A 57,671-nucleotide genomic window follows, 5' to 3' on the forward strand; every position below is an offset into this window, starting at 1 on the left:
CTATTGATTTTATCTAAGAAATCAAGAACAATATCGTCTAACTCATCGCTTCCAGCAAGAACATTCATCATCCCATACATTGGCGATGTGTTCTCTTTATATATGTCATTAGAACTAGATTGCGATTTTTGGAACTTCGATATTGAGCCTTCTGGAAGAATGTTTTTAACCCCTTTAACTAAGCCAATTTGAAGCTTGTCACTTATTTTGCTGAGCTTGAATTTTTTGACCTCTTTTATAGATGCTTTTAAATCCTCTAAAAAAGTATCAATAATGTCTTTATGAATGTAATTAATGGTAAAATGTAAACTTGGAGGCAACTGCTGACGTTCAAAGTGCCATCCTTTTTTATTTAAAATGTCTGCCAATTGATAAACATTAATTGTGGAAGATTGAAAAGATACAATACTCATATCTGGCTGATCTATTAGCTGTAAATCTTTAATTTCATCAATCCCCGCTATCATTTGTTTTGTTGCATTCATTGTGTGTTTGGCCATGTCTAAATACCCATTTTCACCAATTCCTTTTAATGCTGCCCATGCTCCAGCAATACAGCCTCCAGGTCTTGTCCCTAAAATAGTTGGAGAGCCGTATACTCCACCACTCCATTTGGTGTAAACAGAAAATTGAAACTTTCTTAAACTTGAATTTTTGTATAGTACTATTGATGCGCCTTTTGGTGAATAACCATATTTATGCATGTCTGCAGAAATAGAAGTTACCCCATCAGCTTTAAAATCAAAATCAACCAATGGATACCCCAACTTTTTAACAAAAGGCAAAATGAACCCTCCAATACAGGAGTCTACATGACATAATAAATTGTTCTTTTTTGCTAAGGCTGCTATTTCAGGAATTGGATCTACCAACCCATGGGGGTATGATGGAGCAGACCCAATAAGTAAAATCGTGTTTTTTGAAATTGCCTTCTCCATTGCTTTTACATCAGCTCTATAGTCTTTAACCGGGACAACAATAAAATCAAGTTTAAAATACTTGAATGCTTTAATAAAGGCAGGGTGAGCAGATGACGGAATAATTACTTCTGGATTTTTTATGTCGGGCTTATGCTGCTTTGCCCAATCTCTAGCTGTTTTTACAGCTAATAAAATACTTTCTGTTCCCCCTGAGGTAATATTTCCCCTCACATTAATATCTCCATTAAATAAATCGGCACACATAGAAACTACTTCAGATTCCATTCTAGAAAGCGTTGGTGTAGCACTTGGATTCAGCGCATTTTCAGCATAAAATTCATCGTATATCTCTTTGATAAGTTTAGCTTTTTCATCACCCGGATAATAGACCAAACAAAAAGCTTTCCCTTTTCTCCAGTCAACGTCTTTTGAACGATATTTTTTTAAAGATGATAAAAGTTGCTCTTTACTAGAACCTGTTTTTGGAAATTGAATTTTAGGTTTTTTCATAACGTATCATCTTTAAAATTTTTTATTAAGAAATTCATGGCGTTTAACCTGAATATTTTGTCTAAAATTTCTTCTGGAGATAAGTCAAACCATAAATCTTTTCTATACTTATTGATGTTTAAATACACTGTCAAATCTTCTTTTAAAACCGGCATTTTTGACATATTTTCATAGCAATCAAAATGATTAATTACACCATCAAAATCAGTCCCTAAGGTAAGTATATCCCAGGCCGATTTTTCACCAATAGACTCAACATAAAAAAAGATTGTGTCAAGAATTAGCTGGATAAAGGCTTCTTTTTTTTTAATTGGATTTTTAATGGCATTTATTTTTTCTTGAGTGGCTTTTCCGCAATGCCTTCCCTTGTCAAGTATAATCCCTATTAATCCTTTATAACGATGTATGTGTGTAATTTCTTCTTTACACATATTTATGCTCCAAGAATAAAAAGTAGACTTTTTTGTTTTGTGAGCGTTGTCTTTTCTTTTGACGGATTCTGCAAAACTATTGAATCCATTTACTGCTGTATGGCTAGATATTGTAGGAATAATATCTGCTGGATTATTTATGTTGTGCTTTTCTATTAAATCATAGTATTCCATTCTTGATTGTACACTCATGTGTCTTGTATCAATAAGTATTCTCTTTCCATTTTCCTTACTTAATAAAGCGCTTATTACTTTTTTACCGACAGATGTAAACCCTAAATTAAGTCCTTTTGTTTGGTCACAAGTAACCCGAGTGGCTGATGAAAGAGATGTGGCATGACCACATAATTGATTCCAAAAATGATGAGCAAAGGTCATGAAAAAGGGTGGGTACTTTCGTTTTTTTAAGGCTTTAACATTGTCTAACAGCAACTCTTCAAGTTGTTTGTCATTTAATTGTTGAGATTCATTGGTTCCACAATTTAGAACATGTGCTCCTTCAATGGTGACTACTATTGCTATGTTACCTGGATCTTTTTCTAGCCAGTTATTTAATTCAGCAAAGTTTCTTACAACCTTATAATTGTATTTTCCACAAGGGGAAGGTCCTTGGTTGTTTATAAGGAAATCGTATTGTTCATTTAAGTCTTCATAATAATTTTCATTTGATTTATATTTATGGTATTGTCCTTTATTTATTCCTGAAACGTTAACTACAATAGCTTCAACATTTTTTTCCCCTAGTAGAAATTTAGGAATGGGCTTGTAGTTTATAAACCCTCTTTCTACTGGGTAAAGGGAGTCAAAAATAACACGGACATTACCGTTTACACAATGGTAAAAATTGGATTGTGAAACTTTTGAAATAAAATCAGAAAGTTTGACTATTTTTTTTCCTATAAAATTATTTATTAATGCATTTTCGTTTTCATCCCAAAGATTAGTTATTCCATCTTTATTGTTATGAAACACCCTCATTGTAGGATGACAATGTATATCTACAAAAAAATCTTTTTGTGCCATTTTAATTTATAATCAAAATTAGAGTTCTTAATATAGTAATAATTTGTCTTTATTATTTTACTTAGAAAGCTCTCTTAAGAAGATTAGTTAATATAGTGGGACTAACTATTTTGTTTGTGATCGTTTATTAAACAATTTACTTTAATTAGACTTTATTAGCTTTTGTAAGCTAAATCAATACTTGGACACTACAGTTCGAGAACTACTATTTAACCCATCAAACCGTATCAAGTATAACCCTGTAGACCAGTTTTCTGTTTGGATAATACTTGTTTTGTCTATTTTTTGTTGAAACACCAATTTTCCAGCAATAGAATAAATACTTACCAGACCACTTTCAAAAACCTCGAGTTTAATTTCGTTATTAAAAGGGTTGGGGTATGCTTTGACAGGATTTTCACCAAATTGCACAACTGAAGCTGCGCTACAAGGCGTTTTTAACGACTGGAACCAATCTAATGCAGTAGTAAGCGCTGGGAAAACACATGCATTATGATTTAAGCCTGAACCTGAATTAATCGATTGAACATATGGAGCACCATTAGTGTTCATTACAGAATCTGCAACTAAAGCATTGGTATATGCCACCTGTTCGTCTGCCGTACAATAATACATATTGACAGGCTCTTGAGGAGTCCAATCGTAATTATCGTTGTCCAAAAGAGCTACCCATAGAGGGTGAGTCTTATTTACTGAATCATTTATAAAATTCATTAGAACACTATCAATAATCAATGAGTCCATAACTTGAGGAAGCAAACCATTTAATTGTCCCATGCCTAATGTGGTATTATTACCATCAAAAAAGGGAGGCACAATAGTGTCGTATGGAGATTTTAATATGTCAGACCAGCTGTTAAATATGTTGCCATAAACATGCTCATAAGAAGCCAATAAATAAGCGATATATCCAGGGTTTGAATAAGGGGTAAGTGAGGTTAAACTATCCGCCATTGTAATGGACAGTACATAAGGTCCTGAACAAGGCGCTGAAGCAATTATATCAAATTCATTTGATAAACCATTATCGTTAATGTATTTATGAGTAGCCATACAAGCGTGACCTCCTTGCGAGTAACCAGTAATAAATACTTCACCATTGTCAATCATACCTAAGCTGTCTGAGATGAACTCTCTTGCTGCTCTAATCATATCGATTGAAGCCGTTGCTTCAGATTCTCCATGAACATAGGGATGTAATCCAGGGCTTTCTCCCATGCCAACATAGTCTGGCATACATGTAAAATAGCCGCCAGCTGAAAACACTTTTCCAATCAATGTTTCCTGTATGTTATAAGAGGGGACATCAACTTTCTTCAAAGACGTACCGTGATGATATACAGCCATTGGGAAATCCAAGCAGGTAGTATTGGTTGGCACTAAAAAAGCACCAGAAGCAATCGTAGGATTACCATGAGCATCAACAGTATTGTAAATCATTTTATACATGTCAACATCAAAAGGCAAGTTTAAACCTGTTGATGTACTAAGAATAAAAGATAGTGTCGTTTCAACGTAATTGCAAGAAACTAAATATTGAGAATTCACCTTTTTTATGGGAGAAAACCATAAAATAAAAAGTGATGCATATAAAATGTTTTTCATCTTAAAAGTGTTCGAATTGTTAATTTAAAGGGTATAATATAAATCAATTATTATAATCTGTTTCGTCTTGTTTAAAAAACATTTAAAACAAGTTTATCCATTCCATAAATTTAATATAATTTTACTTATTAAGATTTATTATAAATAATAGGCTTTTATTTGCTTGAAATTTCTGCAGTAAATTATATCTATGAAAATAAAACTAATTTTTGGAAGCGATACCGGTAATACAGATTACGTGGTAGACACCTATATTATTAATTTATTAGATCCATTTGAAGTTAGTGTAACAGAAGTGCATAATTTAAAACCTAAAGACTGGGATACTGAAGATTTTATACTTTTGGGAATACCAACATGGTATGATGGTGATCTTCAAAGTGATTGGGAAGATTATTATGACGAATTTACTCAAATAGATTTTACAGGTAAAACAGTGGCTATATTTGGTCTTGGCGATCAAATTGGATATAGCGAATATTTTGTTGATGGAATTGGGGTTTTAGCAAAAGTAATCATGCATAATGGAGGGAATATAATTGGGCACTGGCCAACTAAAGACTATGATTATGACGAATCCAAAGCCTTGGTTAACGAAGATTACTTTTACGGATTAGCTATTGATGAAGATAATGAATCTGACTTAACTTTTGAAAGAGTTGATAAGTGGATAAAACAACTTAAAAAGGAAATTAATCAGATAAAATCTATTCCAAAAAACCTAGACTTAGCTTAGTCTTTTTGAGTCAGTAAATTCTAACAAAAAAAGCCCCCACTATCTGTGGAGGCTATCGTGGGCCCAGAAGGGCTCGAACCTTCGACCCCCTGATTATGAGTCAGGTGCTCTAACCAACTGAGCTATAGGACCGAAATTGGAGTGCAATATTACTACTTATTTTAATTGTTAGCAAGAAACGAACACTAATAAATTTTAAAAAATATTTCCTTTTTAAGAAAGTTTAAAATATTTAATACGAGAACATAGTGATTACGCAAGTTCTTACTTTTTTAATTTATTTCACTTAAAACTAAAAAATTTAAACCTGTGAAAATTATTCTTTGATCTCTTGACATAACTCAATTAAAACACCATTTGATGATTTTGGATGTAAAAAAACAAACAACTTATTATCGGCACCCCGCTTTGGTATTTCATTTAATACCTTAAAACCCTCTTTTTTAAGTCGCTTAATTTCAGATTCAATATCATCAACATCAAAAGCAATGTGATGAATCCCTTCGCCTTTTTTATCTACAAATTTTGCTATTGGACTATCTTTTTTTGTAGCCTCAAGGAGTTCAATTTTATTATCGCCAACTTTAAAAAAAGAAGTTTTTACACCTTCACTTTTTACTTCTTCAGTTTTATAATGCGGTTCACCAAAGAGTTTGGAAAACAATTCATTAGAATCTTTTAGACTTTTTACAGCTATTCCTATATGTTCAATTTTATTCATTGAAAAAGTTAATTATTTCATTTCCGCAAAGGCGGAAATCTCTTAAATTCCATATCAAAATACGAAAATCACTTTAAAAGTAACATAATCTTTAAATATCCGTTATTTTTGTGCCCTAAACCTTTAACAGGTATTAAGCAATGAGTAATATAGAGGAAAGTCAAAGACAAAAAAAAATAGGAACCGTTTTACAGCAGGATTTAGTTGAAGTTCTTCAAGGCGCTGCTACACAGGGCGGTATGCGAGGTGTATTAATATCTGTTTCTAAAGTAAAAGTAACTGTAGATTTAGGTGTGGCAAGAGTCTATTTAAGTATTTTTCCTAATGATAAAGGTAAAGAATTACTGGAAGGCATTAAATCTAACACGCCAGCAATTCGTCATGAATTAGCACAACGTACTAGACACCAACTACGCCGTATGCCTAATTTAGAATTTTTTATTGATGATTCTTTAGAGTATATCGACCAAATAGAAAAGTCTTTAAAAGGGAAAGAAAATCCAATAAAAGACCCTACAATTTTAGAAAAAAGAAAAAAATCTTAATTTTTTAATTGAGCTTTTAATCAGATAATATTTATTGGTTTTTTAATGGTCTGCTTGAACATTCATTTTGTCATTATATTTTCATAATATTATAAATTATGAATGTTTCTCTATACATAGCAAAACGTTACTTACGCTCAAAGAGCACTAACAATGCTATTAACTTTATAACTTACATAGCTATTATTGGTGTTATTTTAGGTTCTGCATCTTTATTTATTGTACTTTCTGGTTTTGCAGGTTTAAAAGATTTTACACTTCAGTTTTCAAGTCAGGTAGACCCCGACTTAAAAGCCGAAACTTCCATAGGAAAATCATTCATCCTAACCGAAGATGAGACCAACAAACTCAATAATTTAGAAGCTATTGCTAGCTATTCTAAAATTGTAGAAGAACGTGTGTTTTTAGCCTCTGAAGACAAAAACACACTAGCTATTATAAAGGGTGTTGACGAAAAGTTTCAAAGTGTAGTGGCCATCGATTCTACTTTAGATTATGGGAATTGGATAGAACAAAAAACCAATCAATTGGTTGTAGGTTGGGGTATTTCCAATAGCTTATCCCTTGGTGTTTTAGATTTTACAAAACCCATAAATATTTATGTTCCAAAACCAGGAAAAGGTCAAATAACATCCACAAAAAATGCATTTAATTCTATAAGTGCTATAAACGTTGGCGTGTTTTATATTAACGAAACTCTAAACGACACTTATGTCTATGCACCGATAGATTTAGCTAGGAATTTACTTAATTACCAACCCAACCAAATTACATCAATAGAGTTTAAACTCAAAAGCGGTGTAGATGAAACACAAGCCAAAACAAACATTCAAGCCATTCTGGGCGATAAAGTGATATTAAAAAACAGAGCACAACTTAACGATGCGCTTTACAAAATGCTAAACACCGAAAATTTAGCCGTCTACCTCATCTTTACACTTGTGCTCATCATAGCGTTTTTCAACGTTATTGGCTCATTAATTATGATGATGCTCGATAAAAAAAGAAGCCTAAGTACCCTATTTAACATTGGTGCTACTGTAAAAGACATCCGAAAAATATTTTTTTACCAAGGCAGTTTAATGAGTGTATTTGGCGGGCTCATTGGGTTAGGCGTCGCACTCATCATCACAGCGCTACAAAAAGTATTTAACCTCGTCATGATAACCCCAACACTAGCCTACCCCATAACCATAAAATTAGAGAACTTCTTTATTGTTTTTATTACCATTTCTGTTTTAGGGGTTATTGCTTCAAAAATTGCATCAGCGCGAATTACAAAATCTTTAATTCAGAATTTATAAATTATTTGGACGATCCCCGAAGAAAAATCCGGTCAGGCTTTTCGCTATATCTTTTTTGAGAAAAACAAAAAAGGATGCCGCTACAATCCTTATCGCGGGTTTATCCGTAAAATTTAGTTTTTCACTAACTCCAAATCTATTTGCGCTTATCCTTACTTGGAAAAACAAACTAAAAAAATAATGTGTTAACGAATGATAAGTAGAAATTTCCTAATAAATCGATTTGATTTTTTATTTCGTTTTGCATCAAGGCAAAATAAAAAGGAGAAAAATTCAGTTTAAAGATATCTGAAAAACACCCCTAAAGTCCCCTCAAGGGGACAAACAAAACCAAGAATCTTCGTTCTTAAAAACAAAAATATGTATTCTAAGAAACTAATAAATTCGTTTCTAAAACTACTCCGTAAATTGATACCCAGCAAATTTTTCTAACACCTCATCAAAAGCAGCAAATACATCTTCTGACTGGTCAGAAGTTACCATTTTCATTCGATGTTCCTTAAAGTGTGGAATCCCTTTAAAGTAATTGGTATAATGGCGTCGAGTTTCAAAAACACCTAGAATTTCACCTTTCCAATCAATTGCCATTTGTAAATGTCTGCGCGCTGCTTCTACACGTTCTTCTAAAGAAATGGGTGCTAAGTGTTCACCGGTTTCAAAAAAGTGTTTTACTTGTTTAAAAAACCAAGGGTTTCCAATACTAGCACGACCAATCATGGCGCCATCCAATCCGTATTCATCACGCATTTCCATAGCACGCTCAGGACTAGTTATGTCCCCATTTCCAAATACAGGAATATGCATTCTGGGATTGTTTTTTACTTGTGCTATAGGTTTCCAATCCGCATCACCTTTATACATTTGCGCACGGGTACGCCCATGGATAGCAATCGCTTTACAACCTACATCTTGCAAACGTTCTGCTACCTCAACAATTCTTATAGAATCGTGGTCCCAACCCAAACGGGTTTTTACAGTAATAGGGATGTTGGTACGTTTTACCATTTCGGCAGTGAGTTGTTCCATTAAACAGATATCTTTTAGAATACCTGCGCCTGCGCCTTTACTCACTACTTTTTTTACTGGACAACCAAAATTGATGTCAATAATATCTGGTTTAGATTTCTCAACAATATCAATAGTTTGTAGCATACTATCTAAATTTGCTCCAAATATTTGAATCCCTACGGGTCGCTCTTTTTCATAAATATCTAATTTCATAACGCTCTTTGCAGCGTTACGGATTAAACCCTCGCTAGATACAAACTCAGTATAAACTACATCGGCACCTTGCTCTTTACACAAGGCTCGAAATGGCGGGTCGCTAACATCTTCCATCGGTGCTAAAAGTAACGGAAAATCAGGAAGTTCTATATTGTCTATTTTTACCAAGCGTTTTTTATTTGTGGCAAAATTAAGGTTTTTTATTAAACTTACTCAATAACCAAACACTATAAAACCCTAAAAATAATTCTGCAAAAGTCCCGAAAAGATACCCAAAAGTGGGTGTACCATCAATCCATAAACTTAATAGCCTTCCAAAACCTAAACCTAGCATAAAAATGAGGTTTGTAATTAAAGCTAACTTCAAATAATTCGCTTTAAAAATGCCTAAAATCCACACTATTGAAAACCCTAAATACAAACCCATTATGGCTTTAAAAAAGCTATGCTCATCGATGGTATTTAAATGAATATCGAATTGCGAATCGGGGTTAAATCCATAAACAAAAGACACTGGCACAACAATTAAAACAGAAATAATCAAGTGGATTTTATTGATAAAGTCTTCTTTGGATTTAATCATAATTAACTTTTTAAATAAATATACTGATAATTTAATTGTTATTATTTTTAAGAGAGCACTTGAAATACGATTAATCACATCCTTTTAGCATAAAATAATTAAACTATCTTTGCGGAATCTTTTTTATGAAGATTGTTGACTATGGAGAACATTAGAAATTTTTGCATTATTGCACATATTGATCACGGTAAAAGTACGCTTGCAGACCGTTTATTAGATTTAACAGGATCAGTAACCGCTAGAGAACAACAAGCGCAGTTACTAGATAGTATGGATTTAGAACGCGAACGCGGTATCACAATCAAATCTCACGCCATCCAAATGGATTATGAGTTTGAAGGGGAAAAATATATTTTAAACCTAATTGATACACCAGGTCATGTGGATTTCTCTTATGAAGTATCTCGATCTATTGCAGCATGTGAAGGTGCTTTATTAATTGTTGATGCAGCACAGAGTATTCAAGCACAAACCATTTCTAATTTATACTTGGCTTTAGAAAACGACTTAGAGATTATTCCTGTTTTAAACAAAGTTGATTTACCAAGTGCTAATCCTGAAGAGGTTACCGACGACATTGTAGATTTACTGGGTTGTGAGCCTGAAGAAGTGATTTATGCTAGTGGAAAAACAGGCTTTGGAGTTGATAATATTTTAGAAGCCATTATAAAACGTATTCCAGCACCCAAAGGAGACCCAGATGCGCCATTGCAAGCCTTAATTTTTGATTCTGTTTATAACACCTTTAGAGGTATTGAAACCTATTTTAGAGTCTTTAATGGTGAAATTAAAAAAGGACAACACATAAAGTTTGTTGCTACGGATAAGGATTATTACGCTGATGAGGTTGGTACGCTAAAACTAAATCAAGTTGCAAAACAGAGTGTAAAAACAGGTGATGTTGGCTATCTTATTACAGGTATAAAAACAGCTAAAGAAGTAAAAGTAGGTGATACAATTACAGATTTCGCAAAACCTACTACCAATATTGTTGAAGGTTTTGAAGATGTGAAACCCATGGTTTTTGCAGGTATTTACCCTGTTGATACTGAAGATTATGAAGAGCTAAGAAACTCCATGGAAAAATTACAACTAAACGATGCTTCGTTAGTGTTTGTTCCAGAAAGTTCTGCAGCATTGGGCTTTGGTTTCCGTTGTGGATTCTTAGGCATGCTTCATATGGAAATTATTCAAGAACGTTTAGAACGGGAGTTTGATATGACGGTTATCACCACTGTACCCAATGTATCATATCATGCTTACACCAATAAAAATCCAGAAGAAGCTTTTATAGTAAATAATCCTTCTGACCTACCAGAACCTTCAACCGTAAACCGTGTTGAAGAACCTTATATTAAAGCAACCATTATTACAAAATCTGATTTTGTTGGTAATGTCATGAGTTTGTGTATAGAAAAACGTGGCATTATTACCAACCAGACATATTTAACTACGGAGCGTGTTGAATTAACTTTTGAAATGCCTTTAGCTGAAATTGTTTTCGATTTTTATGATCGTTTAAAAACAGTTTCAAAAGGTTATGCATCTTTTGATTATTCTCCAATAGGTATGAAAGTATCAAAACTAGTGCGTTTAGATATTTTATTAAATGCGCAAACGGTTGATGCACTTTCAGCCTTAATTCATGCTGATAATGCACACCATATAGGTAAAAAAATGTGCGAGAAGCTTAAAGAATTAATTCCGCGTCAGCAATTTGATATTCCAATTCAAGCCGCAATTGGTGCCAAAATAATTTCTCGCGAAACCATAAAAGCACTTCGTAAAGATGTAACTGCTAAATGTTATGGGGGTGATATTTCGCGAAAGCGAAAACTTCTTGAAAAACAGAAAAAAGGTAAAAAACGTATGCGTCAAGTAGGAAATGTAGAAATCCCTCAGCAAGCGTTTATGGCCGTTTTAAAATTAAATGATTAAAAATAAACTCACCCTTTCCATTTGTTAGCTTATTGAAATTTAACAACATGCTTGCTAAATGCTTATTTTATATAGAAGCCTAAAATAACCAACTAGGTGTTTTTGCATTTTTGGTTGAATGATTAAAACCAAAGTTGTTCTTTTCTCTATTTTTTTTATTGATAATTTCCTTTAATTGGAAAAAAGCCTTTTTTTCAATAAAAATAAATCGACTTTAAATTTTTTTAGAATAATTTTTGTATGTTTATAACATAGTAAAAATCATTCAGACAAACTAACTAAATCAGGCTTTACCCTACACTATTATTGATGTTATCACGTTTATTTCAGTTTTTTTAATTAATTAAAGTTATTAACAATTAATAAACCAACATACTTTAGTCTTACAACTAAGTGTGATAAAATACATTTATGTCTAGTTAAATCTTTTAAAAGATTTTGACATTAACATTTTTAAGAGGAGATTTTTATCAATCAAATGATAAGTAAACAAATTTATGAAAGCACTTTTTTACACTAAGGAATTTCCACCACATGTTTATGGTGGAGCAGGGGTTCATGTTGAATATTTAGCAGGCGAATTGGCCAAACTAATGGAAATAGACGTAAGGTGCTTTGGGGATCAAGATGATAAATTGCCAAATTTAACAGTTAAAGGATTCACAGATGATAAACCTATTTTTAAAGATTCTGACGATAAATTAAAATCTGTTTTTAAAACCTTGAGTGCCTGCATAGATATGAATGCAGCTCCAATTGATGCAGATGTCGTACATTGTCATACTTGGTATGCCCATTTTGCAGGTATTGTTGCAAAACTTTGCTACGGAACACCTTTAGTGATAACAACACACTCCTTAGAGCCATTACGCCCTTGGAAACGTGAGCAATTAGGCAGAGGTTATGATGCTTCTTCTTGGGTTGAAAAAACGGCTTTAGAAATGGCAGACGCCCTAATTGCAGTATCTGAAGAAACTAAAGAGGATGTTATTAAACACTTTAATGTTGATGAAAGCAAGATACATGTTATATACAACGGCATAGATCTTCAGCAGTACATAACAACACCGGAGACTTCCACGCTAGATGAGTATAACGTTGACAAAACAAAGCCTTATGTGCTTTTTGTTGGCAGAATTACAAGACAAAAAGGCATTATTCATTTAGTAAATGCTATAAAATATATTGACCCTGACACACAAATTGTACTTTGCGCTGGCGCACCAGATACTAAAGAAATTGGTATTGAAATGGAAGAAGCTGTTAACGAAGTAAAAAAGACGCGTGATAATGTAATTTGGATTGATAAAATGGTGACTAAAGAAGAAATCATTCAACTATACTCGCATGCCGATGTGTTTTGTTGCCCATCAATTTATGAGCCTTTCGGAATTATAAATATTGAAGCTATGGCTTGTAATACAGCAGTTGTTGCAAGTGCTGTTGGCGGTATAAAAGAAGTTGTTGTACATGGAGAAACAGGTTTATTGATTCCGCTAGAACAACAAAAAGTAGCCCCTTTTGAACCTATTGACCCAGATAAGTTTTCCAGAGATTTAGCCAATGGCGTAAATAAGATAATTTTAGATAAGTCATTAAGAGAAACTATGGCTAAAAATGGTAGAAAACGTGTTGAAGATTACTTCGATTGGATTGCCATTGCAAAACAAGTAGAAGAATTATACAAATCATTAATATAATTAACCAAACAATAAACTAAAAAATCTAGTTATGATAAATAATAATGTATTAGCCATAATATTAGGAGGAGGCCAAGGATCAAGACTTTATCCGCTTACAGAAGAGCGGTCAAAACCAGCAGTTCCAATTGCAGGGAAATACAGATTAGTAGATATTCCAATCTCAAATTGTATAAATGCAGACATCAAGCGTATGTTTGTATTAACACAATTTAATTCGGCCTCGTTAAATCGTCATATAAAAGATACATATCATTTTAGTTTTTTTAGTTCTGCTTTTGTTGATGTATTAGCTGCAGAACAAACAATAAATAATAAAACATGGTTTCAAGGGACTGCAGATGCTGTTCGCCAAAGTATGCATCATTTTTTAAGACACGACTTTAAATATTTCTTAATCCTTTCTGGCGACCAATTATACCAAATGGATTATGAGCATTTAATTAATGAACATGAGAAAAGTAACGCTAAAATATCTATTGCTACTATTCCTGTAAATGCTAAAGACGCTACTGAATTTGGTATTCTAAAATCTGATGATAAAAATGTAATCACTTCATTTATAGAAAAACCAGACGCCAGTTTATTACCAGATTGGACTTCTGATGTAAGTGATGAAATGAAAGGAGAAGGAAGACACTATTTAGCATCAATGGGTATATACGTTTTTAACAGAGAGCTGTTAACCGATTTAATGAAGGATCCAGATACCAATGATTTTGGTAAAGAAATTATACCTCAAGCCATAGAAAAACATAAAACTGTTAGTTATCAATACGAGGGTTATTGGACAGATATAGGAAATATTGATTCCTTCTTTGAGGCCAATATTGGGTTAACCGATGATATTCCTAAATTTGACTTATACGATAAGAAAAAACGTATTTATACCAGAGCTAGAATGTTACCTACTACCAAATTAGCTGGTACTATGGTTGAAAAATCTGTTTTAGCTGAAGGGTGTATTGTAAGTGCTGCAAAAATTGAAAGGTCAGTTATTGGTATTCGTTCAAGAATAGGAAATGAATCTACGGTAATAAATACCTATATGATGGGAAGTGATTCTTATGAATCATTGGATGATATAGACAGAAAACATATTCCAATTCTTATGGGTATTGGAGAGCGTTGCTTTATAAAAAATGCCATTCTAGATAAAAATTGCCGAATTGGAGACGATGTTAGAATAAATGGAGGTAAACATTTAGAGGATTTTGAAACTGAAACCTATATGATTAGGCAAGGCATTGTTGTTGTTAAAAAAGGAGCAACAATTCCTAAAGGAACAATCATTAAATAATTACCTAAACTTTTTATTCTTCTTATATAATCAACCAAAATGCAAGACCAAAAAAGAGTTGTAATTGACCATGTTTCACCAAGTGTTAATTGTGGTGAGTTTTATATAAAACGTGTAGTAAATGAAATTGTTAATGTAGATGCTCATATTATGGCTGATGGTCATGATGTTTTAGGCGCATCTATTCTATATAAACCTGAAAAAGGAAGAGCTTGGAGAGAAGCTAGAATGCATTTAGTTTCTAATGATGAGTGGCAAGCTTCTTTTACTGTAGATCAACAAGGATTTTATGCTTATAAAGTTGAAGCTTGGGTTGATTATGCCCTAAACTGGCGTTATGGTTTAATTAGAAAAATTAATGATGGACAACACGTAGGTTCAGAATTACTTGAAGGCGCTGAACATATTGAAGCGATAATTGATAAAGTTTCAAAAGAAGACAAAGCGTATCTAGAGCGTCTTCATCGTTTATTCAAAAATGAAGACGATTATGGTGAAGCTATTACAGAAGCAACAACTGAAAAACTGTATCAAGTTTTCTTTAAAAATCCTTTAAAAATCCTAGTAAACACATCTAAAGAATATCAGGTTTATGTGGATAGAAAAAAAGCAAGGTTTAGTACTTGGTATGAATTTTTCCCACGCTCAGCTTCAGAAAAACAAGGTGTTCATGGCACCTTTAAAGATTGTGAGTGCTTATTACCGCGTATAAAAAATATGGGGTTTGATGTGGTGTATTTACCGCCTATTCATCCTATTGGAGAAGTAAACCGAAAAGGTAAAAATAATACAACTGAAGCAAAAGAAGGTGATGTTGGATCAACCTGGGGTGTAGGTTCTCAATACGGCGGACACAAAGATATCCATCCACAATTAGGTTCTCTCGATGATTTTAAATCATTAATTCAAAGGGCTAAAGAAAACAATCTTGAAATTGCCATGGATTATGCGCTACAAGCAGCTCCAGACCACCCTTGGGTTAAAGACCATCCGTCTTGGTTTAAATGGCGACCAGATGGTACCGTGCAGTATGCAGAAAATCCACCAAAAAAATATCAAGACATACTCCCTATTTATTGGGAAAGTGAAGACTATAAAAACCTATGGCATGAATGTTTAGATATTTTATTCCATTGGATAGATTGTGGTATAAATATTTTTAGAGTAGATAATCCGCACACCAAACCATTTTACTTCTGGAATTGGATTATTACTGAAGTAAAAGCAAAACATCCAGATGTTATTTTTTTAGCAGAAGCATTTACAGCACCAAAAGTGATGCAACAGCTAGCTAAACAGGGTTACACACAGTCTTATACCTATTTCACTTGGCGTGAAAGTAAGCATGAAATTATTGAATATGTTGAAGAACTAACCACAAGTGAACTAAGTGAATATATGCAACCTAATTTCTGGCCAAACACACCAGATATTAACCCCTATCATTTGCAAGGTGCTAACGAATCTAAACATATTCAAAGGTATGCGCTAGCAGCAACTTTAAGTTCTAGTATCGGTATTTATGGACCTGTTTTTGAATATATGCTTTCTAATTCTTTACTAGGAAAAGAAGAGTATTTAAATTCAGAAAAATTTCAAATTACACATTATAATTGGGACATTCAGAACAAGCTAACAACTATCATAGCAAAAATAAATTATATAAGACATCACAATCCAGCTCTTCAACAAACCAATAACATTAAATTCTGCCACATCAATAACGATAACTTGATAGCATTTTACAAATGGAATGATGATAGAACAAATGAGGTGTTTATTATTATCAGTTTAGACCATCACAATTCACAACAAGGGACAGTACAAGTTCCTCTTAACGATATAGGTGTACATCATGGGCATAATCTTGAAATGCATGATTTGATTACAGATAGTCGTTATAACTGGAAAGGCGAATGGTGTTTTGTAGAACTTCACCCAACAATGCCTTTTCATATTTTTAAAATAAATAAATAATTTTAGCATCTATTCGCTAAATAACAATAAATAAACAAACTAATGGCACAAGTAAAAGTTCACAGTCTATTTACAGAATTCGATATCAACCTTTTTAAAGCTGGAAAACATTTTAGACTTTATGAGAAGTTCGGTTCTCACCTTACAACCGTAGACGGTATTGATGGTGTATATTTTGCGGTTTGGGCGCCAACAGCAAAACAAGTATCTGTAATTGGCGACTTTAATTTTTGGATGGAAGGTGAACATCAATTAAATGTTCGTTGGGATTCTAGTGGTATCTGGGAAGGCTTTATTCCACTTATAGAAAAGGGCGCTGCATACAAATACAAAATACAAAGTCATAATAACGACATAAAAACCGAAAAAGCAGATCCATACGCAAGACGTTATGAACATAACCCCAAAACAGCATCTATAGTTTGGGATGATGATTATAAGTGGAAGGATAAAGATTGGATGAAAACGCGTAAAGCACATAATGCTATAGACGCACCTTACTCTGTTTATGAAGTACATTTAGGATCTTGGAAAAGACACGCTGAAGAAGACCGTTTTTTGTCTTACTTTGAACTGGCTGATGATTTAGTCACTTACGTAAAAGAGATGAATTTTACTCACGTTGAACTCATGCCTATTATGGAATTTCCTTACGACCCTTCTTGGGGTTATCAAGTTACCGGATATTTTGCACCAACATCACGTTTTGGTTATCCAGAAGAATTTAAATATTTAGTTGATAAATTACATCAAGCTGGAGTTGGAATTATTTTAGACTGGGTACCATCGCACTTCCCAGAAGATGCTCACGGATTAGGTTTCTTTGATGGTTCACACTTATATGAACATCCAGATAAACGTAAAGGCTATCACCAAGACTGGAAGAGTTTAATTTTTAATTATGAACGTAATGAAGTACGCTCGTTCTTAATAAGTAACGCTGCATTTTGGATGGATCAATACCACGCCGATGGTTTACGTGTTGATGCAGTTGCCTCTATGTTATTCTTGGATTATTCAAGAGAAGATGGAGAATGGGAACCAAATATGTACGGTGGTAGAGAAAATCTTGCAGTAATAAGCTTCTTGAAAGAATTAAATGAAGAAATTTATGCCTCTTTCCCAGATGTACAAACTATTGCTGAAGAATCTACAGCATTCCCTATGGTTTCTAAACCAACATTTGTTGGTGGCTTAGGATTTGGAATGAAATGGATGATGGGTTGGATGCATGATACTTTAGAGTATTTTGGTAAAGACCCCATATATAGAAAACACCATCAAAATGAAATCACATTCAGTTTAGCTTATGCATTTACTGAAAATTTTATGTTACCACTATCCCATGATGAAGTTGTTTATGGTAAAAATTCTATTTTAGGAAGAATGCCAGGTGATGAATGGCAACGTTTTGCTAATCTTCGTTTATTATATGGTTATATGTTTACACATCCAGGAACAAAACTATTATTTATGGGTAGTGAGTTTGGACAATATAACGAGTGGGACTTCCAAGAAAGTTTAGACTGGAACTTATTAGAGTTTAAGCCTCATAAAGATATGCAGAACTATTATAAATCGCTTAATGCTATTTATAAAAACACACCTGCACTTTATGAAAAAGGGTTTAGTGCGGAAGGTTTTGAGTGGATTAGTTATGACGACCACGAGAACTGTGTCATTTCATATATAAGAAAAGGTTACAAAGAAAAAGAAAACGTTGTTGTTGTCTGTAATTTAACACCTGCAGTTAGGAAGAGTTACAAAATAGGTGTTACAGCAAAAGGAAAATTAGTTGAAATTTTTAATAGTGATGCTGAAGCATTTGGAGGAAGTGGTATTGAAAATAAAAAACAAACCACCATTAAAAAAGAATCTTGGAACGGTAAAGATTATTCAGCTGAAATCACCTTACCACCTTTAGCAGTAACGATTTTTTCAATAAAATCTTAGTCTATTATTTTAGGCACTCTATAAGGGATTAAATATTGACTCTATTCAAAAAGTCAATATTTAATCCCTTATAAATTATGAAAAAACTTCGTTTTAAAAACCCGTATTTACAATTTAAAAGTGTTCCACATTTTGAATAGAAAAAATACTTTTTTCTAGTAAAATAAATGTCAATTAAGACACTAAAATACTGACGATTCTCAATACGTTAGATTTTTTATAATTAATAAACTAATTCTTTATATTTAATGTAATTTTTTATACGTTTTTTTAATAAAAATCAACATAACAGACGTTTAAAAATTTAGTAATTTCGTCAATTAATTTTGATACGTCATTTTATGATCTTAAATACAGAATTAGAATATAAAGGAAATCTTTTCCCATCAAAAATAATTTCATACGAAAAAAACCTAAATGTGCTCTCTTTTACAACCGCTAACGGTGTGGTATTGGAAGTTACAGTAAGAAGAGATAGTATTCTTCGATTTAGATTTACAACAACTGGTATTTTTGAAAATGATTTCTCTTATGCCATTACCAAATATGCAAGTAGAGGATACAATCATCTTGAAGTTACTGAAGATGAAGATGATTATATTATTACTACATCAAAACTTATTTGTCATATTTCAAAACTAGACTTACGTGCATCTATTTATGATGCTATAGATAAATCTTTAATTTGCGAAGATGAACTTGGTTTCCATTGGGAAGAAAGTTATCAGTATGGTGGTAATGTTGTAAAAATGTCTAAAACATCTCAACCTGGTGAAAGTTTTTATGGTTTAGGAGATAAGCCTGTTGATAACAATCTTAAAGGAAAACGTTTTGAAAATTGGGTAACAGACTCTTATGCTTACGGCAGAGATTCAGACCCTATTTACAAAACCATTCCATTTTACACTGCATTACATAACAAAAAATCTTACGGTATATTTTTTGATAACACCTTTCGTTCATTTTTTGATTTTTGCCACGAACGAAGAAATATTACAAGTTTTTGGGCACAAGGTGGTGAAATGAATTACTATTTTATTTATGGCCCCGAAATGTCTGATGTGGTAATAAACTACACCGATTTAACTGGTAAGCCCCATGAATTACCAGCACTATGGACCTTGGGCTATCACCAATGTAAATGGAGTTACTATCCAGAATCAAACGTTAAAGAAGTCACCTCTAAGTTTAGAGAGTTACAAATTCCTTGTGATGCTATTTATTTAGACATTGATTATATGGAAGGGTTTAGGTGCTTTACATGGAGTAAAGATCATTTTCCAGACCCAAAACGAATGGTTAAGGAATTAGCTGATGATGGCTTTAAAACCATTGTAATTATTGATCCAGGAATTAAAATAGATATGGATTATTCTGTGTTTAAAGAAGGGCTTGAAAAAGATTACTTCTGTAAACGTGCAGATGGTCCTTATATGAAAGGTAAAGTTTGGCCTGGTGAGTGTTACTTCCCAGATTTCACTAATCCAGAAGTTAGAGAATGGTGGTCTAATTTATTTCAAGAACTTGTTGAAGATATTGGTGTTAAAGGTGTTTGGAACGATATGAACGAACCAGCAGTAATGGACGTTCCTGGAAAAACCTTTCCTGACGATGTAAGACACGATTACGATGGGAATCAATGTAGCCACAGAAAAGCGCATAACATTTACGGCATGCAAATGGCCCGTGCTACATACCAAGGTTTAAAAAAATTCTCTTACCCAAAAAGACCTTTTGTAATTACAAGAGCTGCTTATTCTGGGACACAACGTTATACATCAAGTTGGACCGGAGATAATGTTGCAACCTGGGACCATTTAAACATAGCAAACCTTCAAGCACAGCGTATGTGTATGTCTGGATTCTCATTTATAGGATCTGATATTGGAGGATTTGCTGAACAACCAAATGGAGAATTATATGCACGTTGGATTCAGTTAGGTATTTTCCACCCTTTTTGCAGAACACACTCTTCTGGAGATCACGGCGATCAAGAACCTTGGGCTTTTGGCACAACCATTACAGATGTTGTTAGAAAGTTTATTGAAATAAGATATCAATTACTACCTTACCTATATACAGCATTTTGGAGATATGCTGAAGAAGGGGTGCCAATCTTAAAATCGCTTGTGCTATACGATCAACACGATCCACAAACACATTACAGAAATGATGAGTTTGTTTTTGGCGAAAAAATACTAGCTTGCCCCATAACAGGGCCAAACCAAAAAGGAAGACGGATGTATATCCCGATTGGTAAATGGTATAATTTCTGGAGTGATGAGGTTGTTGAAGGTGGCACAGAACAGTGGGTTGATGCAGATTTAGATAGTATGCCCATTTTTGTTAAAGAAGGTGCTATTATCCCTAAATATCCTATTCAACAATATGTAGGGGAAAAAACTATTGATGAGTTATTACTTGACGTTTATTATAAAGAAGGTAAAGAAATCTCTGAAGTTTACGAAGACGCTACAGATGGTTATGACTATATTAAAGGCAGATATAGTTTAAGAACTTTTAAGCTACTTGGAAAGAAAAAGGAGTTGATTATTCAGCAACACAAATCTGGTAAGTTTATAACCACTTATAAAACGTTCAAGCTAAACCTACATGGTTTACCCTTTAAAATTTCTAAAGTTGAAATTGATAATGTTATTATACCGTTTAAAGATCTTAAACTTAATGGCGATAATACTTTAGTACTCACTAAAGAGTTTACAGAACTTCATATTATGGCTTAAAAAATAAATAAATATTAAATTATTAAAGCCTCATTTTAAAAAAGTGAGGCTTTTTAATCTAATTAAACTTTTTACTACTGTTCAGTTTATGAAAAAATAAATAAAACTCCATAATTCGTCTCATAAAACGATAACTTCTATTCTTCATTAGAACCCTTAGTCTCAACAGTCGGCACATTGTCAACATCAAAAGGTTTTCCCAAATAAACAAGTTGGCAGCCTTCCTCAATATTTTTAACTTCTAAATTATAAGACGATATAATATGAAGCTCACCTTCACTATCTTTTACAAATAAAGGAATGATATCTTCATCGTGATTCGAAATGGTAATTAACTCCTCATAATGTGTCTTATCTTCTAAATCAATTTCTTGAATTGATGGATGCTTCCTTGTTAATTCAGACAGTCTGTTAAAATCATCTTTATGAGAAAACAAGCCCTCTTTTGGGTTATTGGTCTCATCTAGCATTTCCTCGTTAGTCACTAATCTAAAAGATCCGTTTTCTCCAAATTGCTCACCAAACTTTTTAATAGCATACTTATTAATATCTGAGTTTCCTGTTAACGCCATTAAATACCCTACATCATTTAGCTCAATATTATCTGTTAATGTTTCAGAATAAATATTGGTACTTATAGCTTCTAAACCTAGTTCTTTGGCTTTTTCGATGTTGCCTTCGTTGCTATCAATTAGTACAACATGTCGTCCGTTAGCTTCTAGGTAGTGCCCTAACAATCTGGAGATCTTTGAAGCACCAACAATTAAGATCCCCTCAGATTTTTTAAGAAATACACCAACTACTTTTGCAAATAAACGAGCCGTAGTGGCATTTAATAAAACCGTTCCTAGCACAATCATAAACACAAGCGGTGTGATATATTCTGCACCTTCAACACCTTGTTTTAAAAGTTTACTTCCAAAAAGCGAGGCTATCCCTGCCGCAACGATACCTCTAGGACCAACCCAACTAATAAATACTTTTTCATTAGTTTTTAGTTTAGAGCCCATAGTACTTAAAAAAACAGCTACTGGCCTTATTAAAAATACAACTGCTGCAAAAAGTACTGCTGTTTTCCAGGTGTAAAGCAACAACATATCTTCAATATTTATATTGGCTGCTAAGAGAATAAATAATATAGAAATAAGTAATACACTAAGTGATTCTTTAAAGTATAATAGCTCTTTTATATTTTGAAGTTTGCCATTTCCTAAAACCATGCCCATAACCACAACAGCTAGTAAACCCGATTCATGTGCAAAAATTTCAGACTCCACAAAAACTAATAAAACGGTTGATAAAGAGACCACATTTAATAAGTAATGTGGAATCAATTTTTTATTGATTGCAAAAGCCAATGCATGTGCGAAGGTGAACCCAAATGTAGTTCCGAAAAGAATAATTTTTCCAAACTCAATTAATGCTGTTTTTGTAAAACCGCTATCGCCTTCAACACTAATAAACTCGAAAACCAATACGGCTACTAAAGCCCCTATAGGATCTATTAAGATTCCTTCCCATTTTAAAACGGTTGAAATATCTTTTTTAAGTGGAATATTTCTAAGAATAGGAGTAATTACTGTAGGTCCCGTAACTATTATAAGTCCTGAAAATAAAAATGATAATCGCCAACTTAATCCAAAAATATAATGCGCTAACACCCCCGCACCAAAAAAAGTAACCGCAGAACCAAGTGTAATTAACTTAGTAATCACAGGACCTACATTTTTTATTTCAGCCCGTTTTAAAGTTAAGCCACCTTCAAAAAGTATAACACTAATAGCTAAAGACACAAAATAGTACAAGCCTTCACCCGGAAATAGTCCATTTTTACCGTTCCAAATCGGTTCAATCCATTTGGTACCATCTTCACTTAAATATGCCGCAGCAATTGGACCAACTAAAAGACCAATTAAAATTAAAGGTAAAATAGCTGGGATTTTAAACTTCCATGCTACCCATTGGGCTAATATTCCTAAAATAATAATTCCTGCTAACTCAATCATAACAACTTTCGCTTTTTAAAAAACACTAATTTAGTTAAAACGTACGGTTTATTATTTTTAAAAAATGTTATCTTTCAACTTTGACTAAAAAAATATAGTAAAACCTGTGTCTTTAAAACCTTTTAAAAGTATTGGAATTGGGGTGGCATATTCCCCAAACTTAAAAGCTAACCTCTTTGAGGCGGCAAGGTTATCTGTTTTTTTTGAAGCTAAATTATTTTTAATTCATGTTGGCGACCCATCAGAAGAGAAAACTAATATGCTAAGTATCATTCTTAAAAGTTTTGAAAAAGATAATTTAGATTTTGAGGTTGTTTTTAAAACTGGTGATCCTGTTAATGTTATTTTATCTATTTCAGAAGACAAAAAAATAGACTTACTTATTCTTGGAGCTGTAAGGCGAGAACGCATTCTAAAATATTATGTGGGTTCTATTGCTAGAAAAATTACACGACGAGCAAAATGCTCTATTTTATTATTAATAAAACCCTCTGTTGAACGTTTACCCTGCCAACATATTGTTGTTAACGGCTTGAAAGACCCTAAAACAGAACAGACCATAACCTCGGCTTTTTATGTTGCCAAACAACTTAAATCTTCAAAAATAACTATTGTAGAAGAAATTGAGCAAGATGAAATTCATGTAAAAGTTGATGATGATAAATCGCTTAGACGCGCTAATATTGTAAAAGAGCGTATTAAACTAAGAGAAAACTCAAGAGTTAAAGAAATTATTAGCCATATTCCTAAAGCATTCACTGAAAATAAAACGATTAAATTGCAGCCTATTTTTGGAAAACGGGGATATTCCATTGGGCATTATGCACAAATTTCTCGCGCCGATTTATTAATTATGAATGGTCCATCAAAAATGACTTTTTGGGATAGATTATTTCCGCATGATATAGAACATATTTTAACCGAATTACCAACCGATGTGTTAATCCTTCAATGAGTCCGAAAAAAAATAATATAAAAGCCTTTTTTAAAGTCTTACCTAAAAATATTTTTTCGGGTTTTGTGGTGAGTCTTATTGCATTACCTCTAGGTTTAGGACTTGCTATGGCAAGTGATGCGCCACCAATTGCAGGTATTATTGCCGCTATTGTTGGTGGTATTATGGTTTCTATTTTAGGCGGAAGCCATGTAACTATTGTAGGACCCGGAAACGGATTAGTTGGCGTACTTTTAGTAGCAATAACCACTTTAGGATTACAGAATGCTTACATAGCCATTGTCTGTTCAGGGGTTTTACTTCTACTACTTGGTTTTTTTAGAATGGGCGCACTCGCTGATTTTTTCCCGTCTTCAGCGATACAAGGTATGCTAGCCGCCATTGGTTTAATTATTTTAGGAAAACAGTTTCATATTATGCTTGCTCATAAAATTAAAAGAGCAGATACAATTGACTACCTTTTAGAAATTCCATATACCATAAATGATGCGGTTCATTACGAAAACAAAGGTTTAATTTTTGCCGCATTAGCTGGCATTTTGAGTTTAACTATTATGCTTTTCTATTCAAAAATTAGAAACAAATATTTACAGCTTATCCCAGCACCTATGTGGATTGTGATATTATCCATAGGCTTTAGTTACTATTTTGAAATAGGATTACACGAACCTAACCCTATTTCACCAGAATATATGATTTCTGGTATTCCAACCATTCAAGAAATTATTGCAGATTTACCAAAACCTAACTTTAGTGGTATTTGGAGTTTTTCCTTTTGGGGAAGTGTTTTAGCTTTAACACTAATTTCAAGTATAGAATCATTATTAAGTATTAAAGCTGTTGATAAATTAGACCCAGAAAAACGACGCTCTAATGTAAACAGAGATTTAAAAGCGCTTGGTTTAGCAACCGTTGGTAGTGGTTTGTTAGGGGGGTTAAATGTAGTTACCGTAATTGCGCGTAGCTCGGTTAATGTAAATCAAGGCGGAAGCAATCGGTCTTCAAACTTTTTTCATGCTTTATTTTTGGTGTTTTTTATTGTGTTTTTTAGCACGCAACTTACCCGTATTCCGCTTCCTGCTTTAATGGCTATTTTAGTTTATACAGGCTATAAATTAGCCTCTCCAAAAATTATTACTAAAATGTTTTCTATTGGTAAGGAGCAGCTTATCATCTTTTTTATAACATTAATTGTAACCTTAAAAATAGGATTAATTACAGGTATTATTGCAGGTGTTTTAGCCGCTTTTATTATTCATATTATTATCAATAGAAGCTTTGGTTATGGTTTATTTTTCAGAAATCTAATAAAACCTAATGTTTTAATGTTCAAAGAACAGGGTAATAAAAATAATTATTATGTGAGTGTCAAACACTTTTGCAGCTTTATAAACTATTTCAGATTAAAAAAGCATTTAGATGCTATTCCAGAAAATAAAGATGTTATTGTAGATTTTTCATTGTGTAACTTTGTTGATGACACCGTTTTAGAAAACATCCATAGCTACCAAGAATTATTTGCTAAACGTGGTGGTCATTTTGATGTGGTTGGACTCGATATGCATGATACAGAAACCAAACATCCTTTTGCTTCTAGACGCTTACTTCCTGTTCCAAAAATTATTAAAAACAGCTTAACAAGGCGCCAAACAAATATGGAGAGTTTAGCTGAAAATTACATTTTAAAATACAGTCCTAAAAAGAAAAAAGAGGTCACTTTTCTAAATACTTTTTCATTTTTTGGAACCAAGCACATTAATCACATTTACAATAAGTTATCAGAAAAAAATAATGCAATCACACTGTTTGACATTGAGTTTTCAGAAGGCGAGTTTATTACTAAAGAAAAGGTTCGTAAAACCATGCTTCATATCGATTTACAATTTGCTATTCCAGAATTCACTTTAGATAAAGAAGGGTTTCTAGAAAAAGTTTCTGCTTTTGCAGGATTTAAAGATATTCCTATTGAAAATCATGACGATTTTTCTAAACGTTTCTATTTGCTAGGTGAAAATGAAGTAGGTATTGCTAAATTTTTTAATGACGATGTCACGCATTTCTTTGAAAGTAATCCATATTATCATGTGGAATCTAACGGAAACGCACTACTTATTTTTGGAAAAGAACGTTTGGCAAGTATTAAAGAAATAAAAGCTTTATACGATTTCGGTAAGCGTTTAAAACAAGTTATTACTTCCAGTTAAATTTTATAAAAATAACCTAAATCATTTCTTAATATATTCTTAACATTTTCAAGGATTTGCAATAGATTTCTTAATTTTACATCTATATGAATTTATATCCTATAAACGCTGGTAATATTAAGCTTGATGGAGGCGCTATGTTTGGTGTTGTACCAAAAACATTGTGGACACGAACCAATCCAGCAGATGCTAACAATATGATTGATATTGCTACACGCTGTTTACTCATAGAAGACGGCAATCGTCTTACATTAATTGATAATGGTATGGGTAATAAGCAATCCCATAAATTTTATGGATATTACCATCCTTGGGGTGATTTTACTTTAGATACATCGCTCAAATCATACGGGTTTCATCGAGATGATATCACTGATGTTTTTATGACACATTTACATTTTGATCATTGCGGAGGTAGTATTCAATGGAACAAAAATAAAACAGGTTTTGAGACTGCTTTTAAAAATGCTCATTTTTGGAGTAATAAAGACCATTGGCAATGGGCAACACAACCTAACAGACGAGAACGCGCATCGTTTTTAAAAGAAAATATTATGCCTATGGAAGAAAGTGGGCAGCTAAAATTTATACCGCTTCCAGAAGATAAAATTCTTAAAAATTCTGAGTTGGGTTTTGATATTTTTTTTGCAGATGGACATACCGATAAGCAAATGATTCCGCTTATCAAATATCAAGATAAAACCATTGCTTTTATGGCTGATTTATTGCCAACGGTTGGGCATCTTCCAATTCCATATGTTATGGGTTATGATACCAGACCGCTACTAACAATCGATGAGAAAGAGTACTTTCTAAATATGGCTGCAAAACATAATTTCTATTTATTTTTAGAACATGATGCCCATAACGAAATTATCACAGTACAAAACACAGAAAAAGGGGTTCGATTAAAAGATGTTTATACCGCTCAAGATATATTCAATTAAAATTTTAAATGACTAATTCAAATTATACAATGAGAACAATTAAAACCATGGTAACATCTGCTTTTTTAGCAGTTTTACTTTTTGGATGTGGAGGAACCGCAGCCATTTTATCAACACCTGTTGAAAATATCGATACATCACCCCTAAAAGTATCTGAACTTACAGACGCTGAAAAAAACAATTGGGGGCATTTAGACTTGGTAAAAGACACTATACCAGGAATGAGTGTAGATAAAGCTTACGCTGAAATTATTAAAAACAAAAAAGGTAAAAAAGTTATTGTAGCCGTGATTGATAGTGGAATTGATATTGATCATGAAGATTTAAACGATGTCATTTGGACTAATAAAGGTGAAATTCCAAACAATGGAAAAGATGATGATAAAAATGGATATGTAGATGATGTTCATGGTTGGAATTTTTTAGGTGATGGTTACAATGAGCAATTAGAATTTGTTAGAATCTTAGCAACTGGAAATACGAGTCACCCAGACTATGCAAAAGCCAAAGCAGAATATGATAAAGAATATCAAAAATGGTTAGGCAGAAAAACACAATATGATCAAATTTTCCAACAAATTAAAACTACTGATGATACCTTAATAAAACACTTTGGTAAAAAAGATTATACTAAAAAGGAAGTCGCAGCCATTAAAACTGAAGATGAGGCATTAGCACAAGCCCAACAAATTGCAAACTACTTGTTTAGCAATGGTACGGAATCTATGGCTGATGCCCTAAAAGAAATTGAAAATAGTTTAGTAAGCATCAATGACCGATTAAACTACCACTTAAATAAAGACTTAAAAGGACGTGTTACTGGTGATAATCCAGATGATATGTCTACAAAGTTTTACGGAAACGGTAATGTAAAACCCGTTAAAAAATCAGAAAGTCATGGTACACACGTAGCAGGTATTATTGCCGCAGAACGCAACAACGGAAAGGGTGCTAATGGTGTGGCAAATAATGTTCAGATTATGAGTGTTAGAACGGTACCTAATGGTGATGAATATGATAAAGATGTAGCTTTAGCTATTCGTTACGCAGTTGATAATGGTGCAAAAGTTATAAATGGTAGTTTTGGAAAAAGCTTCTCAACACATAGCGATTGGACTCGTGATGCTATTGCCTACGCCGGAAAGAATGATGTTGTTTTTGTTCATGCCGCAGGAAATGATAGTAATGATGTAGATAAGAAACCTAATTTTCCAGACGATAATATAAATGGCGTAGAAGTTTCAGATTCTTATATCAGAGTTGGTGCTTTGGCTCCAAAATACGGCTCTGGAATGATTGCTGGTTTTTCTAACTACGGAAAGCAAAATGTTGATGTTTTTGCTCCTGGAGCAAGCGTATATTCTACAACACCAGAAAACGAATATGATACCAAAGGAGGAACCTCAATGGCAGCTCCAGGTGTTGCTGGAATAGCTGCTTTAATCCGTTCTTATTTTCCAAATTTAAGTGCTGCACAGGTAAAACAAATTATTATGGATTCTGGTTTAGCTTTAAAAACTAAAGTTATTGTTGGTGGAAACTCAGAAGATATTAGACCTTTTGCAGATTTAAGTAAATCTGCAAAAATGGTAAATGCTTACAATGCCTTAATTATGGCTGCTAAATTATCTAAATAATATATATTACAAATTGAGGTTTTTTGTATGTTGCTTAGGCTCGTCAAACACCCTTTTTTTAATTTAAAATTTCTATGAATCGTTTATTTATTTCAGTCTTCAGCTTATCATTTCTCTTATTGTCATGTCATAGCCAAAAGGATATTGCGGTTTCAACCCCACAAACTCCAGTACCACCATCAAATATTGTATCAGGATATTGGCAACAACATGTAGATTACAAAATGGATATTGATATGGATGTAAATACCTATCAATATAAAGGCAAACAGAAATTAGTGTATACCAATAACTCACCCGACGTTTTAAATAAGGTATTTTATCATTTATACTTTAATGCGTTTCAACCTGGGAGCGAAATGGATGTACGCTCGCTTACCATCGCAGACCCAGATGGAAGAGTTAAAGATAGAATCAGTAAACTAAAGCCTAATGAAATTGGTTATATTAAAGTTAATTCTCTAAAACAAAACGGTGTTACTTTAATACACGAAACCGTGGGTACCGTTCTAGAGGTAGAACTGGCAAAACCAATTACACCGGGAGAAAGCGTAACTTTTGATATGGTTTTTGATGGGCAAGTCCCTGTTCAAATTCGTCGTTCTGGGAGAAACAATAAAGAAGGTGTTGCGCTCTCTATGGCGCAATGGTATCCAAAATTAGCAGAATACGATTTTGAAGGTTGGCATGCCGACCCATACATAGGTCGAGAATTTCATGGTGTTTGGGGTAATTTTGATGTAAAACTAACTATAGATAAAAATTATATCATTGGTGGCACAGGTTATTTACAAAACCCAAACGAAATTGGTTATGGTTATGAAACAGGAACTATAAATCGTCCTAATTCTGATAAATTAACATGGCATTTTGTGGCGCCTAAAGTTCACGATTTTACTTGGGCAGCAGACCCAGATTATAGTCACGATACAAAGCAAGTACCAAACGGCCCACTATTGCACTTTTTATACAAAAGTACCATGCCAAAGGAAAAACTTGAAAATTGGAAAAACTTGCAGCCAAAAGCTGTAGAATTAATGCAGTTTTTTAGCGGGAACGTAGGCCAGTATCCTTATAAACAATATTCAGTAATTCAAGGTGGTGATGGCGGCATGGAATACGGCATGTGCACCTTGATTTTAGGTGAAGGATCTTTTGAAGGTTTATTTGGTGTTACGGCTCATGAAATGGGACACTCGTGGTTTCAATTTATTTTAGCAAGTAACGAACTTAGACACTCATGGATGGATGAAGGTTTTACAGAATATATTGGTACTCTTGCTGAAAGCCATATTTTTAATAAAGATTTTGAAGCGCTTTCAAAACGCGTTTATGACGTTTATACTTATTTAGCAAAATCTGGAAAAGAGCAACCACAATCAACGCATTCAGATAGGTACAACTTTAATCAGTCGTACTCTATATCGGCTTATTATAAAGGTTATGTGTTTTTAAAACAATTGGCTTATGTTATTGGTCAAGAAAACCAAGAAAAAACAATAAAACAATATTTTAGAGATTTTTCTTTTAAACATCCAAGACCAGTAGATTTTATTAGAACCGCAGAAAAAATATCTGGTTTAGAGTTAGACTGGTATTTAATAGATTGGACGCAAACCACAAATACCATTGATTATGCTGTAAAAAGCGTTGATAATAAATCGGTTACGTTAGAGCGTATTGGTTTAATGCCTATGCCTATTGATGTTTTAGTAACTTACGCAGATGGTACTACTGAAGATTTTTATATCCCATTACAAATGATGCGTGGTGAAAAACCAACGGTAGCTACCACCATTAAAGATTGGGCTTGGGCATATCCAACCTATACTTTTAATGTGTCAAAAACTATAAAAAGTGTTGAAATTGATCCTAAAAGTTTAATGGCTGATATTGATAAAACAAATAATAAAAAATAGTATAATTTTTATAAAAATTTAAGCCACCTCGCTTAAACGAGGTGGCTTTTTTGATTTATCGAACTTACATTTTGTGAGAGTAAAATTAAAGTCATTTAAAATCAGATATTAGTCAACAAAACAATAAAATATTCGCAATATAGAATAGAGTGTAATCTCAAATCATTCACCTCAAAAATTATTAAAATTTAAGGCGCTATGCTTCAAATTTTGGTAAATGAACACCCTTCACTAGCACCATTACACCCATGGCTACCAACCAAATCACTTTAATATGAAATAGGGGTTTGTAGATTTCGTAATTATCTGGAATTCCCATAACAACACCCATAGCTGCAAGACCTAAGAGTACGGTAAACCAGCCCAACCATTTAGCAACAATGTGCCATTTAATAAATCCATAACCTAATAAAACTAAGCCAACACCAGAGAACACACGACCGAAACGAATAAAGCAAGTCACGTATTGATTGGTATATAAAATATCATTTACAAAAGCTTGAATTTCAATAACTGTCTTTCCTGCTGTTTGACCAACACCCCATGCACCAAAATTATAAAAATAAGCGTTTGCGATAGCTAAGGTAAATGTGCCTATAATTAACATACCAGCACCGGGTAAAATGAGTACACGATATGGCTTTCTAGCTGTTACCGATACTAAAGCAAATATGGCAATTGCCATGGTAACCCAACCAAAGATATGAATACGATACATCCAAATCCACGTCCAAACGCTTTCCCCAATGGCTTCAAAATCTGAAGCTACTATGTATTCACCAATATGATGAGGAGATAAAGCCCAACCTAACCATAATAATAAGGCAGCTACAATAAATGCCCAACCTGTAAATTTAGTTTCAAAATCTTTTGTCATGATATTCATCATTGTATATTTTTAAGTAATTATGCAATTTAGCATTATACACACTCTTTTAATGTAACTTTAGTTACATTAAAAGATACTTAAAAACTGTACTTTAGGAAGTTAGTTATTATAAACTAATATATAATATTTTGAAAAGAAGAGATTTTATAAAAAAATCAACACTAAGTTCATTCACTGCTATAATAGGAATAGAGCTTGTTTATGGGGCTAAGATGCTTGATGGTTATACCCCTTTAGCGTTGCAGGACCCTGATCCTTTTAAGTTATTTAATAAGCACAAAGACATGGTTGTGCTCAATGATAAACCATGGAATATTGAAGCGCAAGCACATTTGTTAGATGATAAAATAACACCTAATTCGTGCATGTTTATAAGAAATAACGGATTAGTGCCAGAAAACGTTGACCCCAATATATGGACACTTACAATTGATGGCGAATCGGTTAAAAACAAAAAAACATACACGCTTTCTGATCTAAAATCTAAGTTCGAGCAGCATACCTATCAATTAACATTAGAATGTGGTGGTAATGGACGTGCTGAATTTGATCCACCGGCAAAAGGAAACCAATGGACTATTGGTGCCGTACATTGCGCTTCATGGACAGGTGTACGTTTACGTGATGTGTTAGAAGATGCAGGTATTAAAAGTAATGCGGTTTATATTGGGTACCATGCTATTGATAAGCATCTTAGTTTGGACCCTAAAAAAGAACCAATCTCCAGAGGTTGTCCAATGGATAAAGCCTTACAAGATGAAACACTTTTAGCCTTTAAAATGAATGGTGAAGATATTCCACTAATTCATGGATATCCGTTACGTTTAGTTGCAGGTGGCTGGCCAGCTTCGGTTTCGGGAAAGTGGGTTGATAGAATTAGTATTCGTAACCAAGTACATGATGGTACAAAAATGACTGGAACAGCTTATAGAGTGCCTTGCGAACCCGTGGCACCAGGAGAAAAAGTGAAAGATGAAGATATGTGTATCATAGAGTCTATGCCTGTAAAATCATTGATTACCTATCCTAAAACTGGCGCCATGATACAAAAAGGAAAGGCATTAACTATTAGAGGTCATGCATGGGCAGGAGAGTTAGAGGTTGATAAAATGGAATATTCGATAGATTTTGGTTCTACTTGGAGTACTTGTAGCATTGAAAAACCAGCAAACCGTTTAGCATGGCAACATTTTTCGGCCACAGTAGATTTTCCAAAATCTGGTTACTACGAAGTTTGGGCAAGAGCTACAGATACCAATGGTATTGCCCAACCAATGCTTTTACCAGGCTGGAACCCAAAAGGATATTTAAATAATGCATGCCATAGAATAGCTGTTAAAGTTAAATAAATGAACAAAAAAGAAGCATTTGGAGCTCAAGTGAGAAAGGTATATCGTCTATTGATGTTGCTTTTTGCATTGTTTGTAATTACTGGAGGTGGATTGATGTATTACATGGTAAATCCTAATGTTTTTGATTTTTTGTTAAAGCCTGAAACGGTTGTGTTAACGCCTGTTGAAATTGACGAAGATAGGATTGAAAACGGAATTCATGTACGAACTGGTTTGGTTGATGCCGAAGGGTTAATGATTGTTGTAAATAATTGTACCAATTGTCATTCCTCAAAATTAGTAACCCAAAACAGAATGAATACTGAACGTTGGAATGCGACAATTAAGTGGATGCAGGAAACACAAAATCTTTGGGATTTAGGCCGTAATCAAGAGGTTATTGTTAATTATTTAGTTACAAACTATCCGCCAATAGCGAAAGGAAGGCGAATGGTTTTAAAAGATATCGATTGGTATGAATTGGAGGATTAATATCATATTGCTTTTATTAATCACTTCTGCATGTAAACACGATAACGCAAATAATTTATCAGAAGCTAAAACGACATATTTAATCGAGGCCAATGAATTGAAAATAATTGCCCAACAACAAAACATTAAAATAATTGATTTCAGAAAAAAAGAAATCTATGAAAGTGAACATATACTTGGTGCTATAAATCTTTGGAGAACGGATATTGAGGACTCCTCTTATGCTTACCCAGGAATTATGGCAAGTAAAACACAAATAGAAACTTTATTTGGAAAGTTAGGTATTAAAACTGATGATACCATTATAATATATGACGATAATGGTTTATGTGAAGCTTCAAGATTATGGTGGATATTGCAAAATTATGATTTTAAAAATATAAAATTATTACATGGAGGAATTACTGAATGGAAGGCAAATAATGGGGAGGTGACCACTCAAATACCAGAAGTAAATACAGCTGTTTTTAAACTGACTAAAAAATCAAAGATGCCCTATTATGTATCAAAAGAACAGGTGCTTAAAGCTTTAAGTAACAATACTGTGATTTTGGATACTAGAAGTGATGATGAGTTTTCGGGTAAACGACAAAAAAAAGGCGCTACTAAAGGAGGAAGGATACCAGGTAGTGTTCATATTGATTGGGTTGGAGCTATAAACTATAATGGTGATATGCGCTTTAAATCAATAAAAGATTTAGAAATAATATATAGTAAATTAAATATAAAAAAGAACGAGCCTATTATTTTGTATTGCCATAGTGGCGTGCGCTCAGCACATACTACTTTTGTGCTTACACAATTATTAGGGTATAAAAATGTAAAAAATTATGATGGCTCATGGACTGAGTGGAGTTATTTTAATGATTTACCAATTGAAAAAGATAATATAACAATTTAAGTAAGTAATTATGGAAAAGTATTTAGACGCATTTATCAATGCCTTTCAAGGCACATTAAATTGGACATGGAAATCTATATTATTTGAAGTGCCATGGTATACCAATTATTTTTGGGGACTTATTGCCATCTCAATAGTTGTATGGCTTTTAGAAATCGCATTTCCGTGGCGAAAAGATCAATCTATTTTTAGAAAAGACTTTTGGTTAGACGCATTTTATATGTTCTTTAATTTTTTCATTTTCTCAATCGTCATCAGTGGTGTTTATGAGATTTTAGGGTTGCTTTTTGGTGAAATTAATATTACGGCAAAAAGTTTAGCGCTTTTTGACATCTCAGAATGGGCACCTGCTCTACAATTGTTTGTATTCTTTATTATACTAGATTTTGTGCAATGGTTTACGCATGTATTATTACATAGATATGGTTTTCTATGGAAGTTTCATAAAGTTCACCACAGTGTGAAAGAAATGGGGTTTGCCGCACATTTAAGGTACCATTGGATGGAAAACATATTTTATAAACCGCTTAAGACATTTGGTGTTATGATAATTGGTGGTTTTGAGCCCGAACAAGCCTTTATTATTCACTTTATAACCATTGCTATTGGTCATTTGAACCATGCAAATATTAAAATTACTTGGGGACCATTAAAGTATATTTTCAATAACCCAGTAATGCATTTATATCATCATGCTTATGTATTACCTGAGGGAAAACATGGCGTGAATTATGGTATTAGTTTAAGCCTCTGGGACTATATTTTTAAAACCAATTACATTCCTGAAGATAGTGGGACTATTGAGATTGGATTTAAAGGCGATGATAAATTTCCACATGATTTTATAGGACAAAACACTTATGGCTTTAAAAAGGGTCAGCATTGATTACTTCTGTTTTAAAAAATAATTAATTTAAAGTTGCAAGCTTTATCATTCTATTGCTAAAAATCAGATAACTGAATTTTAGCAATAGAATGATTTTTTACTCATAACTTAAATATTAATACCAAGGTTCTTTTTTATAAATCTTAGTTTTTGCCACACGTTCTCTATTATTTAGTCTTAAATGTGTGCTTGTTATTTGCTTGTTTCTATAACCTAATAAATGAAATAGAGGTTTCGCTAAAAACTTAGCAGTAGTCAAGTTAACTTGTAATATCCCTTCAGTTTTATTTATCCAAGTTATTCCGGGTAACCACGCCAATAACGTATCTGTTTTTATACGTCTTAAGGCTGCTGATAATTTTAAGAAAATAGGTTTAATAGGTTTTATTATAAAAAAGCCTTCTGCACCTCTTTTTTGATATAAAGGCATAAATATATTACCGCTAATAGTCGCTAATACTTCCTTAGAATTACTTTCCGCTAATTTTGTCCCTTTTTTTATTTGTTCAAAACTTTCAAAACCATTGAGCATTTTAAAGCGCTCACCTTTGCTGATTTTGTGAAGGTATACAACTTCAAATATATCATTAGTGTGGTTTGCTTGTTGTTTTAATTGTTCGTGATATTTTGAAAAATTAATCACTGCTTCTTCTTTTAACACCCCCGAATAAACCAAAGTTAGGTATACAAAGGCAATACTATTGGTAATGGCAGAAAACTCATCGTGCTGGCCAGACTCAAACCCTAAAGACACATAACCCAATTGATTTATATAACTTAATAATGGTCCATTTAAATATTCTTCTATCCCTAATACAATAGGTACAGGAAATTGTTCTGAAAATTTTCGATTAATTATAGCATCATTAATAGTGATAAATGGTAATGTTTTGCTAGAAGTAGTGTGTAAATCTACAAAGTAAAAAGGAGGTTTATTAGTTTCTAAAATAGTATTTAAAAGATCTAACAACTCGAGTAATTCTTTTTCATCTTCATTTAGACTAGCTTTATTTTTAATAGCCTCAATATTTTGTTTTGTCCAAATTCTGTTTAAATCTTCCTCAATATAACGCTGGTGCTTTTTAAGTGCATTTAAATTTCCAGAAATGCCATAAATAGTGCCTTTTAAATAAGCCCCATTTACACCTGCCAATGCATCTTTAAGAGCAAATACACCTGAGGTTTCATTTCCATGTATACCACCAAAAAAAACCACAGTAGGTCCTGGTTTAGCGCCTTCAATTTTACCTAATATTCTGTTTATTTTTATACTGCTATCGAGTGCTTTATTATATACTTTAATCATACATTAAAATCACTTTTTGTAACTAAGCCCACTAACTTACCGTTTTTAACTACAGGTAAACTACCGATGGCATGAGTTTCCATTAGTTTTTTTGCTGTTTCAATTGGTGTATATTGATCGACTGTAATAATATCCGTCTTCATCAATTTTCCAACGTTATTCTCTTTCCCTTCATAATCGTCTAAATAGTTTTCAAGATCGGACCAACAAATTAACCCTACTAATTCGCGTTCATGATTTACTACAGGCATGTGATGAATTTTTTTCCACATCATAATATGCAATACCAAATCGATACTATCTTCTTTATCAACTGAAAAAATATCTCGATTCATAAGATGCTTTACCACATATTTTGCCTTAAAAGATATTTCACCTGCATGATGCAGCATCCCCCAAACCGAAACTGGATAGCCTTTTTCTTGTTTTTCATATATATTAGCAGTTAATATTTGCATAGCCTCATAACGTTTGTGGGATTTTAATAAGTTTCTGTAGCCTCTAACCATCCACTCTGAGCCGTTATCTCCCTTAACCCTGTCCTTAATAATTTTTAAGTAATACTCGGCGTCTTTTGGACTTACTCCAACGTGGTATAAGCCTTTATAAGCCATAGGAAGGAGTTCGTTTAAAATTAGTTTATGACTTGATACGTATTTTCCATTCCAATAGAACTGTGTTGCCATACCATAACGCGCTGCATTAAAGAAATTTGTTTTTACGTCTTTAAAATCCCATTGTTCATGAATATTTTTTAACGACTTAGGTTTGCCCATCATCACACCAACCCAAAACATCATATTCGCAATTTCATCAGCAGTTGTTGGGCCGGAAGGAATATATCTGTTTTCAATTCTTAAGCTTGCTTTTCCGTCCATAACCCCATAACAGACTCTATTCCATGGATATACCGTACCATTGTGCAACTGTAATGCTTTAAGGTTTGGCATTTCGTTGTTTTTAATCATATCTACACTATTACGTGTAAAATGTGTAGTTAAAAAACTTCTAAACCTTGATATGTTGTTTTTAAAAATATCAGTAATTGTACCTCGTTCCCAATCGTTACCAAAGCTAACTCTAGATTGTTTCTCATTAAGTAAATAAGAGTTTGCTCTAGTATCAATACTTTGAGTAAATAATGCAATTCGTGTTTCACTCCACAATTCTTTTCCAAATAGTATTGGCGAATTTGTACATACGCTCAAAATAGGTCCTGCAATAGCTTGTGCCCAGTTGTAATTATCTACAAAGTCTTTTGGACTCAGTTGTAAATGCATCTGAAAACTGGTATTACAACCTTCTAACATTACAGAATCGTGTAATAAATTGAGTTCGTCTACACCCTTAATGTGAATATCAAAACTTTTTCTTCGTGATTGTTTAAAAGCATCATTTAAAACGGAATAACGCTCGACATTAGTCATATTTTCTTCACCTACATTATTTACAGATAATGAAGGTAAAATACCGGTCAAAATAATTTTTATTCCTTTTTTTGCAGCTACCTTTTTCGCTTTATTTAAATAGGCTTCCAATTGCTTGTGTAGTTCAGAAAAACAAGTGCCATCAAGCTTGAGAGGGTCTAAATTAAGTTCTAAATTATAATTACCTATTTCAGTTGTAAAATGGTCGTCATTAATAGCCTCTAATAATTCTAACGATCTACTTTCTGGTAAAAATTGATCGTTTACTAAACAAAATTCTTGTTCGGCGCCAATACGAAAGGGGCCCTCTTCAATCATGTTGTTTTCAATCATGATATCCAAAGCTTCTATATCATTTAATAAATGATGGATATAGTTAGCTCTGTCTTTTTTTGTATTGAGTATAGACACATTTAAATCTCCCATAACAACATATTTTTTTATTATTAATGGATTAAATTACCCCAATATAAACATTTTAAATATGATTTTTATCATATAGAATCTCAAGTGCTTTGGTGTTAATTGTTATTGTTATTTTTGTAGATGTAAATCTATATATGTCTACAACCTATTCAAAAAAAGAAAAGCTTAAAAGCAAAAAGCTGATTGACCAGTTATTTACTGAAGGGCAATCAGTTTCTGCATTTCCGTTACGACTCGTTTATTTATCCACAGCGTTTGAAGATGATGTTATTGCTAAAACAGGCGTTTCTGTAAGTAAACGAAACTTTAAAACTGCCGTAGATAGAAATCGAATAAAACGTTTATTAAGAGAGTCTTACAGACTAAATAAAGCTCACTTTTTTAACAATTTAAAAACACAACATGCGTTTATGATTTTGTACATTGGAAAAGATAAGCCCACGTTTGCACAAGTAGAAACTAGAATGAAAGCCTTATTTGAAAAGTTTTCTAGCAAAACTTCTGATAAATAATTAACTATGAAAAAATTACTAAAAAAGAAAATCATAATTCCTATACTGGCCAGTGTTATCTTCTTTTCAACAACAGCTTTTAAAAATGATTTTTTTGAAATTGCTAAACAAATAGAGATTTTCACCACATTGTTTAAAGAATTAAACATGAATTATGTAGATGAAACCAACCCTGCAGATTTAATGGATACTGCTATTAAAAGTATGTTAGCAGATTTAGATCCATATACTAATTTTATGAACGAGCAAGATGTTGAAGCTGCTAGAATTAATAATACTGGTGATTATACAGGTATTGGCGCAAGAATAAAAACCTTAAAAACAAAGTTGGTTGTTATTGAACCTTATAAAGATTATCCAGCAGATAAAGCAGGTTTGAAAGCAGGTGATGAGATTATAAAAGTAGGAACTATTTTAGTTAAAGATTATGATGATCATGCGGGTGATTTACTAAGGGGCGCCTCAGGCTCTTCTGTAGAAGTAACCTATAAACGCCAAGGGGAAACTAAAACCGCTACTATAAAACGTGCAGAGGTTGATATTAAAGCTGTACCGCATTTCTCATTAATAAACGATAAAACAGGTTATATTGTTTTAAGCAGGTTTAGTAGAAAAGCACATGCCGAAACCAACTATGCTTTACGCGATTTAAAAGCGCAAGGTGCAGAACGCATTATTTTAGATTTGCGCGGAAATCCTGGTGGGTTGGTTAATGAAGCTATAAAAATCGTAAATCTTTTTGTGCCTAAAGGGCAGTTAGTTGTAACCACAAAATCTAAAGTAAAAAAATATAACCGGACGTACCTTACCAAAAATGAGCCTATTGATACTAAAATCCCTTTAGTTATTCTCTTAGATGGCAGTAGCGCATCGGCAAGTGAAATTGTTTCTGGTGCGCTTCAAGATTTAGATCGTGCTGTTATTGTGGGCTCTAGAAGCTTTGGTAAAGGCTTGGTGCAACGACCAAAACTTTTGACTTACGGTACACAAGTTAAAATTACAATTTCAAGATATTATACCCCCTCAGGAAGATATATTCAATCTCAAGATTATTGGAATAGAAATGAAAAAGGCGAAGCTGTAAAAATCAAACAAGAAAATTATAACGCATTTAAAACTAAAAATGGCAGGAAAGTATTTGATGGTGGCGGTGTTTTTCCAGATGTTCCGGTTGGGTCTTACAAAATATCACCGATTACAACTGCTATTGTAAATAATGATATGATTTTTGATTACGCTACCAAGTATTATTACAATCATAAATTTGATGATATTAATACTTTAAAACTCTCAGATAAAGACTTCTCTAGTTTTAAAAATTACTTGCAAACTAATAATTTTTCATTTGAAACGGATACAGAAAAGGCGCTAAAAAAAGCATTTGAAACGTCTAAAAAAGAAGAATTAAATGATAATATAGAACGTGATTTTAATACATTAATTTCTAATCTAAATACCTCTAAAACTAATATTATTGATGAAAATAAAGAGTATTTATTAGAGTTATTAACTAAAGATATCGTGAAACGCTATGTATATAGAGAAGGTTTATATGAATATTTAGAAATGCATGATCCAGAAATAAAAAAAGCAACTGATATACTTAGCAACCCATCAACTTATCAAGGTTATTTGAAATAAATACGTAACTTTAATACTATCAGCACATCATACAAAACCGCATACATATTGGCTTCTGGCATGATTTTAGATTAAAAATAGTATATTTATAACCTATTGAAATCCTTTTATGAATAAATTATTGGTATTACTATTATTCGCTTTAAGTAGTGGTTTTGCTTTTTCTCAAAAAGAATTAACACATGAAGTTTATTTTAATACAGATAAATACGAGGTTCCTAACACCGAAGAAAATCGATTATTACTCTTTATTTCTACTTTAAACGATATAGATATTGAATCCATTTCCATATTTGGTTTTTGTGATGATAGAGGGGCAGACTCTTATAACTTGGTATTATCTCAACAACGTGCAGATGCTATAAAAGCCATTTTTGCTAATAATGAAATAAGTGAAACATTAATAACAAATGTTGATGGTAAAGGCGAGATACTTCTTAAAATAGTGGAAGAAGAAAACCTTTTAAAAATAAGAGGTTTAAACCGAAAAGTGGAAATTATCGTAAAACCTAAAACACCTAAACCTATCGTTGAAAAAGTAATAGAAAAACCAGCTAAACCGAAGGAAAAAAGTGTTTTAGAGCTTATAAAAGATGGGGATAAAGGAGATAAAATATTATTTAAAAATATTCTATTTAAAACGGGTTATGCATCTGTAACACCAAAATCTAAAAAAATACTCGAGTCTATAGCAAAAGCACTTTTACAACGTGATGATATTTATTTTACCATCCAAGGCCATGTATGTTGCACACAAAACACAAGAGATGCTGTTAATAGAAAAACGAAAAAACGTAATCTATCAGAAGCGAGAGCGCAATATGTTTACAATTATTTTGCAAATAAAGGCATAGATAAAAAACGTATGCGTGCCATAGGTATGCGAAGAAAATTTCCGTTAGGTGGCGATCCAGAACTTGACAGACGCGTAGAAATACTCATTACCTATGTGAGTAATCAAGCTAAATAAACTTCCATGTGCTCCAAAACTAAGTGTATCATAATTAGTTTCTGTTTAATTACTATAAACAGCCGCTCCCAAAATACATTTATTCCTGATGATAATTTTGAACAAGCTCTAATCGATTTTGGTTTAGATACACCGCCTTTAGATGATAACGTACTGACTTTAAATATTATCGGGATTACAGATTTAGATATCGCGAATAGAAATATTACAGATTTAACCGGTATTGAAGATTTTATAAGCTTAACTAATTTAGACTGTTCTAATAACCAATTAACGGTTTTAAATATCACTCAAAACACCAACCTTATAGAATTGTATTGTAGTGAAAATCAATTAACCAATATAGATATTACAAGTCTTTCTAACCTAGTAAGGTTGTGGTGTTTTAGTAATCAATTATCAAGTCTAAATACAATTCAAAACCCAGGTTTAATTTCTTTACGTTGTGAAGATAACCGCTTAACGAATCTCGATACATCTAACAATTCAAATTTAAATGTGTTAATCTGCGAACAAAATCAAATAACCATGCTTGATGTTTCAAATAGTGTGGGTTTAAGAAGGTTTCAATGCGGAAATAATCAATTAGCTAATTTAGATGTTAGTGCTAATACAAACTTATCCATCTTATTCTGTGAACAAAATCAAATAACAAATTTAGATCTTAAAAACAATAATGCGCTGACAATCTTATCCTGTTTTAACAATCAAATTAGTGAATTAGATCTTTCAAAAAACCCGGACTTAACCGATTTAAATTGTAGTCATAATCAATTATGCTTATTAAATCTGAATAACGGAAATAACAATATAATTACAACTGTTAATTTTGATTCTAATCCAGATTTAAATTGTGTTGTAGTTAATAATGCTAATGGAGATTATTCCTCTTGGGTACCAGCCTCATTTTTAAACTATGTTGAATCTCAAAATGAATGCAGTAATTTTATACCGATTGATACTTTAGAAAACGTATTTGGAACAAGTTACACATTACCAGTACTTAATAATGGTAATTATTTTACTGAATCTAATGGTATGGGATTATCATTAAATTCTGGAGATATTATTACAAGTTCACAAACCATTTATATTTTTAATAAAACCACTTGTAATAGTAATGAAAGTAGTTTTGTTATTGTTATTAATAATGAAGATTTTTTTATTCCAAAATTTTTTACACCAAATAATGATGGTACTAATGATGTTTGGCAAGTTTATGATAAATTAAACCTGATTAATAATATTTCTATTTATAATCGAAACGGAAAACTTTTAAAGTTTTTATCTAATAGCGCTACTAGTTGGGATGGAACTTATAATGGCGAATTATTAAGTAGTGACAGTTATTGGTATGAAATTGTTTTAAACACGCGCGACATTTTACGTGGCTATTTTGCTTTAAAACGATAATATTTATGTCAGATTAAGCGCAGTCGAAACCTCATTAATTTCAAAAGTTTTAAATCATTTTTTTATCATAGCAATATGCGGAATATCATCTTCAAGGTACTCCTCGCCTACTTTTTTAAATCCCAAACTATTATAGAATTTTTTAAGATATACTTGTGCTGATATTTTTATGGAAGTTTCATTAAAATATTTTTTTATCGCTTCCGCGGAAGCGTTCATAATATCTATACCATATTTATAAGCTCTTTCGTTTTTAGCAACAACTACTCTACCGATACTTGGTAATTCAAAATAATCGCCTGCTTTAAAAATACGTGTATAAGCCACTATTTTATTATTTTTAAATCCTAAAACATGAAGTGCTTTTTCATCTTTTCCATCCAAATCTTGATACACACAGTCTTGCTCTACAACAAAAACTTCACTTCGTAGTTGGAGTAAATCATAAAGTTCTTGAGTACTTAATTCTGAAAACGTTTTAACTATAATTTCTAACATTTTTTAATCTTGTACAATTACATCTTTAGCATCATCCTTACCAAACTCTGGTTGAATATTTACATGATTAATATCGTATTTATGAAATACTAATTCTTCTATTTCATGAAGTATTTTATTAAATTTTGATAACGTAATATCTTCAGTAAAATCGATATGAGCCTCTAAATGAATTTCGTCTTCATTAAGTTGCCAAACATGCACATGATGCACATTTTTTATACTGCTAAAAGCGTTAATTTCAGTCACAATTTTTTTTATTGGAATAGCATCTGGAGTAAATAACATGAGTACTTTTGTAGATGTTTTTAATAAATCAAAACCCATCCAAATTAAATACAAAGCAATGATAAAAGTAAGTACGCTATCTACCCAAAATAATTTGTAATACTTCATTAATAAACCACCAATTAAAACAGCAACACTAGCCATCATATCAGTAAATAAATGGAGATAAGCACTTTTCATATTCATATTTGCTTCAGCATCTTTTTTTAATAAAACTACACTAAAACCATTTCCTAATATAGCAATTCCAGAAAGCCAAATCACTAAGTTTGATTCTATGTCTTGTGGATTTTGAAACCGTTCAACAGCTTCAATAATTAATAAAATAGCTACCACTATTAAAGTGGCTGCATTAATAAAAGCAGCTAAAATTTCAGCACGTTTATAACCAAAAGTTTTTTGAAAAGAGGCTTTCTTTTTACTTAACTCATTAGCTATATAACTAACAACCAAAGAAATAACATCGCTAAAATTATGAAGCGCATCACTTAAAAGTGCTAAACTTCCAGATAACACACCACCTATAACTTGAGCAACTGTTATAAGAATATTTAATAAAATAGATATTAGAAGATTACGACCTTTAAAGTCGCCATGACCATGCGAATGATTATGACCATGATGGTGATTCATTTATAATAATATTAACAAGATAATGGAATTTTATCTATTCTTCTTTGGTGTCTACCACCTTCAAACTCGGTATTTAAAAAGGTTTCAACCATTTCTAACGCTTGAGGTATAGCTGTATAACGCGAAGGAATACATAATATATTAGCATTATTGTGATGTCTAATTAAATGAACAATTTCTTTATTCCAGCATAAACCAGCTCTAACCTCTTGGTATTTATTAGCAGTCATTGCTACACCGTTACCACTACCGCAAATTAAAATTCCAAAATCTGCTTTTTTCGAAGCAACATCTTTAGCAACAGGATGTACAAAATCTGGATAATCTGCACTATCATTAGTATCGGTACCATAATTATTAACAGTAATACCTTTAGATTCTAATAAAGCTATTACAGCAAATTTATAATCTACTCCTGCGTGATCGTTTCCTATTGAAATTGTCATTTTATTTATATTATTGTATCAGTATACAAAGGTAGTAAATTAAGAATTTAGATTATTGTTTTTATTAAAAAGACCATCTTAAATATATACTAATAAAAGAAGGTTTTAAATAGTAATAATAAATTGTTTAGAAGTATAGTATCTATTATTAGTAACTTGTTAATATCTAAACAGCGTTTATTAAAACTTTTATTAGGATTATCCAGTTAAATTTTCAATCAAAAACCTAAAGTTAATTTACTAATTAGTTAGCATAAATTTTTAGTTAAGTTATAAGTATCAAATTATATAGTTGTGAGTTTTATTAATTATAATACTTATTAAAAAATGTTGTTAATGTAGGTTACTAACAATTGTTAATAGAAAAATTAAAAAACTTCAATTTAAGCGAGTTAACTATTTATAAATTGTTCATTTCATATCAACAACATTCTATAAGATATAAATCAAAATAAAAGATAAAAAAGTTATACCGCTATTCACAAGCTATAATAACCATCATTTATTTTTTTAAATTTTAAAAGAAAAATAATTATATAATATATAATGTGGATAACTTTGATTTAACAATTTAAAAAAACGATTAAATATTAAAACCCTAACTTTGTAAAAACAAATAGCAATTTCTTCACGTGTACAATGCTATTAAATAACAAAATTTCCTATATCTTAGGAATTGAAAATGATTACAATAATTAAATGACAAGAAATAGAAAAGGAAAATCCAAAAATAAAGGAATTTCCAACCTTACAAATACAATCTTAAGTATATTAAAAAAAGAAAGAAATCAAGTATTCAACTATAAACAAATTGCTGCTAAATTAGGTGTTAATGATGCTAGTAGTCGGAATCAAATCATAAAAACCTTAGCAAAACTAGCAGTTAAAAAAGAGATAGAAGAAGTAGATCGTGGTAAATTTAAAGCTGTTGTAAATACTGAGTATCATATTGGTAAGCTAGATTTAGCAGCTAAAGGAAACGGTTACATAATTTGTGACGATTTTGAAGATGATGTCTTTATAGCATCTAACAATATTAACAAAGCATTACACGGCGATGAAGTAGAATTTTATGCTTACAAACGCAGAAAACGAGGAAAAGCAGAAGGCGAAATTACTACTATTATTAAACGTGCAAAATCAGAGTATGTTGGTGTTATTCAAATTCATGAGAAAAAGAATTTTGCTTTTGTAGTTCCTGATAGCAACAAAATGTACACAGATATTTTTGTACCTATTAATAAAATAAATAAAGCCGAAGATGGTGATAAAGTACTAGTATCATTAGAAGAATGGCCAGAAAAAGCAGATTCCCCTCACGGTAAAGTACTTCAAGTACTCGGTAAACCTGGAGAGCACAATACAGAAATACATGCTATACTAGCAGAATATGGTTTACCACATGAATTTCCTCACGAAGTTGAAGCTTTTGCAAATGGTATTGATACATCTATAACAGAAGCAGAAATAAAAAATAGACGCGATATGCGTAAAGATTTAACCTTTACTATAGACCCAAAAGATGCTAAAGATTTTGATGATGCCCTATCGTTTGAGGTTTTAGATAATGGTTTATACGAAATAGGGATTCATATTGCAGATGTATCGCACTATTTACAAGAAGGCACTATTTTAGATGATGAAGCTTACGAGCGTGCTACATCTGTTTATTTAGTAGATCGCGTTGTTCCTATGCTTCCAGAAGTATTATCTAACAACGCCTGTTCATTACGCCCGCACGAAGAGAAATATACGTTTTCAGCCGTGTTTCAAATAAATAATAAAGCGGAAATTAAAAACGAGTGGTTTGGTAGAACCGTAATTTATAGTAATGCACGTTATGCTTACGAAGAAGCACAAGCGGTTATAGAATCTAAAATCAACACCATTCCTGCAGAGGTATCTTTAACAGGAAAAACATATCAAACCGATCAAAAATTAGCAGATGCTATATTAAAAATGGACGATTTAGCTAAAATTATGCGCGGACAACGTATGCGAGATGGTGCTATTTCTTTTGATAAAGTTGAAGTAAAATTCAATTTAGATGAACATAATAATCCAGCTGGTGTATTCTTTAAAACCAGTAAAGATGCTAATAAATTGATTGAAGAGTTTATGTTATTAGCAAACAGAAAAGTTTCAGAATTTATTGGAAAACAAGATCCTAAAAAAACATTTGTATACCGTGTGCATGATGAGCCAGACGAAAGCAAACTAGCTTCACTTCAAAATGTAGTTGGTCGCTTTGGTTACAAACTTAATTTTAAAGATAGAAAAAGTACAACAGTATCCTTAAATAATTTATTACAAGAGGTTGCCGGTAAAAAAGAGCAAAATTTAGTCGATACCTTAACCATACGAAGTATGAGTAAAGCGGAGTATACCACAAGAAATATTGGTCATTACGGATTAGCGTTTAACTATTACAGCCACTTTACATCACCCATTCGTCGTTATCCAGACGTGATGGCGCATCGTTTATTACAACATTATTTAGATGGTGGGAAATCTGCCAATGAAGATCTTTATGAAGAAAAATGTAACCACTCCAGTAATATGGAAGGCTTAGCAACACGTGCAGAACGCGATTCTATAAAATACATGCAAATTCGTTTTATGGAAGACCATAAAGATGAAGAATTTATAGGGGTTATTACAGGGGTAACAGATTGGGGTATTTATGTTGAAATTATTCAAAATAAATGCGAAGGTATGGTAAGTGTTCGCGATATGAAAGACGACCATTACGCCTTCGATCAAGACTTATATGCTATGGTTGGTAGAAGCAACGGTATGGTATACCAACTAGGAGATGAAGTGGTAGTAAAAGTTAAAAACACCGATTTAGTAAAGAAACATTTAGACTTTAATTTACTAGGGAAGCCTCAAGAATAATTCAATTTTTTTTATTTCGGCATTACCTCAAGGGTCGGGCTTTTACTCATGCTTTTCTATGTAATATTTTTAGATTCATGAACATAAATGTTTCATTATATCTTTTTTATATGTCATAGTAAGGATAAAGGTCGTGGCTATCTGTTAAGTTAAAGTTCTAAATAAAATCTATGTTTACCATTTTAAAAAAGGATGCCGTTTCAATCCCTAACGCGAATCACTACTAGTTTTAACTTATTTACTATTCATGTAAAGGTAGTAATCTTTTATTTAAATTTTTAAATTATATTTAATAAAAGATTCATCTAACAAATAAACAAATAAAAGCATAATATTAACAACAACACACTCCATTGAAGCGCATAAAATATAGTATTATTTAGGTATTGTTACTAGTGTATCAACCAACATAAAAACGTCTTTTTTTTCAAAACACAAAAAAATGTAAACATGTTTTCTATTGTTCTTAATAAAGCAAAAGAAGCCGCTTTTTAAAATGTAAAAGTCCAGATATAATGATAAACTTTTCTTAAAGTAAATTAACTAAGGTATAATTATTGATAATTTTACGTTTCTCAATAAAACCACTTTTAAATGAAAACACTTATTAAAATACTTGTGCTTTGTATAACAACAATATGTTTTGCACAAAAACCTATTGAAAAAACCATTGGAGAGTTTAGCGAATTAAAAGTTTACGACTTAATTGAAGTAGAACTTATTAAATCTGATAACGATAAAATCTTTATTACCGGAAAAAATGCTGATGACGTTTTAATAAACAATAAAAACGGGACGTTAAAAATTAAAATGAAGCTTGAAGAAGCTTTTGATGGGAATAAAACCAAAGTGAAACTGTTCTACTCAAACATTGATGTTATTGATGCTAACGAAGGTGCACATATTCATTCAGCAGATATCATTAAACAATTTGAGATAGATTTAAATGCTCAAGAAGGCGGAAAAATTAATGTAAAATTGGATGTAAAGTATGTTAATGTAAGAGCCGTTACAGGAGCAGATATTGTAGCTTCAGGTTCAGCTAACCATCAAGATATTTCGATATATACAGGAGGCGATTACGACGGAAAACTTTTAAAAACTGAATTCACTGAAGTGTCTATTAGAGCCGCAGGCGAAGCCCTTGTAAACGCCACAAAAAAAGTATCAGCTAAAGTAAGAGCTGGAGGTGATATTTTTATATATGGTAATCCTGAACGTATTGATGAAAGCCGAGTATTAGGAGGAAGAATTAAGAAAGTAGAAGAATAATATCATTTACTAAATACATAATTATAAACCCTCTAAATTGAGGGTTTTTTCGTTTTTGATTATTTCAGTATGTTTTTTTTACTAAATTATTAACCATACATAAACTATACATAGTTGTTTTTAACCCCTGTTTTAACTACTTTAGTAACTTAACAAGCTTAAAACACACGTGAAAAATATTAAATATTGTATTTTTTTTATTGTATTGGGGTCATTTTTAATGTTAAAAGCACAAGAAAGACCTCCTATTAATGTGTTTTATTCTAATGATTACAGAGTAAATACACAGTTGGGAATACTTGCTATTAAGGCTAAAGACTGGAAGAAAGCAGAAGCTTACCTCCAAACAGCCGCCGATAGAATTACCATGAATTACACACGAGCTAAAGACGGCGAAGCGCTCTATTATCTTGGGATTACACAACGTGCCTTAGGAAAAACACAAGATGCTTATGACAATTTGTATAAAGCCACATGGAGTTCCGCATGGCATTCAGCAGCCTATTACCAACTCGCAGAAATGGACTGTAATACAGGTGATTTTGACAAAGCTTTAGGGCATATAAATCGTGCATTAACAACAAATGCTGAAAACGATAATATGATAATACTAAAGTCAATATTATTAAGAAAGTCAGGAGATTATAGCGCAGCAAAAGAAATGCTTCAGGAGCTTATTTCAAAAGATATGATTAATCATTGGGCGCTTAATGAATTATATCTTATCAAAAAGGAAGCTAAGGAATTAAATGAACTAGACGCTCTTGATAACCTAAAAGTGGTCATGCGCAATGAGGTAGAAGGCTACCTAGAACTTGCAACTAGTTATGGCAATTGTGGACTGTTTAAAGAGGCTAAAGATGTTTTAATGCGATTGGAGTTAGAGGGTAATACCTATCCAATGCTGTACTATTATTTGGGGTATTACAGTCACCAGCTTGGAGACACCAGTGGGTCATTAAATTATTATAAAAAGGCAGCAACTATGCCGCATAATTATTGTTTCCCTTACCGTGCGGAATCGATTACAGTACTAGAACACGCTATGAAGCTAAACCCTAGTGATGCAAAAGCACCTTATTATCTTGGTAATTTGTTTTACGAACCACAACCAAATCAAGCGATTAAGATGTGGGAACTGTCTCGTGAATTAGATGGGACCTTTTATATCGTACATCGCAATCTTGGTTTAGCTTATGAAGAGATAAATCAGGATAATGCTAAGGCTATGAGCAGTTATGAAACGGCAGTTGCTAATAATCCAACAGACGCACGTTTACTTTTTGAACTAGATAAAATATACGAGAAAAATAAGGTATCCTCACAGAAAAAATATGAACTATTAAAAGACAATAATGAGACGACTCGTATGCGAACAGAAACATTATTACGTTTTGCTACCCGAGCATTGGAAGTAGGAAAATATCAAGAGGCTATTGATATTATAGAAAACAACACCTTCCCTCAGCTTGAAGGCGGACGGGAGATGCAAGACACCTATCTTAGCGCTTCTACTTTAAGAGGTTTGGAGTACCTTAATTCAAAACAATTAAGTAAAGCAGAAGCAGATTTTAAGAAGATTATAGACTATCCTGTAGGTAGGTTTGGTCGTTCGCGGTGGGCCCAATTCAATTATCTATTAGGAATTACATATGATAAGATGGGAGAAAAGGATAAAGCTAAAGAAAACTATCAAAAAGCGATAGCTATGAATATCCCTTTCAGAGGCGCAGATACAGAATACGCATATTACCAAGGGTTAGCATTGGAGGCGACTGGTGAGAAGAAAGCCTCAACAGTGTTGTTCAATAAAATGTTAGATTATGCCCAAGGGACTGACAATAGCTCTTTTTTTACTCAATTTGAAGGCGGTCAGTCTGAAGATGATCAAGCTGCTACGCAACATTATCTTGCTGGTTTAGCATATCAAGGTCTTGACGATAAAACTAAGGCTAAAGCTGAATTTGAAAAAGTTTTAACTTATAGACCTTCTCATATCTGGGCTAGCGTTCATTTAAAACAAATGAAATAAGTCGAAAAAATAATTTTTTTTTGAAGAATCAATAACTTATAATAATAGTAGTGATGAAAAATAGTAGAGGAATAATAAAAAAAGGTATTATATTTTGCATGTGCTTAATTGGAGTTAACCTTTTTTCACAAGTAAAAATGACAGAAGAAATGTGGACGCTTCCAACCTACAAAGTAGAAGCTTCAGAAAAGGCACCATTCTTTTTCACAGGAGAAAATTATCAGGGCGCTAGAAAAGTTATTTATCCTTATGCGCTAAATGATGTCATTTCTAATACGAAGGAAACCCAGGAATGGAAAACCTTAAAGCTCGAAAACGAATATATTGAATTAGGGATTACCCCAGAAATGGGCGGAAAATTATATTATGCAACCGATAAATCCAATGATTATAATTTCATATATAAAAATAACGAGGTAAAACCTGCAAACATTGGTATGACAGGGGCTTGGACATCTGGCGGGATAGAATGGTGCGTATTTCATCATCATCGCCCATCAACTATGTTGGACATGGATTATAGTACAGCAGAAAATGAAGATGGTAGCAAAACTATATTTATAGGCGAAACCGAACCCCGTCATCGTATGCGATGGACAGTGGGGGTAACTGTTAGTCCTGGCAAATCTTATTTCGAGGCAGAAATGTCTATATATAACCCAACACCATATACCAATACATTTTTGTATTGGGCAAATGTTGCTACACATACCAATGAAAACTATCAAATCATATTTCCACCTAGTATAGAATTCGCAACATTTCATTCCAAAAACGATTTTACACAATGGCCTTTTTCAACTGAAGTATTTAAAGAGCAAGATTTTACCGAAGGTGTTGATATTAGCTATTGGAAAAATGTAAAGCAATCTGCCTCATTTTTTGCTTGGGATTTAAAGGAAGATTTTATGGGAGGTTATGACCATGGAACGAATAGTGGTACGGTGCATATAGGAGATCATAATATTGTTAAAGGCGCAAAATGTTGGGAATGGGGTTCGGGTCCAAGAGGACAAGCTACAGAAGGAAGGTTAACAGAAACTAGTGGCCCGTATGTGGAAATCATGGTTGGTGCTTACTCTGATAATCAGCCAGATTATACATGGATAAAGCCTTACGAAGTTAAAAGATGGAAACAATATTGGTATCCTGTAAAGGACATAGGTGGATTTAAAAACGCCAATTTAGATGCTGCGGTTAATCTTGAAAAACGTGATGGTAATTCCGTTTTTATTGGTTACCATTCTACACAAAAATTGGATAATGCTCGAATTATTTTAAAAAACGGTGCAGATATTGTTTTTCAAGAGGATGTACAAATTTCTCCAGTAAAAGCATTTACTCAATTAGTTGATTTGAAAGGGAATTTTAATCTCACAGATTTATACACAGAAATGGTTGATATAAAAACCAACAAAACCATTATATCTTATAAGCCTATTGAAAAGAAAATATCAAAAGAATTACCTAAAGAAGTTGAAAGACCTCCGTTACCTGAAGATATGGAAACCGTGGAAGAATTATATATAACAGGAAGCAGGCTTGAACAATTTTATAAAAACCCTAATGATTATTATGATGAAGTCATTAAACGCGACCCAACTAATAGTCGCACGAACACAGCAATTGGAAATCAGTATCTTAAAAATGGCGATTATAAAACGGCGAGAAAATATTTTTCTACAGCAATAAAAAGAATAACAACGGATTATATCCGTCCAAAAAATACAGAAGCTCTATATCTTCAGGGGTTAACATTGAAAGCTTTAGAGCTGTATGATGAGGCAATTGACACCTTATATCGTGCCACTTGGGATTACGCATATCATTCGCCAGCGTATTTTGAATTGGCACAGATTTCATCTATTAAAAAAGATTTTAAAAAAGCCTTACATCAAATAAATGAATCACTTTCTACTAATTCCAGAAATTCCCGTGCCATTGGTTTAAAAGCATCTATTCAAAGAAGATTGAAGGATTTTGATGGTGCAAATAAAACCCTTTCTACAATTATTGGCATAGACCCACTTGACTTTAGAATTCTCAACGAAGTTTATTTAGTGGCAAAAGCTTCGGGTAATAATGAAGCAGCAGAAAAAGCATTGGTGTCATTTACAAAAAAAGCAAGGAATTTTCATCAAAATTATCTTGAGTTGGCTGTAGGTTATTTGAATGAAGGCATGTTAATGGAGGCAGAAGACGTATTGCAACGCTACAAAGGTGAAGATCCTATTATTCAATATTATTTGGGATACATTAAAAGCAAATTAGGCAATAAAGATGAAGCAATAAAACTGTTTAAAAGCGCCCAAAGCCTTTCTACAGATTATTGTTTTCCATTTCGATTAGAAACGGTTAAAATATTACATGTTGCTTTAGAAAACAATCCTAAAGACGGAAAAGCAAATTATTATCTTGGTAATATTCTTTATAATAAACAACCCGAAAAAGCTATGGAATATTGGGAAGTTGCTATAAAAAATAATCCCAATTTAGCCATGGCATATCGTAATTTAGGATGGGGGCATTACAGACATTTTAAAAATTTTAAAAATGCCATCCCTTATTATGAAAAAGCGCTTGCCTTAAGCAAAAATGACGCAATTTTATATACTGAACTCGATAATTTATACGAGTTAAACAATAGCCCTATTAAAACTAGGCTAAAAATATTTGAAGGAAATGAAGCAGCAATAAATAACCGTGATGATGCCTTTGTTCGTCAAATAAAGGTGCTTACTTTGGCAGGAAAACCAGATAAATCTGTTGAACTTTTAAAGAATAAGGTCTTTAGTTATCGCGAGGGTAATTCAAGAGTTCGTGAGGTTATTATTGATGCTCAATTATCGTTAGGATTACAATATATGGCCAAAAAAGAGTATCAAAAAGCACTTGATCATTTTTTGATGGCTCAGGTTCCTGATGAGGAAGCAGGAAGTGCCAGATCAGGAAATAGAAATATTCAAGTTAATTATTTTATTGGAAAAGCATACAGTGCCTTGAATAATACATCAAAAGCAAATGAGTATTATAATATGGCTACCAATGCTGAAACATCAAACAAATCTAGCATAATGGCGTATTATAAAGGATTAAGTTTTTTAGAGTTAAATAATATTACTGAAGCTCACGCTATTTTTAATGTATTGGTTGGTGAAGGAGATAAAATATTAAATAATACTGAGGAGGTATCAGATGATTTCTTTGCCATTTTTGGCGAGAAAGAAAGCGAAAGCCTTAGGAACTCCAAAGCTTACACTTTAAGAGGCTTGGGATATAAAGGCTTGGGTAAATCATCAAAGGCAAAAGAAGATTTAGCAAAAGCAGTAGCGTTGTCGGTAAGTAATTTATGGGCTTATACTGAATTACAATAATTTCTCAAAAATTAAAATAAAATTTATGAAGTGTATAACGAATATTACATCAGCAATTGTCTATCTCGTTTTAGTGTGTTTATTGAGTCAATCTTGCGATAAGGAAACTGACAAAATTTTTAAAATTCAATTTGATAACACTAAAAAGGTCTCAGGACAAAAATTTGCAATAAAAGATATAAGTCCAGGACTCGAAACCGACTGGAGTGATTATAATTTTGTTGTTCTTGAAATGAAGGTTACGACGTCGCAACGCTTTCAAGTCGGATTCACAACAGATAAAGGATACAACGAAATTCGCGTTATGAGTTATGCTCCAAATGCATGGATTAAACAAGCTATTCCCTTAAAGTTTTATACACAATTACCTGATCCAGCAAATGATATTGCTGGCACAATGAACCAACCGCGGTATACAGGCTGGTTTAATTTGGGAGGAAAACGCGGACCACTAAAAGGTGTCGATTCTATTGGAATTAGAATGCATGTTCCCATAGGAAATCCGTCTATTGAAATACGCAATATGAGTTTGCATAAAAATGATCCAGGAGACGAATATCTTGGTAAAACTCCTATTGTTGACGAGTTTGGTCAATCAAATTTGGTTGATTTTGAAGAAAAAATAAAATCCATCAATCAATTGGAATCTGAGTGGAACTTGGAAGATGAAAGTTTGAATAGAGATGAAGATTTCAACTACTCGAAATATGGCGGTTACTTGAATGCTAAATTGGAGGCTACAGGATTTTTTAGAACTCAAAAAGTAGATAATAATTGGTGGTTTGTAGATCCAGACGGGTATCAATTTTTGTCTCTAGGTTCAGATTGTATTGCTCCGGGTAACGGCGGAAACGTTAATCGATTGGACAAAAGATCGAATTTTATGAAACAAGCACCACCTGAAGGCATGGGCTTAAACCCAAAGCGGCCAAATAGAGTGTCTTTTGGAACCTGGAATTTATTTCGTCGGTTTGGGGAAGACTATCCTACTAAATCTAATGATATGATTATACGCAGAATGACGAATTGGGGGTTAAACACAATTGCGAATTGGTCTAGTAGTGAAGTAATAAAGATGAATCAAAAGCCATTTATGTTACAATTACGTGGTCTTGGGATAGGCGAAAGCATTATGGGGCTTACTGATGTATATGATGTTAATTTTCAATCTCATATAGAAAAGGCGGTTCAAGAATATGTAACGCCATACAAAGACAATCCATGGCTTATAGGTTACTTTACTGGCAATGAACCATCATGGTTAGGGCAAGAATCTAGATTGTGTGATTTAATTTTAAATTCAACTCGCGCTATGCCTATTCAGTCTGCTTTAAAGAATTATTTAGCCAATGGAGATAGTCCTGAAAGACGAAAAGCATTTATTTATGATAGCTTCAAAACCTTTCTTCAAACTGTAGAGGCTGCAGTAAGAAAACATGATCCAAACCATCTTACCCTTGGAATCCGATTTGGAAAAATCCCTGAAAATGAAGTCTTAGAAATTTGTAAAGAAGTTTTTGATGTCTTCAGTTTTAATTGTTATGAATTAGCCCCTCCAAAAAAAGATATGGATAGGGTTATGAATGTAACAGGCTTACCAATGATTATAGGCGAATATCATGCTGGAACTGTGAATAGAGGTATGGCGCAGGCCTTGGTACAGGTTGAAAACCAAAAAGAGCGTGGTGTTGCCTACAGGTATTATACAGAGCAAGCATTTAATCATCCTAGTTTAATTGGGGTTGGCTATTTTCAATGGTCTGATCAAGATCTTACCGGTAGAGGTTATGATGGTGAAAACTATAATTGTGGTTTGGTAGATGTTACTGATAGACCTTACAAGCATATGGTAACGGCCATTAAAGAAACTGCAAAAAGAATATATGATGTTCATGTAGATAAAATAGAGCCATATAATAAAATACCTTTGAATCCATGTGGATATGAATTAATTCCTGATTTATGGAATGAATAATAGGGATACTATACTATATAAAAACTGATTATTGATGCAATCCTATTTTCTTAAAACGTAATACTAATGATCAAATATTTTCAATTTAAGGGAATAAAAAAAAGTAGATTGATGCTCATGATTATTTCTGTTTCCTTCTTGTCGTGCAAGGACACTAATAACAAAGAGAAAGGTAATATTATTATGGACTCAAATTTGATTTATCAAGAGTATTCGCCAAAAGCATCAGACCTCGTGATTTCAAGAGAAAAATATTTAGATAAATTATATGGTTTTTGGCTTGGGCAATGCATAGCAAATTGGACAGGCTTGGTTACTGAAATGGATAAAGTTGGAAACATTGGTGAATTCCAAACGGGCGATTTTTATACAAGAGACAATTGGGGGAAAGCGGATCTACCGAGTATTTGGGGAGAGGGCGTTCCGAGTGATTTATCTGCTACAATAGATTTTGTTTTTAGGGATGAAGACGATGTCTGGGGGTCAGACGATGATACCGATATTGAATACATATATCAAGATTTATTATTTACTAATAAAACGGCAATGTTAACTGGTGAGCACATTCGAAAAGGCTGGCTTGCGCATATCAAGACTGAGGAGGAAAATTATTTGTGGGTATCTAATGAAAAGGCATTTCATTTAATGCAGGAGGGCATGATGCCACCCGAAACGGGAAATCCTAAAAATAACCCTGAGTATGAGATGATAGATGCACAATTGACCACAGAAATTTTTGGTTTATTTGCTCCAGCACGCCCCGATATTGCATTAAAAATGGCACATTTACCTATACAAACGACTGCAAGATATAATGCTGAATGGGCATCAGAGTTTTATGTTATTATGTATGCATTAGCATCTTATGTTGATAAAGACCTTTCAATGAAAGAAAAAATTCTATGGATGACTCAAGAAGCTAGAAAAAGATTGCCTAATGATTCTTTTTCAGCAAAAATGTTTGATTACGTGTTAAGAAGATTTAATGAAAATATACCTTGGGAGCAGGTAAGAGATGAGCTTTATATAAAATATCAAGTCAATCAAGAAGATGGGTATAATATAACGTCTAAAAATTTATATTGTAATGGTTGTTTTGCCTCTGGAATTAACTTTGCCTCTAGTATTGTGAGTGTATTATATGGTGAAGGCGATATAAAGGAGACTATAAAAATTGGT

41 protein-coding genes and 1 tRNA gene (1 of these 42 running past the window's edge) are annotated in these 57,671 nt (G+C 32.7%); 28 read left to right on the plus strand and 14 right to left on the minus strand.

Annotated features, from left to right (window positions below; genetic code table 11):
• From P8K68_RS09895 to P8K68_RS09905, 3 genes are all read right to left on the minus strand, one after another.
• Positions 1-1,430: aspartate aminotransferase family protein (locus P8K68_RS09895; RefSeq protein WP_300250275.1), on the minus strand; the 1,430-nt coding region annotated here is incomplete at its 3' end.
• Positions 1,427-2,884: a membrane dipeptidase gene (locus P8K68_RS09900; RefSeq protein WP_300250277.1), complete on the minus strand. Its 1,458-nt coding sequence runs from the start codon at positions 2,882-2,884 to the stop codon at positions 1,427-1,429. The genes P8K68_RS09895 and P8K68_RS09900, both read right to left, overlap by 4 nt.
• Positions 2,885-3,058: 174 nt before the next feature.
• Positions 3,059-4,489, minus strand: coding sequence for a T9SS type A sorting domain-containing protein (locus tag P8K68_RS09905; RefSeq protein ID WP_300250281.1), 1,431 nt, complete (start codon positions 4,487-4,489; stop codon positions 3,059-3,061).
• A 190-nt stretch (positions 4,490-4,679) separates the two neighbouring features.
• Between P8K68_RS09905 and P8K68_RS09910 the strand changes: the two genes are divergently transcribed.
• Positions 4,680-5,225: a flavodoxin gene (locus tag P8K68_RS09910; protein WP_300250284.1), complete on the plus strand. Its 546-nt coding sequence runs from the start codon at positions 4,680-4,682 to the stop codon at positions 5,223-5,225.
• A 58-nt stretch (positions 5,226-5,283) separates the two neighbouring features.
• Here the strand turns inward: P8K68_RS09910 and P8K68_RS09915 are convergent.
• Both P8K68_RS09915 and mce read right to left on the minus strand, forming a co-directional pair.
• Positions 5,284-5,357: transfer RNA gene (locus P8K68_RS09915), tRNA-Ile, on the minus strand.
• A gap of 184 nt (positions 5,358-5,541) precedes the next feature.
• Positions 5,542-5,946: a methylmalonyl-CoA epimerase gene (gene mce, locus P8K68_RS09920; RefSeq protein WP_300250289.1), complete on the minus strand. Its 405-nt coding sequence runs from the start codon at positions 5,944-5,946 to the stop codon at positions 5,542-5,544.
• A 140-nt stretch (positions 5,947-6,086) separates the two neighbouring features.
• On the opposite strand from mce, the gene rbfA reads away from it, so the two are divergent.
• Together rbfA and P8K68_RS09930 are read left to right on the plus strand one after the other, a co-directional pair.
• The gene (gene rbfA / locus P8K68_RS09925) at positions 6,087-6,491 is read left to right on the plus strand and encodes a 30S ribosome-binding factor RbfA (RefSeq protein WP_300250291.1); all 405 of its coding nucleotides are present in this window, start codon (positions 6,087-6,089) and stop codon (positions 6,489-6,491) included.
• 98 nt (positions 6,492-6,589) lie between these two features.
• Positions 6,590-7,795, plus strand: a complete 1,206-nt coding sequence (locus tag P8K68_RS09930) for an FtsX-like permease family protein (RefSeq protein WP_300250294.1) — start codon at positions 6,590-6,592, stop codon at positions 7,793-7,795.
• A gap of 396 nt (positions 7,796-8,191) precedes the next feature.
• On the opposite strand, the gene dusB is transcribed toward P8K68_RS09930, so the two are convergent.
• Together dusB and P8K68_RS09940 are read right to left on the minus strand one after the other, a co-directional pair.
• Positions 8,192-9,187 (minus strand): tRNA dihydrouridine synthase DusB, encoded by a 996-nt coding sequence (gene dusB, locus P8K68_RS09935; protein WP_300250297.1) that lies wholly within the window; start codon positions 9,185-9,187, stop codon positions 8,192-8,194.
• 22 nt (positions 9,188-9,209) lie between these two features.
• The gene (locus P8K68_RS09940) at positions 9,210-9,602 is read right to left on the minus strand and encodes a DUF4345 domain-containing protein (RefSeq protein ID WP_300250300.1); all 393 of its coding nucleotides are present in this window, start codon (positions 9,600-9,602) and stop codon (positions 9,210-9,212) included.
• 141 nt (positions 9,603-9,743) lie between these two features.
• Here P8K68_RS09940 and lepA point away from each other — a divergent pair, with 141 nt between their 5' ends.
• The 6 genes from lepA (at position 9,744) to P8K68_RS09970 (ending at position 21,214) form a co-directional block, all read left to right on the plus strand.
• Entirely contained in the window at positions 9,744-11,540 is a 1,797-nt protein-coding gene (gene lepA, locus P8K68_RS09945) for a translation elongation factor 4 (protein ID WP_300250303.1), read from the plus strand.
• 497 nt (positions 11,541-12,037) lie between these two features.
• The gene (gene glgA, locus P8K68_RS09950) at positions 12,038-13,240 is read left to right on the plus strand and encodes a glycogen synthase (RefSeq protein ID WP_300250306.1); all 1,203 of its coding nucleotides are present in this window, start codon (positions 12,038-12,040) and stop codon (positions 13,238-13,240) included.
• Positions 13,241-13,271: 31 nt separating this feature from the next.
• On the plus strand, positions 13,272-14,540 hold the full coding sequence (locus tag P8K68_RS09955) for a glucose-1-phosphate adenylyltransferase (RefSeq protein WP_300250308.1): 1,269 nt from the start codon (positions 13,272-13,274) through the stop codon (positions 14,538-14,540).
• Between the two features lie 39 nt (positions 14,541-14,579).
• Positions 14,580-16,517 carry an alpha-1,4-glucan--maltose-1-phosphate maltosyltransferase gene (locus P8K68_RS09960; RefSeq protein ID WP_300250311.1) on the plus strand — a complete coding sequence of 646 codons (1,938 nt, stop codon included), beginning with the start codon at positions 14,580-14,582 and terminating at the stop codon, positions 16,515-16,517.
• A 42-nt stretch (positions 16,518-16,559) separates the two neighbouring features.
• Positions 16,560-18,470 (plus strand): 1,4-alpha-glucan branching protein GlgB, encoded by a 1,911-nt coding sequence (glgB, locus tag P8K68_RS09965; protein WP_300250314.1) that lies wholly within the window; start codon positions 16,560-16,562, stop codon positions 18,468-18,470.
• Between the two features lie 341 nt (positions 18,471-18,811).
• Positions 18,812-21,214, plus strand: coding sequence for a glycoside hydrolase family 31 protein (locus P8K68_RS09970; RefSeq protein ID WP_300250317.1), 2,403 nt, complete (start codon positions 18,812-18,814; stop codon positions 21,212-21,214).
• Positions 21,215-21,351: 137 nt separating this feature from the next.
• Here the strand turns inward: P8K68_RS09970 and P8K68_RS09975 are convergent, their stop codons facing one another.
• Positions 21,352-23,220 (minus strand): sodium:proton antiporter, encoded by a 1,869-nt coding sequence (locus P8K68_RS09975; protein ID WP_300250320.1) that lies wholly within the window; start codon positions 23,218-23,220, stop codon positions 21,352-21,354.
• Positions 23,221-23,326: 106 nt separating this feature from the next.
• On the opposite strand from P8K68_RS09975, the gene P8K68_RS09980 reads away from it, so the two are divergent.
• The 5 genes from P8K68_RS09980 to P8K68_RS10000 all read left to right on the plus strand — a co-directional run bounded on the left by P8K68_RS09980 (position 23,327) and on the right by P8K68_RS10000 (position 30,882).
• Positions 23,327-24,175, plus strand: a complete 849-nt coding sequence (locus tag P8K68_RS09980; RefSeq protein ID WP_300250322.1) for a universal stress protein — start codon at positions 23,327-23,329, stop codon at positions 24,173-24,175.
• Complete coding sequence (locus P8K68_RS09985) at positions 24,172-26,379, plus strand: SulP family inorganic anion transporter (RefSeq protein ID WP_300250324.1); 2,208 nt, start codon at positions 24,172-24,174, stop codon at positions 26,377-26,379. Before P8K68_RS09980 ends, P8K68_RS09985 begins: the two co-directional genes overlap by 4 nt.
• Before the next feature lie 86 nt (positions 26,380-26,465).
• The gene (locus tag P8K68_RS09990) at positions 26,466-27,326 is read left to right on the plus strand and encodes an MBL fold metallo-hydrolase (protein ID WP_300250327.1); all 861 of its coding nucleotides are present in this window, start codon (positions 26,466-26,468) and stop codon (positions 27,324-27,326) included.
• 29 nt (positions 27,327-27,355) lie between these two features.
• Complete coding sequence (locus P8K68_RS09995; protein WP_300250329.1) at positions 27,356-28,963, plus strand: S8 family peptidase; 1,608 nt, start codon at positions 27,356-27,358, stop codon at positions 28,961-28,963.
• A gap of 74 nt (positions 28,964-29,037) precedes the next feature.
• Entirely contained in the window at positions 29,038-30,882 is a 1,845-nt protein-coding gene (locus P8K68_RS10000) for a M1 family metallopeptidase (RefSeq protein WP_300250331.1), read from the plus strand.
• Between the two features lie 196 nt (positions 30,883-31,078).
• On the opposite strand, the gene P8K68_RS10005 is transcribed toward P8K68_RS10000, so the two are convergent.
• Entirely contained in the window at positions 31,079-31,771 is a 693-nt protein-coding gene (locus P8K68_RS10005) for a hypothetical protein (protein WP_300250333.1), read from the minus strand.
• A gap of 128 nt (positions 31,772-31,899) precedes the next feature.
• Between P8K68_RS10005 and P8K68_RS10010 the strand changes: the two genes are divergently transcribed.
• Genes P8K68_RS10010 through P8K68_RS10025 form a run of 4 tightly spaced genes read left to right on the plus strand, consistent with a single transcriptional unit; the run spans position 31,900 to position 35,381 of the window.
• Positions 31,900-33,120 (plus strand): sulfite oxidase, encoded by a 1,221-nt coding sequence (locus tag P8K68_RS10010; RefSeq protein ID WP_300250336.1) that lies wholly within the window; start codon positions 31,900-31,902, stop codon positions 33,118-33,120.
• Positions 33,121-33,594: a monoheme cytochrome C gene (locus P8K68_RS10015; RefSeq protein ID WP_300250338.1), complete on the plus strand. Its 474-nt coding sequence runs from the start codon at positions 33,121-33,123 to the stop codon at positions 33,592-33,594.
• Positions 33,578-34,495: a sulfurtransferase gene (locus P8K68_RS10020; RefSeq protein ID WP_300250341.1), complete on the plus strand. Its 918-nt coding sequence runs from the start codon at positions 33,578-33,580 to the stop codon at positions 34,493-34,495. The genes P8K68_RS10015 and P8K68_RS10020 overlap by 17 nt, the downstream gene beginning before the upstream one ends.
• 10 nt (positions 34,496-34,505) lie before the next feature.
• On the plus strand, positions 34,506-35,381 hold the full coding sequence (locus tag P8K68_RS10025; RefSeq protein WP_300250343.1) for a sterol desaturase family protein: 876 nt from the start codon (positions 34,506-34,508) through the stop codon (positions 35,379-35,381).
• Positions 35,382-35,496: 115 nt separating this feature from the next.
• Here P8K68_RS10025 and P8K68_RS10030 read toward each other — a convergent pair whose 3' ends face one another.
• Positions 35,497-36,687 carry a succinylglutamate desuccinylase/aspartoacylase family protein gene (locus tag P8K68_RS10030; RefSeq protein ID WP_300250345.1) on the minus strand — a complete coding sequence of 397 codons (1,191 nt, stop codon included), beginning with the start codon at positions 36,685-36,687 and terminating at the stop codon, positions 35,497-35,499.
• Positions 36,684-38,540, minus strand: a complete 1,857-nt coding sequence (locus P8K68_RS10035) for a CBS domain-containing protein (protein ID WP_300250347.1) — start codon at positions 38,538-38,540, stop codon at positions 36,684-36,686. The genes P8K68_RS10030 and P8K68_RS10035 overlap by 4 nt, the downstream gene beginning before the upstream one ends.
• Positions 38,541-38,674: 134 nt before the next feature.
• Between P8K68_RS10035 and rnpA the strand changes: the two genes are divergently transcribed.
• The 4 genes from rnpA (at position 38,675) to P8K68_RS10055 (ending at position 43,076) form a co-directional block, all read left to right on the plus strand.
• On the plus strand, positions 38,675-39,052 hold the full coding sequence (gene rnpA, locus P8K68_RS10040; RefSeq protein WP_300250349.1) for a ribonuclease P protein component: 378 nt from the start codon (positions 38,675-38,677) through the stop codon (positions 39,050-39,052).
• 6 nt (positions 39,053-39,058) lie between these two features.
• Entirely contained in the window at positions 39,059-40,693 is a 1,635-nt protein-coding gene (locus P8K68_RS10045; protein WP_300250351.1) for a S41 family peptidase, read from the plus strand.
• Positions 40,694-40,802: 109 nt separating this feature from the next.
• Positions 40,803-41,663, plus strand: coding sequence for an OmpA family protein (locus P8K68_RS10050; RefSeq protein WP_300250352.1), 861 nt, complete (start codon positions 40,803-40,805; stop codon positions 41,661-41,663).
• Positions 41,664-41,669: 6 nt separating this feature from the next.
• Positions 41,670-43,076: a T9SS type B sorting domain-containing protein gene (locus tag P8K68_RS10055; RefSeq protein ID WP_300250355.1), complete on the plus strand. Its 1,407-nt coding sequence runs from the start codon at positions 41,670-41,672 to the stop codon at positions 43,074-43,076.
• Positions 43,077-43,130: 54 nt separating this feature from the next.
• Here P8K68_RS10055 and P8K68_RS10060 read toward each other — a convergent pair whose 3' ends face one another.
• From P8K68_RS10060 to rpiB, 3 genes are read right to left on the minus strand one after another with little or no spacing between them, the layout of a single operon-like run.
• On the minus strand, positions 43,131-43,574 hold the full coding sequence (locus P8K68_RS10060) for a GNAT family N-acetyltransferase (RefSeq protein ID WP_300250358.1): 444 nt from the start codon (positions 43,572-43,574) through the stop codon (positions 43,131-43,133).
• A gap of 3 nt (positions 43,575-43,577) precedes the next feature.
• Positions 43,578-44,495: a cation diffusion facilitator family transporter gene (locus P8K68_RS10065; RefSeq protein ID WP_300250366.1), complete on the minus strand. Its 918-nt coding sequence runs from the start codon at positions 44,493-44,495 to the stop codon at positions 43,578-43,580.
• Positions 44,496-44,506: 11 nt separating this feature from the next.
• Positions 44,507-44,941 carry a ribose 5-phosphate isomerase B gene (rpiB, locus tag P8K68_RS10070; protein ID WP_300250367.1) on the minus strand — a complete coding sequence of 145 codons (435 nt, stop codon included), beginning with the start codon at positions 44,939-44,941 and terminating at the stop codon, positions 44,507-44,509.
• A gap of 699 nt (positions 44,942-45,640) precedes the next feature.
• Between rpiB and rnr the strand changes: the two genes are divergently transcribed.
• From rnr to P8K68_RS10100, 6 genes are all read left to right on the plus strand, one after another.
• The gene (gene rnr, locus P8K68_RS10075) at positions 45,641-47,839 is read left to right on the plus strand and encodes a ribonuclease R (RefSeq protein ID WP_300250368.1); all 2,199 of its coding nucleotides are present in this window, start codon (positions 45,641-45,643) and stop codon (positions 47,837-47,839) included.
• A 594-nt stretch (positions 47,840-48,433) separates the two neighbouring features.
• Positions 48,434-49,111 (plus strand): head GIN domain-containing protein, encoded by a 678-nt coding sequence (locus P8K68_RS10080; RefSeq protein WP_300250370.1) that lies wholly within the window; start codon positions 48,434-48,436, stop codon positions 49,109-49,111.
• A gap of 169 nt (positions 49,112-49,280) precedes the next feature.
• Positions 49,281-51,143 (plus strand): tetratricopeptide repeat protein, encoded by a 1,863-nt coding sequence (locus tag P8K68_RS10085; protein WP_300250371.1) that lies wholly within the window; start codon positions 49,281-49,283, stop codon positions 51,141-51,143.
• Between the two features lie 137 nt (positions 51,144-51,280).
• A complete protein-coding gene (locus P8K68_RS10090; protein ID WP_300250372.1) occupies positions 51,281-54,517 on the plus strand; it encodes a DUF5107 domain-containing protein in 3,237 nt (1,078 codons plus the stop codon).
• 25 nt (positions 54,518-54,542) lie between these two features.
• Positions 54,543-56,492 carry a hypothetical protein gene (locus P8K68_RS10095; RefSeq protein WP_300250373.1) on the plus strand — a complete coding sequence of 650 codons (1,950 nt, stop codon included), beginning with the start codon at positions 54,543-54,545 and terminating at the stop codon, positions 56,490-56,492.
• A 66-nt stretch (positions 56,493-56,558) separates the two neighbouring features.
• Positions 56,559-57,671, plus strand: partial view of an ADP-ribosylglycohydrolase family protein gene (locus tag P8K68_RS10100; protein WP_300250374.1) — the 5' portion only. 303 nt of this gene lie beyond the right edge of the window; the window shows 1,113 of its 1,416 coding nt (coding positions 1-1,113); it begins with the start codon at positions 56,559-56,561; the stop codon falls past the right edge of the window.

This window comes from Algibacter sp. (assembly GCF_029245835.1).
Classification (GTDB): domain Bacteria; phylum Bacteroidota; class Bacteroidia; order Flavobacteriales; family Flavobacteriaceae; genus Algibacter_B.

What these genes read in the sequence shown, in the direction of transcription:
- P8K68_RS09990 (WP_300250327.1), top strand. Translation starts at nt 26,466, where the DNA reads ATGAATTTATATCCTATAAACGCTGGTAATATTAAGCTTGATGGAGGC.
- P8K68_RS10060 (WP_300250358.1), bottom strand. Translation starts at nt 43,574, where the DNA reads ATGTTAGAAATTATAGTTAAAACGTTTTCAGAATTAAGTACTCAAGAA.
- P8K68_RS10035 (WP_300250347.1), bottom strand. Translation starts at nt 38,540, where the DNA reads ATGGGAGATTTAAATGTGTCTATACTCAATACAAAAAAAGACAGAGCT.
- mce (WP_300250289.1), bottom strand. Translation starts at nt 5,946, where the DNA reads ATGAATAAAATTGAACATATAGGAATAGCTGTAAAAAGTCTAAAAGAT.
- P8K68_RS10015 (WP_300250338.1), top strand. Translation starts at nt 33,121, where the DNA reads ATGAACAAAAAAGAAGCATTTGGAGCTCAAGTGAGAAAGGTATATCGT.
- P8K68_RS09960 (WP_300250311.1), top strand. Translation starts at nt 14,580, where the DNA reads ATGCAAGACCAAAAAAGAGTTGTAATTGACCATGTTTCACCAAGTGTT.
- P8K68_RS10030 (WP_300250345.1), bottom strand. Translation starts at nt 36,687, where the DNA reads ATGATTAAAGTATATAATAAAGCACTCGATAGCAGTATAAAAATAAAC.
- P8K68_RS09985 (WP_300250324.1), top strand. Translation starts at nt 24,172, where the DNA reads ATGAGTCCGAAAAAAAATAATATAAAAGCCTTTTTTAAAGTCTTACCT.
- P8K68_RS10080 (WP_300250370.1), top strand. Translation starts at nt 48,434, where the DNA reads ATGAAAACACTTATTAAAATACTTGTGCTTTGTATAACAACAATATGT.
- P8K68_RS10050 (WP_300250352.1), top strand. Translation starts at nt 40,803, where the DNA reads ATGAATAAATTATTGGTATTACTATTATTCGCTTTAAGTAGTGGTTTT.
- P8K68_RS10020 (WP_300250341.1), top strand. Translation starts at nt 33,578, where the DNA reads ATGAATTGGAGGATTAATATCATATTGCTTTTATTAATCACTTCTGCA.
- rnpA (WP_300250349.1), top strand. Translation starts at nt 38,675, where the DNA reads ATGTCTACAACCTATTCAAAAAAAGAAAAGCTTAAAAGCAAAAAGCTG.
- P8K68_RS09940 (WP_300250300.1), bottom strand. Translation starts at nt 9,602, where the DNA reads ATGATTAAATCCAAAGAAGACTTTATCAATAAAATCCACTTGATTATT.
- P8K68_RS09930 (WP_300250294.1), top strand. Translation starts at nt 6,590, where the DNA reads ATGAATGTTTCTCTATACATAGCAAAACGTTACTTACGCTCAAAGAGC.
- P8K68_RS09905 (WP_300250281.1), bottom strand. Translation starts at nt 4,489, where the DNA reads ATGAAAAACATTTTATATGCATCACTTTTTATTTTATGGTTTTCTCCC.
- lepA (WP_300250303.1), top strand. Translation starts at nt 9,744, where the DNA reads ATGGAGAACATTAGAAATTTTTGCATTATTGCACATATTGATCACGGT.
- P8K68_RS10045 (WP_300250351.1), top strand. Translation starts at nt 39,059, where the DNA reads ATGAAAAAATTACTAAAAAAGAAAATCATAATTCCTATACTGGCCAGT.
- P8K68_RS09995 (WP_300250329.1), top strand. Translation starts at nt 27,356, where the DNA reads ATGAGAACAATTAAAACCATGGTAACATCTGCTTTTTTAGCAGTTTTA.
- rpiB (WP_300250367.1), bottom strand. Translation starts at nt 44,941, where the DNA reads ATGACAATTTCAATAGGAAACGATCACGCAGGAGTAGATTATAAATTT.
- P8K68_RS10000 (WP_300250331.1), top strand. Translation starts at nt 29,038, where the DNA reads ATGAATCGTTTATTTATTTCAGTCTTCAGCTTATCATTTCTCTTATTG.
- rnr (WP_300250368.1), top strand. Translation starts at nt 45,641, where the DNA reads ATGACAAGAAATAGAAAAGGAAAATCCAAAAATAAAGGAATTTCCAAC.
- P8K68_RS09900 (WP_300250277.1), bottom strand. Translation starts at nt 2,884, where the DNA reads ATGGCACAAAAAGATTTTTTTGTAGATATACATTGTCATCCTACAATG.
- glgB (WP_300250314.1), top strand. Translation starts at nt 16,560, where the DNA reads ATGGCACAAGTAAAAGTTCACAGTCTATTTACAGAATTCGATATCAAC.
- rbfA (WP_300250291.1), top strand. Translation starts at nt 6,087, where the DNA reads ATGAGTAATATAGAGGAAAGTCAAAGACAAAAAAAAATAGGAACCGTT.
- P8K68_RS10055 (WP_300250355.1), top strand. Translation starts at nt 41,670, where the DNA reads ATGTGCTCCAAAACTAAGTGTATCATAATTAGTTTCTGTTTAATTACT.
- P8K68_RS09910 (WP_300250284.1), top strand. Translation starts at nt 4,680, where the DNA reads ATGAAAATAAAACTAATTTTTGGAAGCGATACCGGTAATACAGATTAC.
- glgA (WP_300250306.1), top strand. Translation starts at nt 12,038, where the DNA reads ATGAAAGCACTTTTTTACACTAAGGAATTTCCACCACATGTTTATGGT.
- P8K68_RS10025 (WP_300250343.1), top strand. Translation starts at nt 34,506, where the DNA reads ATGGAAAAGTATTTAGACGCATTTATCAATGCCTTTCAAGGCACATTA.
- P8K68_RS09975 (WP_300250320.1), bottom strand. Translation starts at nt 23,220, where the DNA reads ATGATTGAGTTAGCAGGAATTATTATTTTAGGAATATTAGCCCAATGG.
- P8K68_RS09970 (WP_300250317.1), top strand. Translation starts at nt 18,812, where the DNA reads ATGATCTTAAATACAGAATTAGAATATAAAGGAAATCTTTTCCCATCA.
- P8K68_RS10090 (WP_300250372.1), top strand. Translation starts at nt 51,281, where the DNA reads ATGACAGAAGAAATGTGGACGCTTCCAACCTACAAAGTAGAAGCTTCA.
- P8K68_RS10095 (WP_300250373.1), top strand. Translation starts at nt 54,543, where the DNA reads ATGAAGTGTATAACGAATATTACATCAGCAATTGTCTATCTCGTTTTA.
- P8K68_RS10065 (WP_300250366.1), bottom strand. Translation starts at nt 44,495, where the DNA reads ATGAATCACCATCATGGTCATAATCATTCGCATGGTCATGGCGACTTT.
- P8K68_RS10005 (WP_300250333.1), bottom strand. Translation starts at nt 31,771, where the DNA reads ATGATGAATATCATGACAAAAGATTTTGAAACTAAATTTACAGGTTGG.
- P8K68_RS09955 (WP_300250308.1), top strand. Translation starts at nt 13,272, where the DNA reads ATGATAAATAATAATGTATTAGCCATAATATTAGGAGGAGGCCAAGGA.